The organism is Streptomyces sp. CMB-StM0423 (genome assembly GCF_002847285.1).
Taxonomy (GTDB): domain Bacteria; phylum Actinomycetota; class Actinomycetes; order Streptomycetales; family Streptomycetaceae; genus Streptomyces.
In genome coordinates this window covers 2,034,098-2,091,768 of sequence record NZ_CP025407.1, presented here as the reverse complement: position 1 = coordinate 2,091,768, position 57,671 = coordinate 2,034,098, and the positions used below count along the sequence as shown (strand labels likewise).

Sequence of the window (57,671 nt, the reverse complement as noted above, 5' to 3'; positions counted from 1 at the left end):
GACACGGGGGCAGCCCGGCGAAGGCGTGAGGGAGGGGCCGCGGACGACGAGAGCGCCCGGCCCGCGGTGCGCGGGTGGGCGCTCTCCGGTCCGGTCCGGGCGAGGGGGTCCAGGCCCGGTCTCCGGTGGGGGCGGCGGCCGCTGCTCAGCGGGGCAGCGGCCGGCCGCCCGGGGTCCCCGGGTCCGGGGGCGGGGTCCCGTCTCCCCGCGGCCCGGACCGTACGCCGGTCCGCCGCTCCGTACGGCACGTCACGCGGCCTTCACCCAGCGGGCCAGGACGCGCGCCCGGCGGGCCGCGCGGCGCTGCTCCCGGCGGGCGGCGGCCGCCTCGCGGGCGAGGCGGTACTGCGCCGCCTCGCGGCGCAGGTCGGCGGAGCGGGTCTCGTGCATCTGGTACGCGAACATCTCTTTCTCCCCTGCGTTTTGGCTGGTCTCCTGCGGTGTGACTCCAGCTTCGCGGCCCAGGGGGGTCCGCCGCATCGGGAGACTTCCGCATCTACGGGCGCCCGCCGCCTTACCCGGGGCACCTACGCGCGCGTACATGCCTAAGGCCCCCGGGGATTCGCGCCACCGGGGGCCTCAGGTGCCTTATGTCCGCCGCCGGCCGCCTCAGACGGCGCCGGATCCGCAGGTCGCGGCCGTACGCCCCTACGCGTCCTCGAAGAGCCGGAGGCGGTGTGCCGTCGCCGCGGCCTCGCCGCGGGCGGAGACGCCGAGTTTGGCCATCAGGTTGGACACGTGCACGCTCGCCGTCTTCGGCGAGATGAACAGCTCTTCGGCGATCTGCCGGTTGCTGCGGCCCGCCGTCACCAGCCTCAGCACCTCCTGCTCCCGCGACGTCAGCCCCAGCGCCCGTACCGGGTCCGCCGGGGCCGGGTCGGGGCCGCCGAGGGACACCCGGGCGCGGGAGGCCAGCGCCGTGACCGCCGTGCGCAGGGGGACGGCGCCGAGGGCGCCGGCCGTCGCGTGGGCGTCGGCGAGGAGGGGCGCGGCGGCTCCCCGGTCGCCGGCGGCCAGCAGCGCCTCCGCCCACCGGTGCCGTACCCGGGCCAGCTCGTACGGCCGGTCCAGCGGCTCGAACGCGGCCGCCGCCGCGGCCCACGGCGCCGGGTCGGGGTCGCCTGCGGCGCGGGCCAACTGCGCGCGCAGGAGCAGCGCGTGCGCCGCCCACACCGGCGCCGAGCAGGACAGCCCCGCCGCCGCCGTACGGATCCGCGCCAGCGCCGCGGCGCTGCCCCGGGCGAACGCCGGCACCCGCCGCCCGTCCCCCTCGGCCTCCGCCGCCACCTCCAGCAGCAGCCACGCGTACCGGTGCACGCCAGGCGCCAGCCCGGCGTCGACGGTGCGGGCGGCCTCCTCGCGGGCGCCCGTCAGGTCGCCGCGCGCCGCCGCGACCGCAGCCGTCAGCGTGCTCAGCGGGATCGCCATCTGCGGCTGCGTCTGCTGCGGCCCGAGCCGGTCGCGGGCGGTGGCCAGCAGCGCCTCCGCCCGCGCCACGTCGCCGCGGAACAGCGCCAGCCGGGCGCGGGCCTGGACGAGGTTGCCGTACGTCAGGGCGACGACCGCGTCCCGCTCCGCCCGGCCGGCGACGCTCTCCGCCTCGTCCCAACGGCCCATCGCCACCAAGGAGTCCACCTGGTTGCCGAGCGAGAACGCCACCTTGTCGCGCCGTCCGCGGCTCGCCGCCGCCCGCGCCGCGTCCGCGGCGACCTCCGCCGCCTCGCGGGAGCGGCCCAGGTTCTCCAGCGCCGCGGACAGGTTCAGCTCGGCGCGCGCCGCCGCCGTGTAGTCGCCGCTGCGCCGGGCCCGGTCGCGGGCCGTGCGCAGGATGTCCAGGCCCACTTCCTCGCGGCCGGAGTCCTCCAGGTGGATGCCGAGCATCACCTGGGCGTTCAGCTCCAGGTTCTCCTCGCCGGCCGCGGCGGCGGTACGTACCGCCAGCTCGGCCGCCGCCAGTCCCTCCGGCCGGCCGGGCCGGTGCAGCATCTCCCAGCTCGCCGCGGCCGTCAGCGCCAGCGCCGGGACCCGCGACGGCGGCAGGTCCCGTATCAGCCGCAGCGCGTGGTCCAGCTCGGCGCGGCCGTCGCCGCGCGCCAGGTCCTCCACCAGCCAGTGCCGCTGCACCCAGAACCACGCCGCGCGCAGCGGCTCGGCGGCCTCGTCGATGGCCTCCAGCGCGCGCCGGGTGAGCGCCAGCGCCCGTTCCCGCTCGTCCGCGAGCCGGGCGGCGACGACGGTCTCGGCGAGCAGGTCCAGCTCGGTGAGCGGGGTGTCCGCCGCGCCCGTCTCGTAGTCCTCGATGCGGTCCGCGGGCCGCAGCCGGGCGCAGACCTCCGCCGGCACGTCGTCCCACAGCTCCATCGCCCGCTTCAGCAGCTCGTACTGCTCGGCGAAGGCGTGCCGGCAGCGCGCCTCCACCGCAGCCGCCAGCACCGCGGGCAGCGCCCGCGCGCTGTCCCGGCCGTGGTGCCAGTGGCGGGCGATGCGGGTGAGGCGCTGCTCGGCCCGGACGAGCGTGGGGTCGGCCTGGAGCACCTCGGCGTAGCGGCGGTTGAGCCGGGAGCGCTCGCCGGGCAGCAGGTCGTCGCGGACCGCCTCGCGCAGCAGCGCGTGCCGGAAGCGGTACGACTCGCCGTCCTCGTCGGGTACGAGCACGTTGTCGGTGACGGCCGCGCGCAGCGACTCCAGCAGCGCGTCCTCGCCCTCGCCGGTGACGGCGGCGAGCAGCGCGTGCTCCGCGTGGCTGCCGGCCTCGGCGGCGACCCGTACCACCCGCTGGGCGGGCTCGGTCAGCCGCTCGACCCGGACGAGGAGCAGATCCCGCAGCGACTCGCTGAGGCTGCAGTCGGGGTTGGCCGACAGTTCCTCGACGAAGAAGGGGTTGCCCTCGCTGCGCCGGAAGATGTCGTCGGCGTGGGTGGGCTTCGGCACGGTGCCGTGGATGCCGGTGAGCTGGGCGGCGACCTCGTCGCGGCTGAGCCGGGCCAGCTCGATGCGGCGTACGGAGCGCAGCCGGTCCAGCTCGGCGAGGAAAGGGCGCAGGGGGTGGCGGCGGTGGACGTCGTCGGAGCGGTACGTCGCCAGCACCACGAGCCGGGTGGCCTGCATGGTGCGGAAGAGGAAGGAGAGCAGCTCGCGGGTGGAGCGGTCGGACCAGTGCAGGTCCTCCAGGGCGAGGACGACGGTGCGGTCCGCGGCCAGCCGCTCCAGGCTCTGCGCCGTCAGCTCGAAGAGGCGGGTGCGCCCGTCGCGCTCGTGCGGCGGGGCGCCGGCCGGGGGCGCGTACGAGGAGTCGGGCAGCAGCCGGGACAGCTCGTCCTCGCGGCCGCCGACGGCCGCGGCGATCGCCTCGTCGCCCAGCTCGCGCTGCAGCGCCCGCAGGGCGGTGGTGAAAGGGGCGAACGGCAGCCCGTCCGCGCCCAGCTCGACGCAGCCGCCGGCCGCGGTCACCGCGCCCGCGGCCCGCGCGGCGGCCAGGAACTCCTCCACCAGACGGGTCTTGCCGACCCCGGCCTCGCCCGACACCACGAACGCCTGCGGCTCGCCCGCGGAAGCGCGGGCGAGCGCGGCGTCGAGCGTCTTGAGTTCTTCCGTGCGCCCTGCGAGTACGGGGCTGAGGCGGACGGCTCTCACGCCGCCGAGGATGTCATGCGCCTCGGCCCCGGCGACAGGTGCCGGCGGGGCGGCCATCCTCAGGCCGCCTTCACCCAGCTCCCGCGGCGGGCGGCGGCCCCGCCCGGCTCGCCCGCGCCGGCCGCGCCGCGGCGGCGGGCCCGGCGGGCTGCGGTGGCGCCGCGCGCCATCCGGTACTGCTCCGCCTCGCGGCGCAGCTCGGCGGACCTGGCCCGGTGGATCTCGTAGTCGTACATCTTCGCTCCCCTGTGAGTCGGCGTCCCCGCCGTGTTCTCCCTGTGCCTCAAGACTCGTCCCCCAGGGGGGTGCGGCGCATCGGGCGACTTCCTCATCTCCGCGCGCCCGGCGCCTTAGATGCCCGCACCGGCCGGGCCCCGCGGCCTAAGGCCCCTCTTACGAGCCCCGCGGACCCCCTCTTACGACCCCTTGTGGCCCCCGCCGCGCCCGGTTCGCCGGCGACCTTCGGGCCGGCACCGCGCCCGGCCGCGTGACGTGCGATGCTCGGTCGCGTGGAGTCCCCGGAGCACCTGGAGTCGGCAGGCGCGGACGCCGGCGCGCGTACCGGCGCCCGGGTCTTCGTCGGCCGCGCCGCGGAGCTGGGCGCGCTGACGGAGGCGTACGACCGGGCCGCCGCGGGGGAGCCGTGCGCCGTGCTCGTCGGCGGCGAGGCGGGCGTCGGCAAGTCCCGTCTGGTGGAGGAGTTCCTGGCGCGCGCCGAGGCCGCGGGCGCCGTCACCGCCGTCGGCAACTGCATCGAGTCCGGCGCCGACGGCCTCCCCTTCGCGCCCTTCTCCACCGCGCTGCGCGCCCTGCGCCGCCGCCTCGGCGACCGGCTGGACGAGGCCGTCGCCGGGCAGCAGGGCGAGCTGGCCCGGCTGCTGCCCGAGCTGGGGCCGATCCCCGGCCTGCCGGCGGCCGCCCAGGGCGAGGCCGGGCGGGCGCGGCTGTACGAGCTGGCCGCCCGGATGCTGGAGAAGCTGGCCGGCGAGCGGGTGCTCGTGCTGGTCGTCGAGGACCTGCACTGGGCCGACAACTCCACCCGCGAACTCCTCGGCTACCTGCTGCGCTCCGTCCAGGCAGCCCGGCTGCTCGTCGTCGCCACCTACCGCTCCGACGACCTGCACCGCCGCCACCCGCTGCGCCCCGGCCTCGCCGAGCTGGACCGGCTGCGCGGCGTCCGCCGCTTCGAGCTGGCCCGCTTCAGCCGCGACGAGGTGCGCAGCCAGCTCGCCGGGCTGCGCGGCGGCGAGCCGCCGGAGGACCTGGTGGCGGAGGTCTACGGGCGCTCGGACGGCAACGCGTTCTTCGTCGAGGAGCTGGCCGCGGGCATCGGCACCGGTACGCGCGGCGCGGTCGCCGGGCGCCCCGCGGGCGGGATCGGCGAGTCGCTGCGCGACCTGCTGCTCGTACGGGCCGAGGCGCTGCCGGATCCCGCCCGCCGGATCGTCGCGCTGGCCGCGGTCGGCGGCGACCGCGTCGACACCGCGCTGCTCGCCGCCGTCTCCGGGCTCGGCGAGGACGCCCTGTTCGACGCGCTGCGCACCGCCATCGGCGCCGGGGTGCTGCTCCCCGCGGACGAGCGGGTCGACGCGTACCGCTTCCGGCACGCCCTCATGCGCGAGGCCGTCTCCGACGACCTGCTGCCCGGCGAACGCGCCCGCCTCAGCCGCCGCTTCGCCGAGGCGCTGGAGGCCGACCCCGCCCTCGTACCGGCCGACGAGCGCCCCGCGCGGCTGGCCGGCTACTGGTACCTCGCCGGCGACCCCGCCCGCGCCCTGCCCGCCGTCCTCGCCGCCGCCGCGGACGCCCGCGCCCGGCACGCCTTCGCCGACCAGCTCGCCCTGCTGGAGCGGGCCGTCGCACTGTGGGACGAGGCGCCGCCCGGGTCCCGTACCGTGCCGGACTCCGGCGGCGCCTACCCGCGGGCGGGGGAGCCCGAGTTCGCCGACCTGCTGGCCGAGACGGTGTTCGCGGCCCGGCTGGCGTCCGCGTTCGGCCGGGCCCTCACGCTCGGCGACCGGGCGCTGCGGCTGCTCGGCACCCGTGCGCCGCTGCGCGCCGCGTGGTTCCGCGTCGAGCGCGCCCGCTGCATCCAGGGCCTCGGCCGCGGCGACGGCTGGGCGGACCTGGACCGGGCGCAGGAGCTGGTCCGCGGCCTGCCGCCGTCGCCGGTGCACGCGCAGGTGCTCGCCGAGGTCGCCAACTGGCAGGCGATGCACACCCCCGGCGGCGGCGCGATCGAGGCCGCGGAGCGCGCCGTGCAGCTCGCCCGGCTGGTCGGCGCCGAGGAGACCGAGCTGACCGTGCGCATCCCGCGGGCCTGGATGATGGTCGACTCCGGCGATGTCGAGGGCGGCATCGCGGAGTTCCACGCGGTACGGGAACGGGCGGTGGCCGACGGCCTCATGGTGGCCGCGGCCCGGGCGTACGCGAACCTGCCCTCGGCCCTCGAAGGCGTCGGCAGGTCCGCGGAGTCGGTGGCCGCGGCCGACGAGGCGGTCGAGATGCTGGCCGACTCCGGGCTGGCCACCTTCCTCTCGCTCAGCCACGGCAACCGCGCCAACGCGCTGCTGTCGCTGGGCCGCTGGGCCGAGGCCGGGGAGGCCATGGACGCGCAGTTCCGCACCGCGCGCAGCACGCAGTTGCGCGGCAGCGCGCTGCTCGACCGGGCGCTGCTGGCGCTGCTGCGCGGGGACCACGCCGCCGTGCACGGCGAACTCGCCGCGGCCCGGGACGAGTTCGGCAACGACCGGCAGCCGCAGTACGAGCTGCCGCGGGCCGAGATGACGATCCGCCTCGCCGCCGCCCAGGGCCGGGTCGCCGAGGTGCGCGCCGCGTTCGGGCAGGCCGTCGGCGACGGCCTGCGGCTGGGCATGCAGCGTTACGCCTGGCCGCTGCTGTACGCCACGGCCGCCGCCGAGGCCCGGCTGCGCGGCCTGCCCGCGGCCGAGACCGGGCGGCCCGCGGCGCTGGCCGCGATCCGCGCGGCGATGCGCAACCTGCCGCGGTTCGCGCCGCCATGGGAGGCGCAGGGGCTGATGACGGAGGCGGAGCTGTGCGCGGCCGAGGGCCGCGACGCGACGGCGCGCTGGGCGGCGGCCGAGGCGGCGTGGGCGGACCTGGAGTGGCCGTTCGAGCAGGCCGTGACCCGCTACCGCTGGGCGGAGTCGGCGCTCGCGAGCGGCCAGGCCACGGCCGTCGCCCGGGACGGCGCGGCACGGGCGCTGCGGCTCGCGTACGGCGCGGCGAGGGACCTCGGCGCGGCCGGACTCGTCCGCGACGCGGAGGCCCTGGCGGCCCGCGCCCGGATCGCCCTGACCGCGGCCGCCGCCCCGGCGGAACCGGAGGATCCGGCGGAGTCGCTGGGGCTGACGGCGCGTGAGGCGGACGTGCTGCGGCTGGTGGCGGCGGGGCGGAGCAACAGGCAAATCGCGGAAGAGCTGTTCATCTCGCCGAAGACGGCGAGCGTGCACGTGTCCCACATCCTGGCGAAGCTGGGGGTGGCGGCGCGGGGCGAGGCGGCGGCGGTGGCGCACCGGCTGCGGCTGTTCGACGGCGGGTGAGTCCCTGCGCCTCAGCCCGCACGCCTGTGTACGCCCCCTGGCGTACGTCTTCTAGCTGACCTCAAGACGCAGGATGCGGTCGTCGCCCTTCTCCGGCGTGCCGCGCAGGTCCGTCTCGTTGGTCATCAGCAGCAGATCGCCGTCCGACGCCCGCTGCACCGTGCGCAGCCGCCCGTACTTGCCGTCGAAGAACGCCTGCGGGTCCGCCGCCGCCTTCGTGCCGTCCAGCGGGATCCGCCACAGCCGCTCGCCGCGCAGGGACGCCATCCAGATCGACCCGTCCGCGAACGCGATGCCGCTCGGCGAGGCGTCCGGGGTGGGCCACTGCACGACGGGGTCGACGAAGCCCTTCCGGTTCTCCTTGCCCTCGACCTCCGGCCAGCCGTAGTTCTTCCCCGGCTCGATGAGGTTCAGCTCGTCCCACTTCCGGTCGCCGAACTCCGCCGCCCACAGCCGCTTGTCGTCGTCCCAGGCCAGCCCCTGCACGTTGCGGTGGCCGTACGAGTACACCACCGAGCCCGCCTCCGGGTTGCCGCGCGCCGGCTCGCCCTCGGGCGTCATCCGCAGGATCTTGCCGCCCAGCGAATCCTTGTCCTGCGCCAGGGGCGGGTCGCCGGCTTCGCCGGTGCCCACGTAGAGCATCTTGTCCGGGCCGAACGCGATCCGCCCGCCGTTGTGCCGGCCGCCCTTGGGGATGCCGCGGAAGACGGTGTCCGGCGCGCCCAGCCGGTTGCCCTCGGGCCCGTCCGAGTCGTACGTCATCCGCACGATGCGGTTGTCGCTGTCGGAGGTGAGGTAGGCGTAGAGCATCTCGTCGGCGCCGAGCGCGAGCCCCAGCAGGCCGCCCTCGTTGCCCGGTTCGCGCTGCACGCCGGGCACCTGTCCCGCCTCGGTGACCTTCCCGCCCTCGGCGGCCACGTGGTAGACGGTGCCGGTGTCGCGGGAGGAGACCAGCAGGTCGCCGCCGGGCAGCTCGGCCAGGCCCCACGGGGTCTCCAGGTTCTCGGCGACGGTGCCGACGACCTTCGCGGAGCCCTTGGCCGGCGGCGGCTCGCCCCGGCCGGCGGCGCCGCCGCTGCCGGCGGGCGCTGCGGAGGACTCCGCGGCGGAACCGCCGGAGCCTGCGTCGTCGTCCGACGAGCAGCCGGCGGCGAGCACGAGTGCGGCGGCGGCCACGGCGGTCAGGGCGCGGGCTCTCACGGGACGGTTCTCCTTCGGCGGGCGGCGGCCGGAACGTACCCAGCACATCACAACCGGGCGTACACCGCGCGCCGGTGGTGCGTTCCCGCCCGTACGGACGAGTGCCACGCGTCCGTACGAACCCGCCCGCCCGCTCCCGCACGCACCGGCCGCCCGGCGGCCCCCGGCCCGGAACCCTTCCGTACGCCTACTCCCACGATCCCTGCGCCGGCGGCAGCGCCGCGATCTCCGCCAGGTCCGCCGGCGCCAGCCGCAGCCCCGCCGCCGCGGCGTTCTCCACCGACCACCGCGCCCGCTTCGCGCCCGGCACCGGCACCACGTGCGCCCCCTGCGCCAGCACCCAGGCCAGCGCCGCCTGCGCCGGCGTCGCGCCGTGCCGCTCGGCGACCCGGCGCAGCCCGGCGACCACCGGCTGGTTCGCCGCCATCATCTCGGCGGTGAACCGCGGGTGCCTGGCCCGTATGTCGTCCGGCTCGAAGCCCTGCCCCGGCGTCAGCGTGCCGGTGAGGAACCCGTGCCCCAGCGGCATCGCCGCGAGGAACCCGACCTGGCGCGCCTCGCACCACGGCAGCAGGCTCGCCAGCGCCTCCGGCGACCACACCGACAGCTCCGCCTGCACGCTGCTGACCGGGAACACCTGCTGCACCCGGCCCAGCCGGCGGATCGTCGCGTCGTACATCCCGCCGCCCGCCCGGCGGTCCGCCCGCGCGCCGACCGCGCAGAACCCGAGCGAGCGCACCTTGCCCGCCGCCACCAGCTCCGCCATCGCGCCCCAGGTCTCCTCGACCGGCACCTCGGGGTCCTCGCGGTGCAGTTGGTACAGGTCGATGACGTCGGTCTGCAGCCGGCGCAGCGAGGCGTCGCAGGCGCGTCTGACGTACGACGCACGGCCGTTGGCGACGACGTGCTGCTCGCCGACGAGGAGGCCCACCTTGGTGGAGACGAACGCGTCCGCGCGCCGCTCCTTGAGCACCCTGCCGACCAGCAGTTCGTTGGTGAACGGCCCGTACATGTCGGCGGTGTCGAGGAGGCTCACGCCGGCGTCGAGCGCCGCGCACACGGCCCGTACGGACTCGTCGCCCTGCTGCCGCGACGTGCTGTACGCCCAGCTCATCGGCATGCAGCCGAGGCCGACCGCGCCCACTTCCAGGGCCGCCGCCCCGATCGTCCTGCGCTCCACGCAAGGCACACTAAACCCTGCCGCCGACTCCCGGCCGGCGGCCTCCGGCCTCCGCACGCCCCCCTCGCACCCCGCGCGCCCGTGCCGATCACCTAGCCTCGTGTCCATGAGCGATGGACAGGTGTGGCTGCCGATTCCGCCGGACGAGATCACCGGCCTGCCGCCGGAACTCGACTACGTCCACTGGGACGCCGAGCCCGAGTTCCCCGCGGACCCGGCGGACTGCGTGTTCCTGGTGGCCCCCTACATGCGCCGGATCACCCACGACCCGGTGCCGCGGATGACGGCGCTGCGGGTGCTGCAGACGCTCACCGCCGGCGTCGACGACTTCCTGCCCGTGCTGTCCACGCTGCCGCCGGGGGCCCGGCTGTGCAACGCCCGCGGCGTGCACGAGGCGTCGACCGCGGAGCTGGCGCTGGCGCTCACCCTCGCGTCGCTGCGCGGCATCCCCGACTTCGTACGCCGGCAGGACGCGGAGGAGTGGCGCGGCGGCTTCCACCCGTCGCTCGCCGACAAGACCGTGCTGATCCTCGGCTACGGCGCCATCGGAAGCGCGGTGGAAGACCGGCTTGCGGGCTTTGAGTGCGAGCGGGTCATACGCATCGCGCGCTCCCAGCGCACCACACCACGCGGTCCTGTGCACGCCCTCGACGGCGTACGGGAGTTGCTGCCCGCCGCCGACGTGGTGATCGTGACGACCCCGCTGACCGACGCCACCCGCGGCCTGGTCGACGCCGGGTTCCTGGCCCGGATGAAGGACGGCGCGCTGCTCGTGAACGTCGCCCGCGGCGCCGTCGTCGACACGAAGGCCCTGCTGGACGAGGTGGGACCGGGCCGACTGCGGGCAGCGCTCGACGTGACGGACCCCGAGCCGCTGCCGCCGGGACACCCGCTGTGGCACGCGCCCGGGGTGCTGATCAGCCCGCACACCGGGGGGCCGACGTCCGCCTTCCGGCCGCGTGCGGAGAGGCTGCTGCGTGCCCAGTTGCGGCGGTTCGCCGCCGGTGAACCGGTGGAGCACGTGGTCGCCGTTGCCTGATGGACAACCGCTTGGACACTCTACGTAGTTGAGGCGCAACTCTCGGTTTTAGTTACGCTCCGTAGAGGAAGTATGTCCCTGCGTGACGAACCTGGTGTATCGTCCGCAGCGGGGATTGCTCCCGACGTCAACGTGGCCGGCCCGCTGCCGGCGGCGCAACCGATATCGAGGGGGGCGATGGGCACATGCACGGCAAGTGGGAATCCTTTCCGGAACGCGGGCAGCGTGGTAGTCCCGCGCGCCTCCCGGCCTTGAGAGCCGGCGTCGCGGCGCGGCCGCGGACGGAGCCGGCTCCCGGCAGCCGGGGGGCGCGGTGACCGCGTCGATCGGGGCGGTGGTGCCCAGGCCGCCGTTGCCCGCGGGGGTCGTACCCCAGTTGGTCCTCGCGGTGCTCTGCGCGGGGTATGCCACCGGTGCCGCTCTGGGCTGGGGCTCTTCCCGAGTCGCCCTGATCATGGGGGACTTCGGGCTGAGCGCGGCGGCGTTCGCGGCCGCCTTCTCGTGTCTCCACTACGCGCGTATCCGCCAGGGCCGCTTTCGGCCGGCCTGGCTCATGTTCGGTGTCTCGTCCGCCATGGCGGGTATCGGCAACGGCATCTGGGGCTGGTACGAGGTCGTGCTCCAGCGCCCGCTGCCCGAGGCGTCCGTGGCGGACTTCTTCTTCCTGCTCTTCGCGCCGCCGGCGGTCATCGGCCTGCTGGTGCTCGCCCGGCGGCCGGTGAGCAGAGCGGGCTGGATCTGCCTGGGCCTGGACACCTGGCTCATCGGCGGCTCCCTGCTCACCATCTCCTGGACGCTCGCCCTGGCGCACGCCGCGGGGGACGACGAGTCGGTGCCGCGGGTCGCGCTCTCGCTCGCGTACCCGCTGCTGGACATCGTGCTGGTGAGCATGGTGCTGGCGCTGCACTTCCGGCGCACCGCGGCCGGCCGCTCCGCGATCAACACGGCGATCGGCGCGCTGGTGCTCACGGTGCTGTGCGACGCGCTGTTCACCTCGCCGCTGCTCCAGGAGCAGTACCGCTCGGGGCAGTTGCTGGACGCCGGCTGGTTCGCCGGCTCGGTGCTCCTCGCGTACGCCCCCTGGGTCGGCAGGGCCGAGGAGGCGGAGGAGGCAGAGGAGCGCGGCCAGAAGGAGCGCGGCCGCCCCATCGCCGGCCACATCGGCGCGCTCGCGCCGTATCTCGCGGCCGGGGTCTGCACGCTGGGGATCCTGTACAACCTGCTGGACGGCCGCAGCGTCGACCGCGTGGTGCTGATGACCGCCTGCACGGTCGTGCTGGCGCTGGTCGTCCGCCAGGCGATCATGCTGCTGGACAACATCAGCCTCACCCAGGAGCTGGCCCAGAAGGAGAACCACTTCCGCTCGCTCGTGCAGGGTTCGAGCGACGTCATCATGATCGCGGCGCCGTCCGGCGTGCTGCGCTACGTCAGCCCGGCCGCCCAGGGGGTCTACGGCACGGACCCGGAGGAGCTGGTCGGCTGCGAGCTGGCCGGGCTCATCCACCCCGACGACCTGGGCCGGGTGCTGCACGAGGTGCGCCGGTTCCTGTCGGCGCCACCCGGCGGCGCGCGCTCGATCCGCATCGAGTGCCGCTTCCGGGCCGGCCGGGGCCGCCGCGGCGGCCGGGCCGGCGGCGAGGGCGGCTACGGCGAGGACGGCTGGCTGAACGTCGAGTCGACGGTCAACCGGCACCACAACGGCCTGATCTTCAACTCCCGGGACGTCACCGAGCGCGTCCGGCTCCAGGCGCAGTTGCAGCACAGCGCCTCCCACGACGCGCTCACCGACCTGCCGAACCGGGCGCTGTTCACCGAGCGCGTCGGCCATGCCCTCGGCGGCCGGCGGGCCGGGGACGCGAACGCGGCCGTGCTCTTCATCGACCTCGACGGCTTCAAGGCGGTCAACGACACCGTGGGCCACGCCGCCGGCGACGAGCTGCTCATCCAGGCCGGCCGCCGGCTGCAGGAGTCGATCCGCTCCGGGGACTCCGCGGCCCGGCTGGGCGGTGACGAGTTCGCGGTGCTGCTCGTCGGCGGCGCGGCGGGTGAGAACCGGTCGGACGGCGCCGGGCGCGAGCGGCGCACCCGCGAGGTCGCCGACCGGCTGCGGGTGCGGCTCTCCGAGCCGTACACCGCGGGCGGCGTCGAGGTGCGGGTCGCGGCCAGCATCGGCGTGGCCTTCGCCGAGCCCGGCAGCACGCCCGCGGAGCTGATGCGCAACGCCGACCTGGCGATGTACCGCGCCAAGCAGGCGGGCAAGGCGCGCGTCGAGCTGTACGCACCGCAGATGCAGGCCGAGGTGGTACGCCGGATAGAGATGGCGAACCGGCTGCGCTCCGCGCTGGACGACGGGCAGTTCACGCTCGTCCACCAGCCGGTGGTGGAGCTGTCGAGCGGGCGGCTGGCGGCGCTGTCGGCGCAGCCGCGCTGGCGCTCGGCGCAGGGCATCGTGCACACGCCGGCCGAGTTCATGCAGGGCCCGCCGGACACCGGCGGGCGCGGCAGCGGGCAGGACCGGGCCCGTACCGCGGAGCTGGCGCGCTGGTTGCTGGAGGCGACGGTCGAGCAGGCCGCCGAGAGGTACGAGGCGGGCATGGGCATCCCCGTGACCGTACGGATGTCCGCCGCCCGGCTCACCGACCGGAGCATGTCACCGCAACTGGTGGAGGCCCTGCTGGTGCGGCACGGGCTGCCGCCCGGCGCGCTGACCGTCGAGGTCGCCGACAGCGACACCCGGGTCGGCATGGACGAGCTGGAGCGGCGCCTGGTGGCGCTGCGCCGCCTCGGCGTGCGCATCGCGCTCGACGGCTTCGGCAGCGGCCACGCCGCCATCGCCGCGCTGCGCCGGCTGCCGGTGGACGTGCTCAAGCTGGACCGGGGCCTGGTCGACGGCCTGGCCGAGTCGCCCCGGCTGCGCGCCATCGCGGCGGGGATGATCGGCATCGCCGGCGAGCTGGGCCTGGACTCGACGGCCGAGGGAGTCGACCTGCCCGAGCAGGCCGAGGTGCTGCGCGCGCTGGGCTGCCGGCACGCGCAGGGCATGGCCTACTGCGAACCACTGGAGGAGGAGCGGGTACGGGACGCGCTGGCCCTGGGAGCGTTCGCGCTGCCGGAAGAGGACGCTTCGGCCATTGCGCTCACATAGTGAGACCCGGGTTCCACGAACTTGACACCCCCGGCGCGCCGGGGGCAAGGTCGGGTCCATGCGCACCCGAATTCTCGTACTTGGACAGCGCGTCGGCTGAAGCGGATCCCGACTCCCGGACCGCGCCGACGCGCTCCCCTCGCTTGCCATCCGGCACGAGGGGTTTTTTGTTGCTCGAACCCGCTGCTCCACCCCCAACCCTCGCACCAATCGAAGACGAGAAGAGAAACCGATGACCGAGCAGGCTCCCCCGCGGAGTGAGCCCCACCCGCAGCCGCCGCGGGCCCGCAGCGGGGGACAGTCCCGCGTTCCGGGGCACACACCGGCGGACAAGACCGTGACGGGCGCGCAGTCCCTCATCCTCGCGCTTGAGGCCGTAGGCGTGGACACGGTGTTCGGCATTCCGGGCGGGGCCATCCTCCCCGCGTACGACCCGATGATGGACTCCACGAAGGTCCGGCACGTCCTCGTCCGCCACGAGCAGGGCGCGGGGCACGCCGCCACCGGGTACGCGCAGGCCACCGGCAAGGTGGGCGTCTGCATGGCCACCTCGGGACCGGGCGCGACCAACCTCGTCACGCCGATCGCCGACGCGCACATGGACTCCGTGCCGATGGTCGCGATCACCGGCCAGGTGGCGGTCAGGTCGATCGGCACGGACGCCTTCCAGGAGGCGGACATCTGCGGCATCACCATGCCGATCACGAAGCACAACTTCCTGGTCACGGACCCCGCGGACATCCCGCGGGTGATCTCCGAGGCGTTCCACATCGCCGGCACCGGGCGGCCGGGTCCTGTGCTGGTCGACATCGCCAAGGACACGCTGCAGTCGCCCACCGTCTTCTCCTGGCCGCCGCGGCACGAGCTGCCCGGCTACCGCCCGGTCACCAAGCCGCACGCCAAGCAGATCCGCGAGGCCGCCCGGCTCGTCGGCGCCGCCCGGCGCCCCGTGCTGTACGTCGGCGGCGGCGTGCTCAAGGCCCGCGCCACCGCCGAGCTGAAGGTGCTCGCGGAGCTGACCGGCGCCCCGGTCGTCACCACCCTGATGGGCCTCGGCGCCTTCCCCGACACCCACCCGCAGCACCTGGGCATGCCCGGCATGCACGGCACGGTGGCCGCCGTCACCTCGCTGCAGAAGGCCGACCTGATCGTGGCGCTCGGGGCCCGGTTCGACGACCGGGTGACCGGCAGGCTGGACACCTTCGCGCCGCACGCCAAGATCGTGCACGCCGACATCGACCCGGCGGAGATCGGCAAGAACCGCGAGGCGGACGTGCCGATCGTCGGCGACGCCCGCGAGGTCATCGCCGACCTGATCGTGGCGGTGCAGAGCGAGCAGGAGCAGGGCGACCGGCAGGGCACGGGCACCGAGCGCTACGCGGAGTGGTGGCAGCAGCTCGACCGCTGGCGCGAGACGTACCCCCTCGGCTACGACCTGCCCTCCGACGGCACCCTCTCGCCCCAGCAGGTGATCCAGCGCATCGGCGAGCTGGCCCCGGAGGACACGGTCTACACCGCGGGCGTCGGCCAGCACCAGATGTGGGCAGCCCACTACATCGAGTACGACAAGCCCCGCACCTGGCTCAACTCCGGCGGCGCCGGGACCATGGGCTACGCCGTCCCGGCCGCCATGGGCGCCAAGGCCGGCGCGCCGGACGCGACGGTCTGGGCCATCGACGGCGACGGCTGCTTCCAGATGACCAACCAGGAGCTGGTCACCTGCGCGCTGAACGGCATCCCGATCAAGGTCGCGATCATCAACAACGGCGCGCTGGGCATGGTCCGCCAGTGGCAGACCCTCTTCTACAACCGCCGCTACTCCAACACCGTGCTGTCGGGCCCGAACGGCAACGGCGCGGCCGAGGGCGCCGGCGGCGCCGAGGAGCAGGCCCGCCATGCGGCCGGCACCCGCTGCCCTGACTTCGTCAAGCTCGCCGAGGCCATGGGCTGCGTCGGCCTGCGGTGCGAGGACCCCGAGCAGCTCGACGCGGTCATCGAGAAGGCCAACGCCATCAACGACCGCCCCGTCGTCGTGGACTTCATCGTCCACCAGGACGCGATGGTCTGGCCGATGGTCGCGGCCGGCACCTCCAACGACGAGATCATGGCCGCGCGCGACGTCCGCCCGGACTTCGGCGACGGCGAAGACGACTGAGGCCGGGCAGCGAAGAGAGAGACGAAGACATGTCCAAGCACACGCTGTCGGTCCTGGTGGAGAACAAGCCGGGCATCCTGGCCAGGATCTCCGCGATGTTCTTCCGCCGCGGCTTCAACATCGACTCGCTCGCCGTCGGCACCACCGAGCACCCGGACATCTCCCGGATGACGATCGTGGTGAACGTCGAGGACCAGCCCCTGGAGCAGGTCACCAAGCAGCTCAACAAGCTCGTCAACGTGCTGAAGATCGTCGAGCTGGAGCCGGGCGCGGCGGTGCAGCGCGAACTCGTCCTGGTGAAGGTGCGCGCCGACAACGAGACCCGCTCCCAGGTCGTCGAGATCGTCCAGCTCTTCCGCGCCAAGACCGTGGACGTCTCCCCGGAGGCGGTCACGATCGAGGCCACCGGCAGCGGCGAGAAGCTGGAGGCGATGCTGAAGATGCTGGAGCCGTACGGCATCAAGGAGCTGGTCCAGTCCGGCACCATCGCCATCGGCCGCGGCGCCCGCTCCATCACGGACCGTTCCCTCCGCGCTCTCGACCGAAGCGCGTAACGCCTCCGGCACGGGCCGCGGGGCGCCGCCGGCCGGGCACCGCGGCCGGCGGTGCCCGCACCGGCCTGTCCCGCGACCGGCCTGGGGCCGCGGGCCGGCCGCCGGCCCGCCCGCGGCCAGGCCGCAGCCACCGGTCGCCCTGGTCGTGCCGACACCGTTCCTGACAACCGTCGTTAACAACCCCCCAGGACCCCCCGCCGCGCCAGACGTACGGTGGGGCCACCCGCAAGACTCAAGGAGATCGCAACCGTGGCCGAGCTGTTCTACGACGACGACGCCGACCTGTCCATCATCCAGGGCCGCAAGGTCGCGGTCCTCGGCTACGGCAGCCAGGGCCACGCCCACGCGCTGTCGCTGCGCGACTCCGGCGTGGACGTCCGCGTCGGCCTGCACGAGGGCTCCAAGTCCCGGGCGAAGGCCGAGGAGCAGGGCCTGCGGGTCGTCACCGCCGCCGAGGCCGCCGCCGAGGCCGACGTGATCATGATGCTGGTGCCGGACCCGGTGCAGGGCCAGGTCTACGAGGAGTCCGTGAAGGACAACCTCAAGGACGGCGACGCGCTGTTCTTCGGCCACGGCCTCAACATCCGCTACGGCTTCGTCAAGCCCCCCGCCAACGTCGACGTCTGCATGGTCGCCCCGAAGGGCCCGGGCCACCTGGTCCGCCGCCAGTTCGAGGAGGGCCGCGGCGTGCCGTGCATCGCGGCCGTCGAGCAGGACGCCAGCGGCGGCGGCTTCGCGCTGGCCCTGTCGTACGCGAAGGCCATCGGCGGCACCCGCGCCGGCGTCATCAAGACCACCTTCACCGAGGAGACCGAGACCGACCTCTTCGGCGAGCAGGCCGTGCTGTGCGGCGGCACCTCGGCGCTGGTCAAGGCCGGCTTCGAGACCCTGGTCGAGGCGGGCTACCAGCCGGAGATCGCGTACTTCGAGTGCCTGCACGAGCTGAAGCTCATCGTGGACCTCATGTACGAGGGCGGCCTGGAGAAGATGCGCTGGTCGGTCTCCGAGACCGCCGAGTGGGGCGACTACGTCTCCGGCCCGCGGATCATCAACGACAACACCAAGGCCGAGATGAAGAAGATCCTCGGCGAGATCCAGGACGGCTCGTTCGCCAAGGACTGGATGGCCGAGTACCACAACGGTCTGCCGCGCTACAACGAGTACAAGAAGCGCGACGCCGACCACCTGATCGAAACGACCGGCAAGGAGCTGCGGAAGCTCATGAGCTGGGTCGACGACAAGGACTGAGCGGAGCGGGTCGCTCGTTCGGGCGGTGGCGGGGCGCAGCGGCGCCCGGCCACCGCCCGGCGCCACTACACTCTTGGTACATCGCGCGTCAGGCTCACAGCGTCGTGTGTCCTTCAAACGCGGCAGCACGCGTCTGTCCGGCGGACCGGCGCCTGCATCCCTCCACCTGCGGCCGTCGGGACGGCCGTCCCGCACAGGAATCCAGTGAGGACCACGTGAGCACTGCCCCAGCAACCGGCGCCACCCCCGGGAAGCCCGCCGTACTGATCGCCGAGGAGCTCTCGCCGGCCACCGTCGACGCCCTCGGTCCCGACTTCGACATCCGCCACTGCAACGGCGCCGACCGGGCCGAGCTGCTCGCGGCCATCGCCGACGTGGACGCGATCCTGATCCGCAGCGCCACCAAGGTCGACGCGGAGGCCGTGGCCGCCGCGCGCCGGCTGAAGGTCGTCGCCCGCGCCGGCGTCGGCCTCGACAACGTCGACGTACCCGCCGCCACCAAGGCCGGCGTCATGGTCGTCAACGCGCCGACCTCCAACATCGTCACCGCCGCCGAGCTGGCCTGCGGCCTGATCATCGCCAGCGCGCGCAACATCCCGCAGGCCAACGCCGCGCTGAAGGCCGGCGAGTGGAAGCGCTCGAAGTACACCGGCGTCGAGCTGAACGAGAAGGTGCTCGGCGTCGTGGGCCTCGGCCGCATCGGCGTACTGGTCGCGCAGCGCATGGCGGCGTTCGGCATGGGCGTCGTGGCGTACGACCCGTACGTGCAGGCCGCGCGCGCCGCGCAGATGGGCGTCAGGCTCGTCTCGCTGGACGAGCTGCTGGAGACCTCCGACTTCATCACCGTCCACCTGCCGAAGACCCCCGAGACCCTGGGTCTGATCGGCGACGAGGCGCTGCAGAAGGTCAAGCCGTCCGTCCGGATCGTCAACGCCGCCCGCGGCGGCATCGTCGACGAGGAGGCGCTGACCGCCGCGCTGAAGGAAGGCCGGGTCGCGGGCGCGGGCCTCGACGTCTACGCCACCGAGCCCTGTACGGACTCGCCGCTGTTCCAGTTCGACAGCGTCGTCGCCACCCCGCACCTCGGCGCCTCCACCGGCGAGGCGCAGGAGAAGGCGGGCATCTCCGTGGCCCGCTCGGTGCGGCTCGCGCTGGCCGGCGAGCTGGTGCCGGACGCGGTCAACGTCCAGGGCGGCGTCATCGCCGAGGACGTACGCCCCGGGCTGCCGCTGGCCGAGAAGCTCGGCCGGATCTTCACGGCGCTGGCCGGCGAGGTCGCCGTCCGGCTCGACGTGGAGGTGTGCGGTGAGATCACGCAGCACGACGTGAAGGTGCTGGAGCTGTCCGCGCTCAAGGGCGTCTTCGAGGACATCGTCGCCGAGACCGTGAGCTACGTGAACGCCCCGCTGTTCGCGCAGGAGCGCGGCGTCGAGGTGCGGCTGACCACCAGCTCCGAGTCGAACGCCCACCGCAACGTGGTGACGGTGCGCGGCACGCTCGCCAGCGGCGAGGAGGTGTCGGTCTCCGGCACGCTCTCCGGGCCGAAGCACCAGCAGAAGGTCGTCGCCGTCGGCGAGCACGACGTGGACCTGACGCTCGCCGACCACATGGCGTTCTTCAGCTACGGCGACCGCCCCGGCGTCGTCGGCACCATGGGCCGGATCCTGGGCGAGGCGGGCATCAACATCGCCGGGATGCAGGTGTCCCGGGCCAAGGCGGGCGGCGAGGCGCTGGTCGCGCTGACCGTGGACGACACGATCCCGCCGGCCGTCGTGCAGGAGATCGCCGGTGAGATCGGCGCGGCCTCGGCGCGCGCGGTGAACCTCACCGAGTAGCGGACCGGGGGAGACCCCCGGGGTACGGGCCCGGGCGGGCGGCAGCGATGCCGCCCGCCCGGGCCCGTACGCGTGTCCTGGCCCGGTTTCCGGTCCTCCGGGGCGGCCCGCCGGCGCGATGCGGAGGATCTTCGCGCGATGCCCTCTCACTTCCCCTCAGATGGATGAAATCTCTCCGGTTCCCTTCTACGGTGCGGGTAAGTGGAGATTTTCCCTTCGGTTGAGGAGTGGTCATGCGGACCCCGATGCGCGCGGACGCCCGGCGGAACCGCGAGCTGATCCTGAAGGCGGCCGGCGAGGTCTTCGTGGGCGAGGGCCCCGACGCCCCGCTGGAGGACGTCGCGCGCCGGGCCGGCGTCGGCATCGCCACGCTCTACCGCAACTTCGGCAGCCGCGAGGCGCTGATCCGCGGCGTCGCCGCCGCCACCCTCGCGGAGCTGCGCGGTGCGGCCGAGGAGGCGCTGGCCGGCGGGGAGGAGCCGTTCGAGGCGCTGCGCCGGTTCGCCCATACGGCGCTCGACCTGCGGATCGGCGCCGTGCTCCCCGCGCTCTCCGGCCGGATCCGGATCGACGAGGAGCTGGCGGAGCTGCGCGCGCGGACGCTGCGCCCGGTGCAGGAGCTGATCGTGCGGGCGCAGCAGGCCGGCCAGCTCCGCGACGACGTGGTCTTCGGCGACGTGCCGTTCATGGTCATGCGGCTGACGCTGCTGCTGCCCGGCGGCGGGCTGCCGGAGGACGAGGCGCTGGCCCACCGCCATCTGGAGCTGTATCTCGACGGGCTGCGCCCCGAGGCCGCCCGCGCCCGCGGCACCGGACTGCCCGGTCCCGCGATCACCGCCGCCCGGTTCATCCGGGCCACGGACCGCATCGTCGGCGGGAACGACCGCTAGCGCCCGTACCGCCCGCAATCCCCCCAGCCACCCGAGACCCCGAGCACGCACGAGAAAGGTAATGGCATGGACACTACAAAAAGGGCGACCGGATCGCGGCGCTGGCTCGCCCTCGCCTTCATCGGGCTGGCGCAGCTCATGATCGTCCTGGATGTCACGGTCGTGAACATCGCCCTGCCGTCCGCCCAGGCGGACCTCGACATCTCCGACGGCGACCGGCAATGGGTGATCACCGCGTACACCCTGGCCTTCGGCGGCCTGCTGCTCCTCGGCGGCCGGATCGCCGACTACACCGGCCGCCGCCGGGCCTTCCTGACCGGGCTCGTCGGCTTCGCCGCCGCCTCCGCCCTCGGCGGTGCGGCGCCCGGCTTCGGCGCGCTGCTGGGCGCGCGGGCCGCGCAGGGGGCGTTCGCCGCGCTGCTCGCGCCGGCGGCGCTGTCGCTGCTCACCACGAGCTTCACCGAGCAGCGCGAGCGCGCCCGCGCCTTCGGCATCTTCGGCGCGATCGCCGCCGGCGGCGGCGCGATCGGCCTGGTCGCGGGCGGGGCGCTGACCGAGTATCTGGACTGGCGCTGGTGCCTGTACGTGAACGTGCCCATCGCGGTGCTGGCGGCGGCCGGCTGGTGGGTGCTGCCCGCCGACACCCGCCCGCAGGTGCGGCAGCGGATCGACGTGCCCGGCGCGGTGCTCGCGGTGACCGGCCTGGTCGCCGTCGTCTACGGGTGCAGCGAGGCGGAGTCCGAGGGCTGGGACTCGGCGCTCGTGCTCGGCCTGCTCTTCCTCGGCGTGGCGCTGCTCACCGGCTTCGTGCTGTACGAGCGGAACGCCGCGGCGCCGCTGCTGCCGCTGCGGGTGGTGCTCAGCCGGGCCCGGGGGAGCGCGTTCCTGGGCATCGCGCTGGCCACGGTGGGGATGTTCGCCATGTTCCTCTTCCTCACGTACTACATGCAGGTCGTCATGGGCTACTCCGCCCTGAAGACCGGGGTGGCGTTCCTGCCGCTGACGGCGGGGGTGCTGGCGGGGGCCGGGGGGCTCGCCAGCCGGCTGCTGCCCAGGGTTCCGCCGCGGGCGCTGATCGCCCCCGGGCTGCTGCTCGCCTCGGCCGGCACGGGATGGCTGGCGACGGTGGACGTGGACACGTCGTACGCGGCCGGGGTGCTGCCCGCGGAGCTGATCCTCGGCTTCGGGATGGGGATGGTGATGGCCCCGGCGATCAACTACGCGACCCACGGCGTGCGCGAGGAGGAGGCCGGTGTGGCGTCCGCGACGGTCAACACCGCGCAGCAGATCGGCGGCTCGATCGGCACGGCCCTCCTCAACACCGTGGCGACCAGCACCACCGCCGACTACCTCGCCGAGCGGCTGCCGCAGACGGGTGCGCCGGCGGAGCGGCGGGCGGCGGGCGGGCCGGTGCCGGACGTGGTCAAGGCGGGCCTGGTCGAGGGCTTCAGCTCGGCGTACACGGTGGCGTCGGTGATCCTCGTCGCGGCCGCGGCGATGGTGGCGGTGGTGATGAACACCCCCCGCCCCGCCCCCGCCAAGCCCGGCGCCCCGGCCCCGGCCCCCGCGGTGCACCTGGGCTGACGCCCGCGCCCCGGACCCCCGGCCCGCCACACTCCCGAGGCGGGCCGGGCCCGTCGCGCCTGCGACGGGAGCGAGGCAGGAGGCATGCCGTGTGTGTGCAGGGTGCGGTCAGAGGCGGGCGGACTTGAGGGACATGTGGAGGAGCAGGCGGTCCTCGCCCGCCGCGAGGTCCAGGCCGGTCAGCTCCTCGACGCGGGACAGCCGGTAGTACAGCGTCTGGCGGTGGATGCCCAGCGCCGCGGCGGTGCGGGCGGCCTGGCCCGCGTGGTCGAGGTAGACCTCGGCCGTGCGGGCCAGCGCGGCGTGGGCCGGCTCCAGCAGCCGGCCGACCGCCGGGTCGGCGCCGCCGGGCAGGTCGGTGAGCAGCCGGTACGGGCCGATCTCCGGCCACCGCGCCACCGGGCCCAGCCGCGGTGCGGCCCGCGCCGCCCGGGCGGCGGCCAGCGCCTCGCGCCAGGTGCCGGGCAGCCCGGCGAGGTCCGCCCGGCCGTCGCCGACGCCGGCCACGGCGTCCGGTACGGCGGCCGCCCCCGCCCCGGTGGCGGGCTCTCCGGCGCGGGTACGTGCCCTGCCGCCCTGCGCCCCGCGCCGTACCCCCGCCGGCACCTCGCCCGGTGCACCGCCCCGGGCCCCGCCCGGAGCCCCGCCGCCCGCCGCGTGCAGCAGCCGCTCCGCCGCCGCCACCGCCGGCTCCACCGAGCCCGCGGACGGCAGCAGCACCAGCGCCGCCAGTGCCCGCACCGGTTCCGCCCCGCCGCCCGTCCCGCCGCCCGCGCCGGTCCGTACCCGCGCGCCGGCCGAAGTGCCCGCGTCCTCCCCGTCGCGCCCGCCCGCGCCGGCCACCCGCATCACCGTCGTCGCCGCCGTCCGCGGCAGTCCCGGGCCCGGCGCCGCCGGGTCCGCCGGGCGCCAGGGCAGCACCGCCACCGCCGCCACGGGCCCCGCCGCGCCGCCCGGCAGCGCATCCCGCAGCTCCGCCAGCGCCGCGTCCCGCCCCGCCGCGGGGCCGGCCAGCACGTCGTGCAGCAGCGCCCCCGCCGCCGCGCCCGCCCGGGTCTCCGCCGCCAGCAGCGCCCCGATCCGCGCCGCCGTCCGCATGGCCTGCGCGATCCGCGGATCCTGGGCCCGCCCCGGCCCGCCCAGCTCCACGTCGGCCAGGTGCCCGTCGTCGAGCAGCCAGACGTACCCCTGCACCACCCCGTCGTGCCGCGCCGGCAGACAGATCCGCCCGGTGAGCACCCCGGCCGAGGGGTCCGGCGGGATCCGCAGCGGCCCGGTCGCGCGCGTGATCCCGTACGCCTCGAACCACGCCCGCACCGCCGCCGTCGAGCGCCGGTGCAGGATGGACTTCGTCCGGACCGGGTCCATGAGCGAGGAGACGCCGCCCGACGAGCCGTCGCCGGTGTCGTGAACGCCGAAGGCGATCAGCCCGAAGTCCCGGTCCTCCAGGGTGGCGGGGGCGCCGAGCGCCGCCGAGACCTCGTCCACCAACTGCTGGTAGTCGCCGCGCATGACCGCAGCCTCTCATACATCTGTATGAGAGGGCGCTCTCGGATGCGTGACAGGTGTCGATGGCCCAGGATCGGAGCGATCCTTAGATTTCACGGAGGTGTTACCTGCGCCCCGACCGTGGAGGTGCCCAGTGCTGGGTCCCGTGCTTCTCGCCGCCGCGCGCAGCGACGGAATCCGTCGCGTCGTCTCGGCCGCGCCGGTCAGCCGCCAGGTGGTCGCGCGCTTCGTGGCCGGCGAGGAGCTGGCCGACGCCGTCGCCGCCGTCCGCGACCTGTCCGCCCGCGGTCTTGAGGTCACCCTCGACCACCTCGGCGAGGACGTCACCGACCCCCGCGAGGCGCTGCGCGCCCGGGACGCGTACCTCGGCCTCACCGAGGCGCTGAAGCACGAGGGGCTGGGGCCCCGCGCCGAGATGTCCGTGAAGCTCTCCGCCTTCGGCCAGGCGCTCCCCGGCGGCCACGACCTCGCGCTCGCCCACGTCACTCCGGTGGTCGAAGCCGCGGCCGCGGCCGGCACGACGGTCACCCTCGACATGGAGGACCACGCCACCGTCGACTCCACGCTCGCCATCCTGCGCACCCTGCGTGAGCGCTTCCCGCAGACCGGCGCGGTGCTCCAGGCGTACCTCTTCCGCACCGAGGAGGACTGCCGCGACCTCGCCGGCGAGGGCTCCCGGGTGCGGCTGGTCAAGGGCGCGTACAAGGAGCCCGCCGTCGTCGCCTTCCAGGACAAGCCGGAGGTGGACCGGGCGTACGTGCGCTGCCTGAAGATCCTCATGACCGGCCGCGGCTACCCCATGATCGGCACCCACGACCCCCGGATGATCGCCATCACCCAGGAGCTGGCCCGCCGGCACGGCCGCAAGACCGACGAGTACGAGTTCCAGATGCTCTACGGCATCCGTACCCAGGAGCAGCAGCGGCTGGTGGCCGAGGGCCACCGGATGCGCGTCTACACCCCCTACGGCACCGACTGGTACGGCTACTTCATGCGCAGGCTCGCCGAGCGCCCGGCGAACACGGCCTTCTTCCTGCGCGCCCTGGCCGGCCGCCGCTGACGACCCCCGCGAGCCCCCCGAAAGACTCCGCACCTCGAAGGAGAACGGCAACCATGGACGCTGTGACCCAGGTCCCCGCCCCGTACAACGAGCCGGTGCACACCTACGCTCCCGGCACGCCGGAGCGTACGCGGCTGGAGGCCAGGCTCAAGGAACTGGCCGAGAGCCCCATGGAGCTGCCGATGACCATCGGCGGCGTACACCGCATGGGCGGCGGCGCGCGCGTCGACGTCGTGCAGCCGCACAACCACAAGGCCGTCCTCGGCACGTACGGCACCGCCACCCGCGCCGACGCGCAGGACGCGATCGACGCCGCCCTGGCCGCCGCGCCGGGCTGGCGCGCGCTGTCCTTCGACGACCGTGCCGCGATCCTGCTCAAGGCCGCCGACCTGCTCGCGGGGCCGTGGCGCGAGACGATCGCCGCGTCCACCATGCTGGGCCAGTCGAAGACCGCGCAGCAGGCGGAGATCGACGCGCCCTGCGAGCTGGTCGACTTCTGGCGCTTCAACGTCCACTTCGCCCGCCAGATCATGGACGAGCAGCCGCCGGTCCAGCCGCCCGGGGTGTGGAACCGGCTCGACCACCGCCCGCTGGAGGGCTTCGTCTACGCGATCACGCCCTTCAACTTCACCGCGATCGCCGGCAACCTGCCGACCGCGCCCGCCCTCATGGGCAACGTCGTGGTCTGGAAGCCCTCGCCGACCCAGACGCACGCCGCGGTGCTGCTCATGCGGCTGCTGGAGGAGGCCGGGATGCCGCCCGGCGTCATCAACCTCCTCACCGGCGACGGCAAGGAGGTCTCCGAGGTCGCGCTGCCGCACCCGGACCTGGCCGGCATCCACTTCACCGGCTCCACCCGCACCTTCCAGCACCTGTGGGGCGAGGTCGGCAGGAACCTGCCGGGCTACAAGGCGTACCCGCGGATCGTCGGCGAGACCGGCGGCAAGGACTTCATCGTCGCCCACCCGACCGCGGACCCGGCGAAGCTGAAGACCGCCATCACCCGCGGCGCCTTCGAGTACCAGGGCCAGAAGTGCTCGGCCGCCTCCCGCGCGTACGTCCCGCGCTCGCTGTGGGACGGCGGGCTGAAGGAGTCGCTGGTCACCGAGACCGAGGGCCTGGCCATGGGCGACGTCACCGACCTGGCGAACTTCGTCGGCGCCGTCATCGACGACCGGGCGTTCGCCAAGAACAAGGCCGCCATCGACCGGGCCAAGGCCGACCCGGCGTGCGAGATCGTCGCGGGCGGCACGTACGACGACACCGTCGGCTACTTCGTCCGCCCCACGGTCATCGTCTGCTCGGACCCGGAGAACGAGGTCTTCACCCAGGAGTACTTCGGCCCGATCATCGCCGTGCACGTGTACGAGGACGACACCTACGACGCCATGCTGGACCAGATGGAGTCCGTCGCCGCGTACGCCCTGACCGGCGCCGTCCTCGCGCAGGACCGCGCCGTCATCGCCGAGGCGACCCGGCGGCTGCGCTTCGCGGCCGGCAACTTCTACGTCAACGACCGGCCCACCGGCTCGATCGTCGGCCAGCAGCCCTTCGGCGGTGCCCGCGCCTCCGGCACCAACGACAAGGCGGGCTCGAAGTTCAACCTGCTGCGCTGGTCCTCGCCACGCGCGATCAAGGAGACGATGGACGCTCCGACGGACTACCGCTACCCCCACATGGGCTGACGCCCCCGGGACCGCCCCGCGCGGTCCCCGCACACGCCGCCCCCGGTCGCCTCCCCCGTCGGCCGGGGGCGGTCCCGCGCGCGCGGTCCCGGGCTGTGGTCGTATGGATGGCGTATGAAGAGGATGAGCTTCTTCGCCGCCGTCGTCGTGGCCGCCATCGGGTGCACCCTCGCCGCGACGCTGGTGTCGGGCGCCTGGTGGCCGGCCGCGGGCGTGCTGCTGGCGCTCGCGGGGCTCGGCGTGTGGGACGTGCTCCAGCGCCGCCACTCCGTGCTGCGGAACTACCCGCTGGTGGGCCATCTGCGCTTCCTGCTGGAGAAGCTCCGCCCCGAGATGCAGCAGTACTTCATCGAGCGGAACTTCGACGGCCGCCCCTTCGACCGCAACGTGCGCAGCATCGTCTACGCGCGCGCCAAGGGCACCGACGCCGAGGAGCCCTTCGGTACGGAGCGTGACGTGGAGGCCCCCGGCTACCAGTTCCTCGTGCACTCCATGGCTCCGGTGACGATGCCCACGACCCCGCCGCGGGTCCGCGTCGGCGGACCCGACTGCACCAGGCCGTACGACATGGCGCTGCTGAACGTCTCCGCGATGAGCTTCGGCGCGATCTCCTCCCACGCCGTCCTCGCGCTCAACGGCGGCGCCGCACGCGGCGGCTTCGCGCACGACACCGGCGAGGGCGGCATCTCCGAGTTCCATCTGCGGCCCGGCGGCGACCTGGTGTGGGAGATCGGCACCGCCTACTTCGGCTGCCGTACCGCCGACGGCGACTTCGACGCCCGGCAGTTCGCCGACAAGGCCGCCGACGACCGGGTCAAGTGCGTGTCGCTGAAGCTGTCCCAGGGCGCCAAGCCCGGCATCGGCGGGCTGCTGCCCGGTGCCAAGGTCGACGCCAGGATCGCCCGTACCCGCGGCGTGCCCCAGGGCGAGACCGTGGTCTCGCCGCCGTACCACCGGGTCTTCTCCACCCCGCGCGAGCTGGTGCGGTTCGTCGCCCGGATGCGGGAGCTGGCCGGCGGCAAGCCGGCCGGGATCAAGCTGTGCGTGGGCTCGCGGGTGCAGTTGCTCGCGGTCTGCAAGGCGATGCTCGCCGAGGGCACCGCGCCCGACTTCATCCTGGTCGACGGTTCGGAAGGCGGTACGGGGGCGGGGCCGCTGGAGTTCGCCGACAACATCGGCGCCCCGCTCACCCAGGGACTGGCGGCCGTGCACGGCGCCCTCATCGGCACCGGGCTGCGGGACCGTATCCGCATCGGCGCCGCGGGCAAGGTCGCCACCGGCTCCGACATCGTCAAGCGGCTCATCCAGGGCGCGGACTACACGAACTCGGCCCGCGCGATGATGTTCGCCCTCGGCTGCCTGCAGACCCAGCGCTGCCACACCAACACCTGCCCGGTCGGCGTGACCACACAGGACCCGCGGCGGGTGCAGTCGCTGGACGTGGCCGACAAGACGGTGCGCGTGGAGCGCTTCCAGCGCGCCACGGTGCAGAGCGCCCTGGAGATCATGTCGGCGATGGGCGTGGACGACCCGGCCCAACTGCGCCGGCACCAACTGCGCGTCCGCATCGAGCCCCGCGCCGTCCGCCGCGACGACCGGCCGCTGCCGCCGCCGGCGCCCGGGCAGCTCCTGGCCGAGCCGCCGCGGGCCTGGGCCGCCGACTGGGCGGCGGCCGACCCGGACCGCTTCACGGTCTGACGTCCGCCCCCGCGCGCTCTCCCGGCAGCCGCCGGCGCCCGCCCCGCGTTACCGTCGTGACATGCGGATCCTCGCCGTGGTCTGGGACATCGACGACACGATCTTCGACCACTCCGGCGCCGAGCGGCGCGCCGCGCTGGAGTACCTGACCGCGCGCGGGCTGCTGGGCCGGTACGCCTCGCCGGAGGCCGCCGCGGAGCACTGGCACGCGGTCTCCGAGGAGTACGTGGACCGCTACCTCGCCGGGGAGTTCACCTTCCTGGCCCAGCGCCGCGAACGGGCCCGGGCGCTCGCCGGCCGGCCGCTGACCGACGCCGAGGCCGACGTCTGGATGGCCGGCTACCTGGCCGCGTACCGGCGGCACTGGCGGGTCTTCCCCGACGTCGTACCGGCACTCGACGGCCTCACCCCGGCCCGCAGGCACGGCCTGCTGTCCAACAACAGCGCCCCGCACCAGGAGGAGAAGCTCCGTGCCATCGGCGTGCACGACCGCTTCGAGGCCCTGGTGTGCTCCGAGGAGCTCGGCATCGCCAAGCCCGCTGCCGGCGCGTTCCACGCCGCCTGCGCCGCCCTCGGACTGCCGCCGGAGCGCGTCGCGTACGTCGGCGACCGGCCCGACACCGACGCGGCGGGCGCGGACGCGGCGGGGCTGACGGGGATCTGGCTGGACCGCCCGGGCGCGGCGCGGGCGGCCGGGAGCGCGGCCCCGGCCGTGCGCCGTATCACCTCGCCCGGCCAGCTCGGGCCGCTCCTCGGCACCCTGGAACCGTAACAATCACCGCAGGTCGGCGGGGGTGCCGTCTCAGATAGTAGGAAGCCCGAGTATATGGCGAGACAAGAACGCTTTGACGTCCTACTTTTGTAGGAGCCGAACGCTCGCCGAACAGCGACGGTGGTCGAGGTCTGGCGCCTCACGCAGGTCACCCCTGCGGCGCCGCTCCCGCCCCAGCGGCGTCCCCAGGTCTTCCCAGCGCCCCAGAGGAGCTGCCCCATGGCTGCCACCACCACGGTCCGCCGCGCCCGTCACTCCGCTCGCACCGCGCAGAGCCAGGACTCCGCGATCGCCCGGAAGAACGCCGCCGCCGCGCTGCAGCGGGCGTTCGACCGCCGCGACAACGGCGGCGCGACCGGCCACTGAGCCGCCGCCCCGCCACGGCTACCGCCCGGCTGCGCCACTCCCGTACCCGGCCCGCCGCGCCACCGCCCCCGGGCCCCGGCCCGCGCACGGCGGCCGCTCAGCGGCCCCGTACCAGCTCGAACCGGTCGATCCGCCTGCCGTCCTCGGCGTACGCGGCGACCCGCAGCGCGGGCGAGGTGCCGGGACGGGACTCCACCGCCAGGAACGAGTAGCCGGTGTAGCGCACCCGCGACCACTCCACGTCCTCCGGCGCCTTCTCGCCGTCGCGCGTCCAGGCGAAGGTGTGCACCACGTCGCGGTCGCGGCGGCGGCCCTCGTAGCTGTCCGGTGCGGTGAAGTCGTAGAGCTTGCGCCCGCCGCCGCCCGCGGTGACGTAGACCGCGCCGTCCCGCTCGGGATCCGCGGAGCCGCCGATCGGCAGCGGGCGGGTCAGAGCCCCGGCGCGCAGCGCGTCGGTGCGCTCGTAGACGTGGTTGTGGCCGTTGATCACCAGATCCACCCGGTGCTTGTCGAAGAGCGGTGTGAAGTGCCCGCGCACCCCGCCGTCCGAGGCGTGCGTGCTGGTGGAGTACGCGCAGTGGTGGAAGAAGACCACGACGAAGTCGACGCCCTGCGCGCCGCGCAGCTCCCCGAGCCGCCGGTCGAGCCAGCGTGCCTGGGCGCCGTCGGTGTAGCCGAGGTTGGCCGGGATCTCGTACGACACGTCGTTGGCGTCCAGCGCCACGACGGCGACGTTGCCGTAGACGAAGGAGTACACGCCGGGCGCCTCGCGCGGGTCGAAGCCGTTGCCCGGCAGCGTCCAGCGGGCGCGCTGGCCGCCGTAGCCGTCGGGGGAGTACCACGCCTCCATGTCGTGGTTGCCCATCGCCGGCATCCACGGGACCCGTGAGGACACCGGGTCGATCTGCCGCATGAAGCGGTCCCACACCCGGGCGTCGTAGTGGTCGCTCTCCAGGCCGCGCCCGGAGTCCTCGGCGTAGCAGATGTCGCCGGCGTGCAGATGGAAGGCCGGCGGCCCGCCGGGCAGGTCGCGGATGCCCCGGGTGGTGGCGCGGGCCGCGGATCCCGTGCCCTGGTCCCCGAAGGCGGTGAAGACGAAGCGCCGGGGCCCGGCGGGTGCGGTACGGAACGTCGCGAGGTGCCCGGCGGCGTCGCGGGAGGCCGGGTCGAACCCGTCGTGGCCGAGGCCGTAGACGTACGCCGTGCCGGGCGCGAGGCCGTCGAGCGAGGCGTGCACGTAGTGCTGCTCCAGCGCCGGCAGGCCGCTGAGCGCCGGGGTCTTCAGCGGCCGGATCTCCGCCTCGACGCGTCCGCCGAGGTCGCCGTCCTCGGTGCCGAAGCGCACGTACGGCCGGCGCACGGGCAGCGGGAGCTGCCAGCCCACCCGCATCTGGCTGCGCGGGTCGGCGCCGAACGCCAGATGCCGGCCGAACGCCGCCGCACCGGTGGGCGCGGGGCTGACGGAGTCCGCCGAGGAGTCGTCCGTACGCCCGGGACCGCCGCTCTCGCTGCACCCGGCGAGCAGCAGCCCGCCCGCCAGCCCGCCGGCGCCCGTGACGACGCGTCGCCGGGAGAGTGCGCGGCGCAGGTACTCGTGCTGTTCGGCCATGCTCATGCTGCGGGCGAGCCGCGGGGGGATGCCGAAGCCGGGGGTCTCCATATGTCCGAGCATTCCCTCTCGTTGCCGACGCACCGGAGAACCGCGGCCGTCGGCGTGGTGAACGCCCGCGGTATGTCCACATCCCGGACGGCGGTGTCATCCCGCAAGACGTAGCGCGTAGGCTCCCCCGCATGTCTCGCAGCATTCGTCTCGCGTCCATTCCCGGCGACGGCATCGGCCCCGAGGTCGTGGCCCAGGGCCTGAAAGTGCTCTCCGCCGTCCTGCCGCAGGACGTGAAGCTGGAGACCGAGAGCTACGATCTGGGCGCCCGGCGCTGGCATGCCACGGGCGAGACCCTGCCGGACGCGGAGCTGGCGGCCCTCAAGGACTACGACGCGATCCTGCTCGGCGCCATCGGTGACCCCTCGGTGCCGTCCGGCGTGCTGGAGCGCGGGCTGCTGCTGAAGCTGCGCTTCGCCTTCGACCACTACGTGAACCTGCGCCCGTCGAAGCTCTTCCCGGGCACCGAGACCCCGCTCGCCGGCCGCCCCGCCATCGACTTCGTCGTCGTCCGCGAGGGCACCGAGGGCCCGTACACCGGCAACGGCGGCAGCCTGCGCACCGGCACCCCGGCCGAGGTCGCCACCGAGGTCAGCGTCAACACCGCGTACGGCGTGGAGCGCGTGGTCCGGGACGCGTTCGAGCGCGCCCGGGCCCGCCCGCGCCGGAAGCTGACGCTCGTGCACAAGAACAACGTGCTCGTCTACGCCGGCCACCTGTGGAAGAACACCTTCGACCGGGTCGGCGCCGAGTACCCCGACGTCACCACGGACTACCTGCACGTCGACGCCGCGACGATCTTCCTCACCACCCGGCCCGAGCGGTTCGACGTGATCGTCACCGACAACCTCTTCGGCGACATCCTCACCGACCTCGCCGCCGCCATCAGCGGCGGTATCGGCCTCGCCGCCTCCGGGAACATCAACCCGACCGGCGCCTTCCCGTCGATGTTCGAGCCGGTCCACGGCTCCGCGCCGGACATCGCCGGCACCGGCAAGGCCGACCCGACGGCCACGGTGCTGTCGGTCGCCCTGCTGCTGCGCCACCTCGGCTACGCCGCGCAGGCCGCCCGCGTCGAGGAGGCCGTCGAGGCCGACCTCGCCGCGCGGGGCACCGCGGCGCGCAGCACGGACGAGATCGGCGACGCGCTCGCCGCCCGAGTATCCGGCTGACCGCCGGGACCACACACGCTCGCCGCGGCCGGCCCGGCCGGTCAGGTTTCTCGTTACGGCCGACCGGCGCTGCCCTCCGGGCGGCGCCGGTGCGACGATGACCCTTCGGGCCGCGTACCACCGCCACGCTTGCCGCTGCCCGCGCCCCCGTCATAATCGACAGGGGGCCGCGGCACGGGGTAATGCTCGGACGTCCTAGTACCTTCGGGTGCGAGGACCTCGGTACGGGACGCGGTCCGCCACCCACCGAACGGTGAAGGACACGAATCTCATGACCACCATCGAGCTCAAGCCGTCCGCGCACCCGCTGTCCGACGCGGAGCGCGAGGCGATCCTGACCAACCCCGGCTTCGGCAAGCACTTCACCGACCACATGGTCACGATCAAGTGGACCGAAGGCCGCGGCTGGCACGACGCGCAGCTCCAGCCGTACGCCCCGCTCACCCTCGACCCGGCGACGATGGCGCTGCACTACGGGCAGTCCATCTTCGAGGGGCTGAAGGCGTACCGGCAGCCGGACGGCAGCGTCCGCACCTTCCGTCCCGACGCCAACGCGCGCCGCTTCCAGCTCTCCGCGCGCCGGCTGGCGATGCCGGAGCTTCCCGTCGAGACCTTCGTGGCGGCCATCGACGCGCTGGTGCGCCAGGACAAGGCGTGGGTGCCGGGCACCGGCGAGGAGTCGCTCTACCTGCGCCCGTTCATGTTCGCCACCGAGGTCGGCCTCGGCGTGAACTCCCCGGCGCACGAGTACCTGTTCATGGTGCTGGCCTCGCCGGCCGGCGCGTACTTCACGGGCGGCATCAAGCCGGTGTCGGTCTGGCTCACCGAGGAGTACGTGCGCGCCGCGCCCGGCGGCACCGGCGAGGCCAAGTGCGCGGGCAACTACGCGGGCGCGATGGCCGCGACCCTCCAGGCCGTGCAGCAGGGCTGCGACCAGGTGGTGTGGCTGGACGCGGTGGAGCGCCGGTGGATCGAGGAGATGGGCGGGATGAACCTGTACTTCGTGCGGGGCGAGGGCCCCGGGGCGGAGGTGGTCACGCCCGAGCTGACCGGCACGCTGCTGCCGGGCATCACCCGCGACTCGCTGCTGACCATCGCCGCCGACCTCGGCTACCGCACCGGCGAGGTGCGGATCTCCAAGGAGGAGTGGCAGGCCGGCTGCCTGGACGGCACGATCTCGGAGACCTTCGCGTGCGGCACGGCGGCGGTCATCACGCCGGTGGGGCACGCCAAGTCGAGCACGGCGGAGTGGACCGTCGCCGACGGGGCGATGGGGCCGGTCACGGCGCGGCTGCGCAAGGCGCTGGTCGACGTGCAGACGGGGCAGGCGCCGGACCCGCACGGGTGGATGCATGAGCTGGGCTGAGGCAGGGGCTCGCCGAGGTGCGGGCCGGGCTCGGTTGCGGTCCGGCTGACGCCGGGGTACGGGGCCGGCGGCTCCGTACCGCGGCGCCGGGGGCCGCCGCCGGGCTGCGGCGGCGGCCCCCTTCGTGCCGTGTGGTGCTGCCGGTGCGTCAGTAGACGCTCACGCCGTACACGCTGAGCGCCTCGGTGACCGGCTGGTGGATGGCGGAGCCGTTGGTGCCGGTGCAGCCCGAGCTGCCGGAGTGGATGCCGTACGCGACGTTGCCCGAGAAGTGGGCGCCGCCGCTGTCGCCGCCGGCGGAGCAGGCGGTGGTGCGGACCATGTTGTAGACGGGGCCGTCGCTGTAGTTGACGGTCACGTTCACCGCGGTCACGGTGCCGCTGGTGACCTGGGTGGTGGAGCCGCTCTTCTGGATGGCCTGGCCGACGACGGCGTTGGCGGCGCTGGAGATGTCCCGGGTGCTGCCGTTGTAGAGGTTCACGGTGCCCGCGGGGGAGGAGCCGTCGGTGTAGCGGACGATGCCGTAGTCGTTGGTCGGGAAGCTGGTGCCCTCGCGGGTGCCGATGGCCGCGCCGCCGCTGGTGGCCGACCAGGAGGCGCCGGCGTTGGTGCAGTGTCCTGCGGTGACGAAGTAGCGGGCGTTGTTCTTGGTCACGTTGAACGCCGCGGAGCAGCGGTAGCCGCCGCCGTAGATCGCGTCGCCGCCGAGGACCTCCTTCTTGAACGCCCCGGGTATCCGCTCCACCCGGGCCGCGCCGTCGAGGCTCTTCGCGACGCGCTTCAGCTTCGCGTACTCGGCGGCCGAGACGGTGGAGTCGGCCTGCACGGCTATCTGGTTGGTGGCCGGATCGACACCCCAGGAGGTGCCGGTGATCTTCGCCCGGTCCTCGAAGGCGCCCATCGCGGAGCGCAGTTCCGCGGCGCTGTGCTCGACCAGCTCGGCGCGGGCGCCGGCGGCGCGGGCCTCGGCGGCGGCGGCCCTGTCGGTGACCGTCACGACCAGCTCGCCGGTGCCGGCGTCCAGGTAGGTGCCGGCGCTGTCGCCGCCGAGGGTGCGGGTGACGTCGGCGTCGAGCGCGAGGGTGGCGGCGTCGGCCTGCACCCCCTGCCCGGGACGGTCGGCCGGCGGGGGCGCCGCGGCGGCCGTGGAGCCGAGTGCGGCGGTGCCGAGGAGGAGAAGGGCGGCGAGGGTGCCGCCCAGACGCGCGGACTTCTGGGGTCTCATGCGGTGGTTCTCCTTTGTGTGAACCATGTGGGGGTTGTGGGAGGTGCCGTACCGACTGGCCGGGGACCAAATTGGCACGCGCATGTCATCCACACAAGACCGCAATTGCGCCCTGACCTCCCCGTACGAAACGTGGGCACTCTGCCCGTATTGTGAGACAGGTCTCCAGACCGGGCGGAGTGTGTGCCACACTGCCCGACGTGACCTCGTCTGCCGTCATGATTATTGGCAACAGGCGCGCCGGTCCGCGCTGACCCGTACCGCGATCCGCATGCGGTGCTGGCTCACCGCGTCCCAGACCCGCGCGCAGACCTCTCGCGACCCGCGAGGGGTCTTTTCCATTTCCGGGACCGGAGAGCACACCATCCCGACAGGAGCACTTCGATGAGCACAGAGCCTGCCGCCCCCGAGGCCCCCGACGACGCGTTCCACGTCTTCGACACCACGCTGCGCGACGGCGCGCAGCGCGAGGGCATCAGCCTGACCGTCGCGGACAAGCTGGCCATCGCCCGGCACCTCGACGACTTCGGCGTGGGCTTCATCGAGGGCGGCTGGCCCGGCGCGGTGCCCCGGGACACGGAGTTCTTCCGCCGCGTCCGCGACGAGGTCGACTTCCGGCACGCGCAGCTCGTCGCCTTCGGCGCCACCCGCAAGGCGGGCGTACGGGTCGAGGACGACCCCCAGGTCCTCGCGCTGCTGGAGTCGAAGGCCCCCGTCGTCACCCTGGTCGCCAAGGCGCACGACCGGCACGTGGAGCTGGCGCTGCGCACCACGCTCGCCGAGAACCTGGCGATGATCCGCGACACGGTCGCGTTCCTGCGCGGGCACGGCCGCCGGGTCTTCGTGGACTGCGAGCACTTCTTCGACGGCCACCGGGCCAATGCCGCGTACGCCAAGCAGGTCGTCGCCGCCGCGCACGAGGCGGGCGCGGACGTCGTCGTACTCTGCGACACCAACGGCGGCATGCTCCCCGGCCAGGTGCGCGAGACCGTCGCCGAGGTGCTGGCCGCCACCGGCGCGCGGCTGGGCATGCACGCCCAGGACGACTCCGGCTGCGCCGTGGCCAACACCCTGGCCGCCGTCGACGGGGGCGCCACCCACGTGCAGTGCACCGCCAACGGCTACGGCGAGCGCGTCGGCAACGCCAACCTCTTCCCGGTGGTGGCCGCGCTGGAGCTGAAGTACGACATGCGGGTGCTGCCTGCCGGCAAGCTGGCGGAGATGACCCGGATCTCGCACGCCGTCGCCGAGGTCGTCAACATCGCGCCCGCCACCCACCAGCCGTACGTGGGCGTCTCGGCCTTCGCCCACAAGGCCGGCCTGCACGCCTCCGCCATCAAGGTCGACCCCGACCTCTACCAGCACATCGACCCCGAGCTGGTCGGCAACCGGCTGCGCATGCTGGTCTCCGACATGGCGGGGCGGGCGTCCATCGAGCTGAAGGGCAAGGACCTCGGCCTCGACCTCGGCGACGACCGCGAGCTGCTGAGCCGGGTGGTCGAGCGGGTCAAGGAGAACGAGCACCGCGGGCTGACGTACGAGGCCGCCGACGCCTCCTTCGAGCTGCTGCTCCGCGAGGAGCTGCAGTTGCGGGAGTCCGGCCGGACGCGGCGCTACTTCCGCACCGAGTCCTGGCGGGCCATCGTCGAGGACCGGCCGGACGGCACCCACGCCAACGAGGCCACGGTCAAGCTGTGGGCGAAGGGCGAGCGGGCCGTCGTCACGGCGGAGGGCAAAGGCCCGGTCCATGCGCTGGACCGGGCCCTGCGGGTGGCGCTGGAGCGGATCTACCCCCAGCTCGCCGACTTCGAGCTGATCGACTACAAGGTGCGGATCCTGGAGGGGACCCACGGCACCGCGTCGACGACGCGGGTGCTCATCACCACGAGCGACGGCCACGGCGAGTGGGACACCGTCGGGGTCGCGGACAACGTCATCGCGGCGTCGTGGCAGGCGCTGGACGATGCGTTCGCCTACGGTCTGCTGCGGGCCGGAGTCGTGCCGCAGGAGTAGCACCGGGCGCCGGGGCGGCGCCGGAGCCCGCACCGGCGCTCTTCGCGCCCACGCCACCCTCCGCACGCGGACCCTCCGCACCGGCAGCCGCCACACCGCCGCTCTCCGCACCGCCGCCGGGCTGCCGCGGCCCGCCGGCCGTATGCGGCCGCAGCACCGCGACCGTCAGCACCGCCGCCGCGGCGACCAGCACCGCCCCGATGCCGAACGCGAGCTGGAAGCCGCCCGTCAGCGCCGCGTCCCGGCCCTCCCCGCCCGCGGCCAGCGACTCCGTGCGCCCCGCCGCCAGCGTGGTCAGCACCGCGACGCCCAGCGCGCCGCCCATCTGCTGCCCGGTGTTGAAGAGCCCCGACACCACCCCGGCGTCGTCCTCGCGCGCCCCGGACATGCCCAGCGCCGTCATCGCGGGCAGCACCAGCCCGCCGCCGCTGAGCAGCAGCATCGTCGGCAGCAGGTGGGCCGCGTAGCTCACCTCGGCCGGGTCCCGCGGGAGCCGGACGAGCAGCGCAAGACCGGCCGCGAGCAGCACCAGCCCGGCCAGCAGCACCGACCGCTCGCCGAACCGCGCCACCAGCCGGGCGGAGACGAGCAGCGAGGTGACGCCGATGGTGAGCGCGGCCGGCAGCATCGCGAGACCGGTCTCGGCGGCCCCGTAGCCCAGCACCTGCTGCATGTAGAGCGCCACGATGATCTGGAAGGCGAAGATCCCCGAGATCACGAGCAGTTGGACGGCGTTGGCGCCGGCGACGGCGCGCGAGCGGAACACGCGCAGCGGCAGCAGCGGCGCGGCGGCCCGGGCCTGGCGGAGCACGAAGCCGGCGAGCAGGGCCGCGGCGAGTGCGGCGGAGCCGAGGGTGCGGCCGGAGGCCCAGCCGTGGCTCCCGGTCTCGATGATGGTGTAGACGCCGAGCATCAGCCCGGAGGTGACCAGCAGCGCCCCGGCGACGTCGGCGCCCGCGGCCAGGCCGATGCCGCGGTCGCCCGGCAGCACGCGCAGCGCCAGCGCGGCGGTCGCCAGCCCGATGGGCACGTTGATGAAGAAGATCCAGTGCCAGCTCAGCGCGTCGGTGAGCAGGCCGCCGAGCACCTGGCCCAGCGAGGCGCCGACCGCGCCGGTGAACGCGAAGGCACCGATGGCCTTCGCCCGCTCCTTTGCATCGGTGAAGAGCGTGACGATCATGCCGAGCCCGACGGCCGAGGCAAGCGCTCCGCCGACGCCCTGCACGAAGCGCGCGGCGATCAGCATCCACGGCTCGGTCGCCGCGCCGCACAGCAGTGAGGCGGCGGTGAAGAGCGCGATGCCGGCGACGAACACCCGCTTGCGGCCGAGCAGGTCGCCGAGGCGGCCGGCGAGGAGGAGCAGCCCGCCGAAGGCGATCATGTAGGCGTTGACGGTCCAGGTCAGGTCGGCGGGGGAGAACCCCAGGTCCTGCTGGATGGCGGGCAGCGCGACGGTGACGATGCTGCCGTCGAGGACGATCATCAGCGCGCCGGTGCAGAGGATCGCGAGTGCGAACCAGCGGGATCGGTCCTGCGGTGCGTCGGTGGCGTTCATGCGGTCTCTCCTGATGCGTTGGGCAACAGGAGAGACCGTAGCAGATAGTTTTCTACGGGACTATCTCTTATCTAGTTTTCTTGTACGGACCTTCTCGCCGGCTACCGCCGGGCCTGCCGCGCCCGGCGAACCGGCTGGTCGGACGGGACGGGCTCGGCGAGCGGGCCGGCCATCAGGCCCTCCAGGGCGGCGACGAAGGCGTCCCGCTGCGCGGCCGGCAGCGCGTCGAGCACCTCCTGATGCACGCGGTCGACGACCTCCTGGCCGCGCGCCGCGACCTCCGCGCCGGCCTCGGTGACGTGGATGATGCGCGCTCTGCGGTCCGTGCTCGACGGCCGCCGCTCGGCGTACCCGGCCTTCTCCAGGCCGTCCACGGTCACGACCATCGTGGTCTTGTCCATCCGCGACAGCTCGGCGAGCTGCCCCTGGGTGCGCTCGGCCCCGAGCGCGTGGACGAGCACGCACTGCTCGCGCTGGAGCAGCCCGACCTCCGTCAGCGCGGCGGACAGCCGGGTGTTGAGCACGTGCGCGGTGTGCATCAGGATGCCGGTGACGTCCGGCACGGTACGGTCGGGCGCGCGGGATACGGGCATGGTGGTCATGGCTCCAGGCTAACAAGAAGGTCTGCTACGGAACCTTCTCGCGCGTCAACGATCTGTCCAACTGCTTGTCGAAGCCCTACAGCGCTGCTCGACGTGTCGTTGGCCGATCTCTGGCCCCGTCACCTGCACATAGTGCCGGGTGCTCATGATTTACCGGCCGACGTTGTAGGGAAATGACATAAGGTTCGATGCCCAAGTACCCGTACCGTCGTTTCATGACCACAGTGGACTACGCCCCCTCCGACGCGGCAGCGACGGCAGGCGCCGTCGAGAACGAGGCCCGGGGGCGGGCGGCCGAACTGCGCCGCATTCGCGAGCAGGCCCATGCGGGGCCGAGTGAGCGGGCGACCGCGGCGCAGAGGGCGAAGGGGAAGCTCACTGCGCGGGAGCGGATCGACCTGTTGCTGGATGAGGGGTCGTTCAATGAGGTGGAGCCGTTGCGGCGGCACCGGGCTTCGGGTTTCGGGCTGGAGGCGAAGCGGCCGTACACGGATGGTGTGATCACGGGTTGGGGGGCGGTGCACGGGCGGACGGTGTTCGTCTATGCGCATGACTTCCGGATCTTCGGTGGTGCGCTGGGTGAGGCGCATGCGGAGAAGATCCACAAGATCATGGACAAGGCGATTTCTGCGGGTGCGCCGCTGGTGTCGTTGAATGATGGTGCGGGTGCGCGTATTCAGGAGGGTGTCTCGGCGCTGGCCGGCTATGGGGGGATTTTCCAGCGCAACACCCGTGCGTCGGGTGTGATTCCGCAGATTTCGGTGATGCTGGGGCCGTGTGCGGGTGGTGCGGCCTATAGCCCGGCGCTGACGGATTTCGTGTTCATGGTGCGTGAGACGTCGCAGATGTTCATCACGGGTCCGGATGTGGTCAAGGCGGTGACGGGTGAGGAGATCACCCAGAACGGTCTGGGTGGTGCGGATGTGCATGCGGGGACTTCGGGGGTGTGTCACTTCGCGTATGACGACGAGGTGACGTGTCTGGAGGAGGTGCGGTACCTGCTGTCGATGCTGCCGCAGAACAACCGGGAGAACCCGCCGGGGGTCACTGCCGAGGATCCGGCGGACAGGTCCGGCGATGTGCTGCTGGATCTGGTGCCGGCGGATGGGAACCGGCCGTATGACATGCGCGGGGTGGTTGAGGAGCTCGTCGATGACGGTGAGTACCTTGAGGTGCATGAGCGCTGGGCGACGAATCTGATCTGTGCGCTCACCCGGCTGGACGGTCAGGTGGTGGGTATCGTCGCCAGCCAGCCGCAGTCCCTCGCGGGTGTGCTGGATATCGAGGCGTCCGAGAAGGGTGCCCGCTTTGTCCAGATGTGCGATGCTTTCAATATTCCGATCGTCACCTTGCTCGACGTCCCGGGCTTCCTGCCCGGGGTGGACCAGGAGCACGGCGGGATCATCAGGCACGGGGCGAAGCTGCTGTACGCGTACTGCAACGCCACCGTGCCGCGGATCTCGGTGGTGCTGCGGAAGGCGTACGGCGGCGCGTACATCGTGATGGACAGCCAGTCCATCGGCGCTGACCTGACGTATGCCTGGCCGACGAACGAGATCGCGGTGATGGGTGCGGAGGGCGCGGCGAACGTGATCTTCCGGCGCGACATCGCGGCCGCGGACGACCCCGACGCCAAGCGGGCGGACATGGTCAAGCAGTACAAGGCCGAGCTGATGCACCCGTACTACGCGGCCGAACGCGGCCTCGTCGACGACGTCATCGACCCCGCCGACACCCGCCGGGTGCTGATCCGCTCATTGGCCATGTTGCGTACGAAGCACGCGGACCTGCCGGCGCGCAAGCACGGCAACCCGCCGCAGTGACCCCGCCGCTTCCGCACGCCCCGCAGCCCGCAGCCGACCGCGCAGAACAGCCCAGGAGCACACACGTGACCACGCAGCACACCGAGAACCTCGTCCGCGTCGAGAAGGGCGAGGCCAGCGAGGAGGAGCTCGCCGCGCTCACCGCGGTGCTCCTCGCCCGCGCCGCCGCCCCGCAGCCGGCGCACGCCCGCCACGGCGGGCACGGCGGCTCCGCGGCCCGCTGGCGCCGGCTGGAGCGCCAGCACGGGTTCCGCGCCCCGCATAGCTGGCAGCGCTGACCGGGCCCCTGCCCGGCCCCGCACACACCGAAGGCCCCGCCGTAGGCGGGGCCTTCGCGCGTCGTCTGCGGCTGCGCCGCCTAGCCCTGCGGCTCCGCCGCCAGCCTGGCCAGCGCCGCGTCCACGCGCGCCAGCGTCCGCTCGCGGCCCAGCACCTCCAGGGACTCGAACAGCGGCAGCCCCACCGTCCGCCCCGTGACCGCGACCCGTACCGGCGCCTGCGCCTTGCCCAGCTTCAGGCCGTGCTCCTCGCCCGCGGCGAGCACGGCCTCCTTCAGCGGCTCCGCCGACCACTCGGCCGCCGCCAGCTTCGCGCGCGCCGTGCGCAGCAGGCCGGCCGCGCCCGGCTGCCCCGGCTGCCCCTTCTTCATGGCTTTGTCCCACGACTTCTCGTCGGACACCGGCTCGTCGAGGAAGAGGAAGTCGACGTTGGCCGTGATGTCGGACAGCACGGTCAGCCGCGTCTGCGCCAGCGGCGCCACCGCAGCGAAGGCGTCCGCGTCGAACGCCTCCGCCGGCCACGGCGCATGCGGCGCCCGCAGCCAGGGCGCGCAGCGCTCGGCGAAGTCCTTCACGTCGAGCATGCGGATGTGGTCCGCGTTGATGGCCTCGGCCTTCTTCAGGTCGAAGCGCGCGGGGTTGGGCACCACGTCGGTGATGTCGAAGGCCGCGACCAGTTCCTCGCGGGTGAAGACGTCCCGGTCGGCGGAGAGCGACCAGCCCAGCAGCGAGAGGTAGTTGATCAGCCCCTCGGGCAGGAAGCCGCGCTCGCGGTAGAGGTTGAGCGACGCCTGCGGGTCGCGCTTGGAGAGCTTCTTGTTGCCCTCGCCCATGACGTACGGCAGGTGGCCGAAGTCCGGCACCCGCTTGGCGACGCCGAGGTCGATCAGCGCGCGGTAGAGCGCGATCTGCCGCGGGGTGGAGGACAGCAGGTCCTCGCCGCGCAGCACGTGCGTGATCTCCATCAGCGCGTCGTCGACGGGGTTGACCAGGGTGTAGAGCGGGGCGCCGTTGGCGCGCACGATGCCGTAGTCCGTGACGTTCTCGGGTGCGAAGGTCAGCTCGCCGCGCACCAGGTCGGTGAAGGTGATCGTCTCGTCCGGCATCCGGAAGCGGACGATCGAGGCACGGCCCTCGGCCTCGTACGCGGCCACCTGCTCGGCGCTCAGGTCGCGGCAGTGCCCGTCGTACCCGGAGGGCCGCCCCGCGGCGCGCGCCGCCTCGCGGCGCTCCTCCAGCTCCGCCGCGGTGCAGTAGCAGCGGTAGGCGTGCCCGGCCTCCTGGAGCCGGCCGGCCACGTCGGCGTAGATGTCCATGCGCTGCGACTGCCGGTACGGCGCGTGCGGGCCGCCGGCCTCGGGGCCCTCGTCCCAGTCGATGCCGAGCCAGCGGAAGGAGTCGAGCAGTTGCTCGTACGACTCCTCGGAGTCGCGGGCCGCGTCGGTGTCCTCGATCCGGAAGACCAGCGAGCCGCCGGTGTGGCGGGCGTACGCCCAGTTGAACAGGGCGGTGCGCACCAGGCCCACATGGGGGTTGCCGGTGGGGGAGGGACAGAAGCGGACCCGCAGGGGGGCCGGGGGGGCTGCGCTAGCCACGCTTGATCACCTTGTTGGCGAGAGTGCCGATGCCTTCGATGGTGACGGCGACCTCGTCGCCGTCCTGGAGCGGGCCGACGCCCGCCGGGGTCCCGGTGAGGATGACGTCACCGGGCAGCAGCGTCATCGCCTCGGTGACGTGCACGATCAGCTCCGGGATCGAGCGGACCAGGTCCGTGGTGCTGCCGAGCTGGCGCTGGGCGCCGTTGACGGTGCACTGGATGGCGATGCCGTCGGCGATCCGGGCCGGGTCCAGCTCCGTCTCGACCCAGGGGCCGAGCGGGCAGGAGGTGTCGAAGCCCTTGGCCCTGGCCCACTGCTGCTCGCGCCGCTGGACGTCCCGCGCGGTCACGTCGTTCGCGCAGGTGTAGCCGAGGATCACTTCCTGGGCCCGCGCCAGCGGCACGTCGCGGCAGAGCCGGCCGATGACGACGGCCAGCTCCGCCTCGTGCTGCAGGTCCTCGGAGAAGGAGGGGTACGCGATGGGGTCGCCGGGCCCGATCACCGAGGTGGACGGCTTGAAGAAGGTGAGGGGCAACTCCGGCGGGCTCGACAAGGGGTGTCCCAGCTCCGCGGCGTGCTCGGCGTAGTTGCGGCCGATCGCGACGACCTTGTTGGGCAGGACGGGGGGCAGCAACCGCACCTTGTCCAGCGGGAGCTTGCGGCCCGACCGCTCGAACTCGGCGAAGGGATGGCCCTTGATCACATCGAGGGTGACCTCGCCCCGCGGGGCGCCGGCCCCGTCGAAGCCGTCGGAGCCTTCGACCACACCGAACGCGACGCTGCCGTCGACGGAGAACCTGGCGATACGCACGGGGCCCAGGTTATCGCTCCGCCACCGGGCGTCGCGCCGGGCGGGTCAGGCGCCGGACGGGAGATCCTCCAGCACGGTGCGGCGCGGGTTCGCGGTGCGCTCCGGCGGCTGGGCGGCCGGGGCCGCGGCGGCGATCCGGGCGGCGACCGTCTCGGGCGGCTCGGGAAGCAGCAGGTCCCCGGCGTCGTCGAGGTGGGCGAGGGTGGTGCGCCGCGGGTTGGCTATGGTGCGGAGGATCATGAGGGCTACGCGCGCCTTTACGTGCCGGGGCCCGCTGTCGGGCCGACGAGACCGAGCTTTACGGAATGATTCGCTGTGTCAAGGGAAGGGTAAGACGCCGCTATTCCCCGCGCTGCCGGGACCCATCCCGTACGGCATTGTGACTTTCCTCACCTCGTCGGGGACGAAAGCCAAATATCGTCGGCCCCGACGTCGGGCTGAAACGGGCCATCTCCCTACAGGGGCGACATTTCCCAACCGATGGGCCCGACCCGGGACACGGGCCCACGCCATGCACCTCGTAGGAAAATGTCCGTTATCCCCACCCGTCGCGTGAACCACATGTAATGTGGCCTGCACGGTGCGTAGTTGCGGTCGAGCTGTTACCCCCGGGCCTTGTTGGAGATCCCGGCACTGTGCTGGAATTCCACGGACCGTCGCTGGAGTGCAGTCGACGCAGAGGGCGCAACGGGGCGCCACGCGGGGGCTGTGCGGGGAGCGTGCGCCGGTTGGTTCACGGCGGGCGGGGGCCTAAGCTCCCGCACGACCAGACAACGCTCCGGTGCATGCGCCGGAGCCGGTCCTAGAGGTTGCGACGCTAGTGCAGGGACGATTGAAGACTGACGGCAGCGTTCCGGGCGAGCCTGAGGTGCGTGGGAAGACCGACCGCGCAGCCTCCCTTCGGTACGGCCAGAGCGCGAGCTCCTCGCCCGACCGGAACGCCGACCGCGGTGGCGCCCGAATACCCGCGCCCGAGGCCGGCGACTTCGCCAACATGCAGCAGCCCAAGGGCTCCAAGGGGCCGGGCTCCCGGATCCTGCTGCGCAACTGGCGCATCAGCACCAGACTTGTCTCGCTCCTCGCGCTCCCCGTGGTCGCTGCGACCACGCTGGGAGCTTTCCGCATCGAGGACTCCTGGCAGAACCTGCAGCAGCTCGAGAACATGAAGCTGCTGACGGACATGACGGAAGAGGCCACCGAACTCGCCGACATGCTCCAGCAGGAGCGCGACAAGTCGGCCGGCCTCATCGTCGACGGCAACCCGAAGCACCCGGACATCACCGACGCCCGCGACGAGACCGACAAGGCCCTGATCGCCTTCACCCGGTCCGCGGACGAGATCGACACCACCGACGACGAGGACCTCGCCGGGGTCAACAACTCGCTCACGAGCGTCATCGAGAAGCTCAACAAGATCAACAGCATTCGCAAGACGGCCTATTCCGACGACACCGGCGGCGCCGCCCAGACGGTCAAGGCGTACGGCGAACTCGTCGACTCCCTGGTCTCGCTCTCCCAGGACATGGCCCTGGCGACCAGCAACCCGGACATGATCGCCAAGACCCGGGCGCTGGCCACCTTCTCCTCCGCCAAGGAGTACGCGTCCGTCCAGCAGGCGATCATCAGCGCCGCCCTCGCCGAGGAGCCGCGCGACGAGTTCGCCGAGGCCGACCGGCTGGAAGCCGCCTCCGCCCAGGAGGCGGAGAGTTCCTCGCTCAAGCTCTTCGCCCACCTGTACTCGGGCCGGATCGGTCTGACGGATTTGATGCGCTCGCTGGACGGCGGCAACGCCTCCGTGCAGCAGGCCGACACGTTCGCCAAGAACCTGGTGAACAACCCGGACAGCATCAAGAACGCCGACATGAGCTACCGGCACTGGTACGAGCTGGACAGCGTCAAGATCGAAGAGATGAAGAAGATCGAGCAGCACCTGCTCCAGGAGATGGAGCAGACTGCGCGCGATCTGCGGTCCGAGGCCCAGAACGACGCGATCTTCAACGGCGTGCTGATCCTCCTGGTCCTGCTCATCTCGCTCGTCGGCGCCTTCGTCGTCGCCCGCTCCATGGTCCGCTCGCTGCGCCGGCTGCAGGACACCGCGCAGACCGTCGCCCAGAAGCGGCTGCCCGAGCTGGTCAAGCAGCTCTCCGACGCCGACCCGCAGGACGTCGACACCTCCGTCGAGACCGTGGGCATCCGCAGCCGGGACGAGATCGGCAAGGTGGCGTCCGCGTTCGACGACGTGCACCGCGAGGCGGTCCGGCTGGCCGCCGAGCAGGCGCTGCTGCGGGGCAACGTGAACGCGATGTTCACCAACCTCTCGCGCCGGAGCCAGGGCCTCATCCAGCGTCAGCTCTCACTCATATCCGAACTGGAGTCCCGCGAGGCGGACCCGGACCAGCTCGAGAACCTCTTCAAGCTCGACCACCTCGCGACCCGCATGCGCCGCAACGGCGAGAACCTCCTCGTCCTCGCGGGCGAGGAGCCGGGCCGCCGGTGGACCCGCCCGGTCCCGCTGGTCGACGTGCTGCGCGCCGCCGCCTCCGAGGTGGAGCAGTACGAGCGCATCGAACTCTCCGCCGTGCCCGCCACCCAGGTCGCCGGCCGCGTCGTCAACGACCTCGTGCACCTGCTGGCCGAGCTGCTGGAGAACGCCACGTCGTTCTCCTCGCCGCAGACCAAGGTCAAGGTCACGGGCCACGCACTGCCCGACGGCCGGGTGCTCGTGGAGATCCACGACACCGGCATCGGCCTGTCGCCCGAGGACCTCGGGGCGATCAACGAGCGGCTGGCCAACCCGCCCACGGTCGACGTCTCCGTCTCCCGCCGCATGGGCCTGTTCGTGGTCGGCCGGCTGTCCCTGCGGCACGGCATCCGCATCCAGTTGCGCCCCTCCGACTCCGGCGGCACCACCGCGCTGGTCATGCTCCCCGTCGACGTCACGCAGAACGGCGGCGGCGCGGGCGGCAAGCAGCCGGCGGGCGCCGCGGCCGGTGTGCCCGGCGCGGGCACCGCCGGCCCCGGCACCGGCGGCCCGGCGCGCGGCGGTGCCGCGGCCCGCGGGGGCGCGATGAGCAGGCTCGGCGCCGCGCAGCAGCGCGGCCAGGTGGGGGCGGGCGCCGGTTCCGGCAGGCCCGCGCTGCCCAGCCGCGACGTCGGCGGCTCGGGCGGGCCCGGCGGTACGGGCGGTCCCGGCGGCCCCGGCCAGCGGCCCGGGCTGCCCGGGCGCGAACCGGCAGGTGCCGGTTCGGCCTTCGGCCGCTCGCCCGGCTCCGGTACGGGCTCCGCCTTCCCGGGCGGTTCGGCCTTCGGTGCCGCACCGGGTGCGAACTCCAATTCGGGTAACGGCCTCGGCGCCGCGCCCAGCCGTCCCGGGCTGCCCGGCCGGCCGGGCGCCGACTCCGGTGCCCGCGAGCCCGCGGAGACCCAGCACACCGGCGCCGGGCCGCGCGACTCCGGCCGCGACCGGCACGAGGGCCCGCGGCAGCACGACGACGCCGACACCACGCAGTTCTCCCGCCCCGACGTCTCGGGTCCGCCGCCCGGCGGGGCCGCGGGGATCCCGGCGTTCGGCTCCGTGCCGCCGCCGCGCTCGCCGCAGTCGCCCGTACCCGGCGAGGCGGCATCGTACGGCGCCCAGCAGGACACCGGCGAGCACCCGGCGCCGCCGTTGCAGCGCCGCCCGCAGCCCGGTCCGGGCGACACCGGCGCGCACCCGGTGGCCCGCCCCGGCGCCGCCCCGCAGGACACGGGCGCCCATGCGCTGCCCCCGGCGGTCCCCGCGTCGTACGACACGGGCGAGCACCCGGTGGCGCGTCCGGGCCCCGGCGACACCGGCGAGTACGCGATGCCCGGCCAGCGTCCCGGTCCCGGTGACACGGGCGAGTACGCGGTCCCGGGTCAGCGTCCGGGCCCCGGTGACACCGGCGAGTACGCGATGCCCGGCCAGCGTCCCGGTCCCGGCGACACGGGCGAGTACGCCGTGCCCGGCCAGCGTCCCGGCCCCGGTGACACCGGTGAGTACGCGGTCCCCGGGCAGCGCCCGGCACCGCAGGACACCGGCGAGTACCCGGCGGCCGTACCGGCGCAGCGGGCCGGATCGCCCCTGGACGACGGCCTGCTCGACGGCGGCCCCGTACCCACCCGCGGCGACGAACCCACGCCGATCTTCGAGTCGATGGAGTCGAACTGGTTCCGCGAGAGCCGCGGCCGCGGGCAGACCCCCGTGGCCCCCACCGCCGCGCAGCCCCCGGCCGACGCGCCCACCGCCGCGCAGCCGGACCAGGACGCCGCGTCCGCACCCCCCGCTCCCGCGCCGCAGCCGGCCACGGCCACCCCCGCACCGGCCTGGCGCCCCTCTCCCAACGACGACCGCTGGCGCCGAGCCGAGCAGTTGCGTACCCCGCAGGCGGGCGGCGTCACCACGTCGGGGCTGCCGCGGCGGGTGCCGCGCGCCAACCTCGTGGCGGGCACCGCGCAGCAGTCCTCGAACGCCAGCGGGACCCAGGTCTCGCGCGCGCCCGACGATGTGCGCGGCAGGCTGCAGAGCCTGCGCCGGGGGATCCAGCGGGGCCGCCAGGCCGGCGGCACCGGTGAGACCCTCGGCGGCAACGGCTTTGGTCCCACCTATCAGCAGGAGCGTTAGTTGAGTCCATTGAGCCAGGCGGCGCAGAATCTGAACTGGTTGATCACCAATTTCGTGGACAACACCCCGGGGGTGTCGCACACGGTGGTGGTCTCCGCCGACGGACTGCTGCTGGCGATGTCCGATGGCTTTCCGCGGGACCGTGCCGACCAACTGGCGGCGGTGGCGTCAGGGCTGACATCGCTGACGGCCGGTGCCTCCCGCATTTTCGAAGGCGGCAGCGTGAACCAGACGGTGGTGGAGATGGAGCGCGGCTTCCTCTTCATCATGTCCGTTTCCGACGGTTCCTCGCTCGCCGTGCTGGCGCACCCGGAGTGCGATATCGGCCTGGTTGGTTACGAGATGGCGCTGCTGGTCGACCGGGCGGGCGCGGTGCTCACCCCCGATCTGCGCGCGGAACTGCAGGGCAGCCTGCTGAACTGAACGACGGTCGGCCGCCCGGCCGTCCGCTTTTATCAGACCTTCCCCATCGGCCATGTTCCCGCCCGGAGGATCCATGACCCCGCCACCCGCCTCACCCGACTCGTACGGTGGTGCCCAGCATCAGCCCTACGAAGGTGAAGGCGATCAGCCGCTGGTCCGGCCCTATGCCATGACCGGCGGCCGGACCCGGCCCCGTTATCAGCTCGCCATCGAGGCCCTGGTGAGCACGTCGGCCGACCCGATGCGGCTGCAGGGGCTGCTTCCTGAGCACCAGCGGATCTGCCACCTGTGCCGCGAGGTGAAATCGGTCGCCGAGGTCTCCGCGCTGCTGACCCTGCCGCTGGGCGTCGCGCGCATTCTGGTCGCCGACCTGGCCGAGGCCGGTCTCGTGGCCATTCACCAGCCCGGCGGCGGCACGGATGCCGACGGAACCCCCGATGTGACTTTGCTCGAAAGGGTGCTCAGTGGACTTCGCAAGCTCTAGTGGTGTGGCCGGTTCTTCTCCGGCTCGTGCGACCACGTCGGCGAAGATCGTGGTGGCGGGTGGTTTCGGGGTGGGGAAGACCACGTTCGTCGGTTCGGTGTCGGAGATCAATCCGTTGCGTACCGAGGCGGTGATGACGTCGGCGTCTGCGGGGATCGATGATCTGTCGCAGGTGTCGGGGAAGACCACGACGACGGTGGCGATGGATTTTGGTCGTATCACGTTGGATCAGGATTTGATCCTGTATCTGTTTGGGACGCCTGGTCAGGATCGTTTTTGGTTCATGTGGGACGATCTGGTGCGTGGTGCCATCGGTGCGGTGGTGTTGGTGGATACGCGGCGGTTGGCGGATTGTTTCCCTGCGGTGGATTATTTCGAGAACTCGGGGTTGCCGTTCGTGATCGCGTTGAACGGGTTCGACGGTCATCAGCCGTACTCGCCGGACGAGGTGCGTGAGGCGCTGCAGATCGGGCCGGAGACACCGATCCTGAGGACCGACGCCCGGCAGCGCTCCGAGTCCAAGTCGACCTTGATCACGCTGGTCGAGCACGCGCTGATGGCCCGGCTCCGCTGACCGCGCCGGCCGGCCGGGACCGCGCGCCGCGGCCGGAGACTTCGCCAGGGGCAGGTTGCACCGTACGGTGCAACCTGCCCCTGAGGCGTTGATAACGTTTGGAAGCAGATTGAGGGGGTGCGTTGCACAGGATGCAGGCGGTCGACTCCGTTCCGCTGATGCCGTGGTTGCGCTTTGTCGGTTGGCGCCGCTTACGCCCTATTTGACGGTGCCTACGTGATCGTACGAAGTCCTCCCCAGGCGTTTGGAATGTGCCGCGCGGCGTGCTGGAATTCGAGGAACTGACCCGAGAGTAGGCCGAGAGGTTGTTGGTCCGGTGAGGCGCAGCAGCAAGGGTCCCGCACAGGAGGCGCGGGGCAACTTCAGCCCGCCGTCGCACGCGGCGGTGCCGCCCCCTGCGGGGGCACAGCCGGCCCCGCCGCCCAGCGGCAGCCGGTTCTCGCCCCGCAACTGGCGGGTGGCGACCCGGCTCAACGCGATCCTGCTGATCCCGGTGCTCGTGGCCATCGTCTTCGCGGGCTTCCAGGTGAACAACTCCGTCGACACCTGGCAGGAGGCCCAGGACGCGGAGAACACCGCCAAGGTCGCCAAGGCCGCCGGCGACTACGCAGAGCGTCTCATGGCCGAGCGCGACGTCTCCGTCCAGCCCCTGCTGCACGGCGACCGCGAGGCGAGCCGGGTGACGGAGGCGCGCAAGGCCACCGACGCCGCCGCCGCCGAGTTCGACCGGCAGGTCGAGGACATGCCGGACAAGCCGGGACTGCAGCGCCGGCTGGACGCCTTCCGGGACCAGGAGAAGAACCTGGAGCCGATGCGCCAGGCGGCGTTCACGCCCCAGGCGGCCGGCACCGACACCCACCTCGGGTACGCGCAGATGTACCGCCCGCTGATGACCTTCGCCAACGAGGTCGGCCTGGGCACCAGCAACATCACCACCTACGGCCGTGCGATGTACGCGATCTCGCTGGCCAAGTCCTCCGCCTCGCTGGTCCGCTCCATCGGCACCGAGCTGCTCGTCAGCCCGCCGGAGAAGGCCGAGGTGCTGGCCGCGGAGAAGACCGCGCTCGCCTCCTTCGCCTATCTGGAGCCCATCGCCCTCGACGAGTTCAGGACCGGCAGCACCGCCGCCGACAACCGCATGCTCAAGGACGCGCTGGCCGACCAGGAGGAAGAGGCCAAGCAGCGGCTCGCCGAGGCGCAGCGCGAGGCCGAGGGGGGCGGCGGCGAGTTCACCGCGCCGCCGGAGCCCGCCGCGATGCTCGCCGGCGTCGCGAGCATCGGCGGGGACGTCACGCCCGCGGACCTCGCCGACCAGGGCATCACCCCGCAGACGTGGTACGCGGCCACGAGCGTGCCCATCGCCGCGTACCGCACCGTCGAGATCGAGTTCGCCGACCGCGCCGTGGCCGACGCCCACGAGATCGTCGAGTCCGCCAAGCGCGACACCGTCGTCGGCGCCGCCATCGCGGTCGGCGCGCTGCTCATCGGCTTCGTCATCGCCGCGATGATGGCCCGCTCCATGGGCCGCAGCATGCGGCTGCTGCGCAACTCCGCCTTCGGTATCGCCGAACAGCGGCTGCCGATGCTGGTCGACCAGCTCTCCCGCACCGACCCCGGCCGGGTGGACACCCGCGTGCAGCCGATCCCGCTGCACAGCAGGGACGAGATCGGCGAGGTCGCCCGCGCCTTCGACCAGGTGCACCGCGAGGCGGTCCGGCTGGCCGCCGAGCAGGCGCTGCTGCGGGGCAATCTCAACGCGATCTTCACCAACCTCTCCCGGCGCAACCAGGGCCTCATCGAGCGCCAGCTCGAGCTGATCTCCGGCCTGGAGGACCACGAGGCGGACCCGGAGCAGTTGGAGAACCTGTTCCACATGGACCACCTCGCCACCCGCATGCGCCGCAACGGCGAGAACCTGCTGGTGCTCGCGGGCGAGGACACCGGCCGGCACATGGACGAGGCGATCCCGCTCGTCGACGTGCTACGCGCGGCGACCTCGGAGGTCGAGTCGTACGAGCGCATCGAGCTGGAGGGCGTGCCCGACAGCGAGATCCACGGCAGCGCCGTCACCGACCTCGTGCACCTCCTCGCCGAGCTGCTGGAGAACGCCACCACGTTCTCCTCGCCGCACACCAAGGTCCGGGTCACCGCCACCCGGCTCCCGGACCGCCGGGTGATGGTCGAGATCCACGACAAGGGCATCGGCCTGACCGCCGAGGACTTCGCGGACATCAACCACCGGCTCGCCAACCCGCCCACCGTGGACGTCGCGATCTCGCAGCGCATGGGCCTGTTCGTGGTCGGCAGGCTCGCCGACCGGCACGGCATCCGCGTGCAGTTGCGCCCGTCCGGCGAGCAGTCGGGCACCACCTCGCTGGTGATGCTCCCGGAGGCCATCGCCTTCGGCGGCGCCACCGAGGCGCCCGAGCAGCACGACGAGTTCACCGTCTCCCGGATCGTCGCCGACCGCCCGTCCTTCCAGCCCGCCGGGAACGGCTTCGGCGGCGGCCGGCCGCGCAGTGCGGCCGAGCTGGGCTTCGACGACTCCCCGTATCCGCAGGTCGAGCCGCCCCGTCCGGCCATGCCGGCGCTCGGCGGGCAGGAGGGGGTCTTCGACCCCATCCAGCGCTCGCTGCTGCGCGAGGAGCGCAGGGCCGCGCTGGAAGCGGCGGCGCAGGACCGTACGCCCGGCTTCCACGACCCGGAAGCGGAGGCCGCCGGTACGGATGCCTTCACGCCCGGGGGTATCTCGCCGGAGCCCGCGTACGATACCTACGGCCAAGTAGAGCCCGGCCCCGCGTCGAACCACTGGACGGGGCAGGGCGCGTACGACAGCCCGGCAGTACCGGAAGCGGAATCTACGGCACAGCTCGGCACCGGCCGCGGGGGCTTCGGCTTCGGCGAACCGGAGCCGGCGCCGGCCGACGACGAGTGGAGGTCGGCGAACGACGAACGCTGGGAGCGCGCCGAGCAGGTGCGCGAACCGAAGGCGGGCGGGGTCACCCCCGCGGGCCTTCCCCGGCGGGTGCCCCGCCAGAATCTGGTGGAGGGCACCGCGGAGCAGGCGCCGCTGGGAGGCCCACAGGTCTCCCGGGCCCCGGAGGACGTACGCGGCAGGCTGAGCAATCTGCGCCGCGGCGTCCAGCAGGGCCGCGAGCGGGGGCCGCAGCGGAACGACGGACCGGGCATGGGCCCCGGCACATACGATCAGGAGCGTTAGGTGAGCCCGATGAGCCAGGCGGCGCAGAACCTGAACTGGTTGATCACCAATTTCGTGGACAACACCCCGGGGGTGTCGCACACGGTGGTGGTCTCCGCCGACGGACTCCTCCTCGCGATGTCCGACGGCTTCCCCCGCGACCGTGCCGACCAACTGGCGGCGGTGGCATCCGGACTGACGTCGCTGACGGCCGGCGCCTCGCGGATCTTCGAGGGCGGCTACGTCAACCAGACGGTGGTGGAGATGGAGCGCGGCTTCCTCTTCATCATGTCGATCTCCGACGGCTCGGCCCTCGCCGTGCTGGCGCACCCGGAGTGCGACATCGGTCTGGTGGGCTACGAGATGGCTCTGCTGGTCGACCGGGCGGGCGCCGTGCTCACCCCCGACCTGCGCGCGGAGCTGCAAGGCAGCCTGCTGAACTAGCCGACAACCGATGCACGTTGCACGCTCGCCGGGCTATGGTGCGTCGAGTGCAGTGACGCTCCGGCACGCCGTCGGGGAAGGGGAACGCAGTGGCAGCGCACCAAGAGGTACCTCACGGTGGTGAGGACTGGCGATACGGCTACGGCCCGCAGTCCGACCGGCCGGGCATGCCGCCGCAGCACGGGATGCCCCCGCAGCACGGCGCTCCGGGCGTACCGTACGCCGCCCCCGGCGTGCCCCCGTCCCCGGGGCAGCCGCAGTACCCGTCCCCGTCTCCGTACGGCGGCGGCCCGGCGCAGCACCGGGGCAGTCCCGCGCCGCAGCCCGCGGCCGCGGCCCGCGGCGCCGCCCGCGCGGCCCGCAGCCCGCAGTCGCGGCTGGTGCGCCCGTACGCGGTGACCGGCGGCCGGACCCGGCCGCGTTACCAGCTCGCCATCGAGGCATTGGTGCAGACCACTGCCGACCCCTCCCGCCTCACTTCCCAGCTCCCCGAGCACCAGCGCATCTGCCGACTGTGCTATGAACTCAAGTCGGTCGCGGAGGTCTCCGCGTTGCTGACCCTCCCGCTGGGCGTCGCGCGCATCCTCGTGGCCGACCTCGCGGAAGCCGGCCTGGTCACGATCCACCAGCCGGGCGGCGGCGAAGCCGCGGGGGGCCAGCCAGATGTGACTTTGCTCGAAAGGGTGCTCAGTGGACTTCGCAAGCTCTAGTGGTGTGGCCGGTTCTTCTCCGGCTCGTGCGACCACGTCGGCGAAGATCGTGGTGGCGGGTGGTTTCGGGGTGGGGAAGACCACGTTCGTCGGTTCGGTGTCGGAGATCAATCCGTTGCGTACCGAGGCGGTGATGACGTCGGCGTCTGCGGGGATCGATGATCTGTCGCAGGTGTCGGGGAAGACCACGACGACGGTGGCGATGGATTTTGGTCGTATCACGTTGGATCAGGATTTGATCCTGTATCTGTTTGGGACGCCTGGTCAGGATCGTTTTTGGTTCATGTGGGACGATCTGGTGCGTGGTGCCATCGGTGCGGTGGTGTTGGTGGATACGCGGCGGTTGGCGGATTGTTTCCCTGCGGTGGATTATTTCGAGAACTCGGGGTTGCCGTTCGTGATCGCGTTGAACGGGTTCGACGGTCATCAGCCGTACTCGCCGGACGAGGTGCGTGAGGCGCTGCAGATCGGGCCGGAGACGCCGATCCTGAGGACGGACGCCCGGCAGCGCTCCGAGTCCAAGTCCACGCTGATCACGCTGGTCGAGCACGCCCTCATGGCCCGGCTCCGCTAACCCGTTTTGGAGTGCGGTCCGCGATCGGGTAATGTTCTGTCCGTCGCCGGGAACGGCGGCCACCGGAACAGAGCCCCCGCGACGGGGGTTGTGTTTTGGTGGGGTATGGTGTAATTGGCAGCACGACGGATTCTGGTTCCGTTAGTCTAGGTTCGAGTCCTGGTACCCCAGCGCAACGCAGTTGCAGATGTTCTCGCCCCCGTTGTGTAGCGGCCTAGCACGCTGCCCTCTCAAGGCAGTAGCGCCGGTTCGAATCCGGTCGGGGGTACAGGTCCTCTCCATCGCGAGGAGAGGATCGTCCAAAGGCCCCCGTTGTGTAGCGGCCTAGCACGCCGCCCTCTCAAGGCGGTAGCGCCGGTTCGAATCCGGTCGGGGGTACCAGCGCAGACTTCGAAGGGCCTCCCGCGGCGCGGGGGGCCCTTTCCCGTACGGGCCCCCCTCGTACGGGTACGCGCCTCAGCCCGTCCTGCGCAGCGCGTCCGTGAGCCGCGCGGCGGCGTCCACGACGGCCTGGGCGTGCATCCGCCCCGGGTGCCGGGTCAGCCGCTCGATCGGGCCGGAGACCGAGACGGCGGCCACCACGCGGTTCGACGGGCCGCGTACGGGCGCGGAGACGGACGCCACCCCCGGCTCCCGCTCCCCGACGGACTGGGCCCACGCCCGGCGCCGTACGCCCGACAGCGCCGTGGCCGTGAACCGGGCGCCCTGCAGCCCCCGGTGCAGCCGCTCGGGCTCCTCCCAGGCGAGCAGCACCTGCGCCGCGGAGCCGGCCTTCATCGGCAGCGTGGACCCCACCGGGACGGTGTCACGCAGCCCCGAGAGCCGCTCGGCGGCCGCGACGCAGATGCGCATGTCGCCCTGGCGCCGGTAGAGCTGGGCGCTCTCGCCCGTGACGTCCCGCAGATGCGTGAGCACCGGGCCGGCCGCGGCCAGCAGCCGGTCCTCGCCGGCCGCCGCCGCCAGCTCGGCGAGCCGGGGGCCGAGGATGAACCTGCCCTGCATGTCCCGCGCCACCATCCGGTGGTGTTCCAGCGCCACCGCGAGGCGGTGGGCCGTGGGGCGGGCGAGACCGGTCGCGGAGACCAGCCCGGCGAGGGTGGCCGGACCGGACTCCAGCGCGCTCAGTACCACAGCCGCCTTGTCGAGTACGCCGACGCCGCTAGAGTTGTCCATGCAACGATACTCGCGTCTCACACTGTGAAACGCAAGTTCAATTTTCCGGTGAACGCGTCACCCTGGGGGACCGGGCCCCGTCCGGCGCGAGGGAGCGGACGGGGCCGGCGGGCACCGGCACGGACATGCGCACACGCAGTTCGCAATCAACGACGATGGGAATGCGATGGGAAGGACACTCGCGGAGAAGGTCTGGGACGACCATGTCGTCCGGCGCGCGGAGGGCGAGCCCGACCTTCTCTTCATCGATCTCCACCTGCTGCACGAGGTGACCAGCCCGCAGGCGTTCGACGGCCTGCGCAAGGCGGGCCGGCCGGTGCGCAGGACCGACCTCACCATCGCCACCGAGGACCACAACACCCCCACCCTCGACATCGACAAGCCCATCGCCGACCCGGTCTCGCGTACGCAACTGGAGACCCTGCGCAAGAACTGCGCCGACTTCGGCGTCCGGCTGCACCCGCTCGGCGACGTCGAGCAGGGCGTCGTGCACGTCGTCGGCCCGCAGCTCGGGCTCACCCAGCCGGGCACCACCGTGGTCTGCGGCGACAGCCACACCTCCACGCACGGCGCGTTCGGCGCGCTGGCGTTCGGCATCGGCACCAGCCAGGTCGAGCACGTGCTCGCCACCCAGACGCTGCCGATGGCCCCGTTCAGGACCATGGCCGTGACCGTCAACGGCGAGCTGCCCGACGGCGTCACCGCCAAGGACCTGATCCTCGCCATCATCGCCCGCATCGGCACCGGCGGCGGGCAGGGCTACGTGATCGAGTACCGCGGCGAGGCCGTCGAGAAGCTCTCGATGGAGGCGCGGATGACGGTCTGCAACATGTCCATCGAGGCCGGCGCGCGCGCCGGGATGGTCGCGCCGGACGAGACGACGTTCGCGTACCTCAAGGGCCGCCCGCACGCCCCGGAGGGCTCCGGCTGGGACGCGGCCGTCGAGTACTGGCGCACGCTGCGCACCGACGACGACGCGGTCTTCGACCGGGAGGTCGTCGTCGAGGCCGCCGAGCTGGCCCCGTTCGTCACCTGGGGCACCAACCCCGGGCAGGGCGCGCCGCTGTCGGCGCAGGTGCCCGACCCGGCGTCGTTCGGCGACGCCAGCGAGCGGCAGGCGGCGGAGAAGGCGCTGGAGTACATGGGCCTGACCGCGGGGCAGCCGCTGCGCGAGATCGCGGTCGACACCGTGTTCGTCGGCTCCTGCACCAACGGCCGGATCGAGGACCTGCGCTCCGCCGCCGAGGTGGTGAACGGCCGGCAGGTCGCCGACGGCGTACGGATGCTGGTCGTGCCCGGTTCCGTACGGGTCGCGCTGCAGGCCGTCGAGGAAGGGCTCGACAAGGTGTTCACCGCCGCCGGGGCCGAATGGCGGCACGCCGGTTGCTCGATGTGCCTGGGTATGAACCCCGACCAGCTCGCCCCCGGCGAGCGCTCGGCGTCCACCTCCAACCGCAACTTCGAGGGCAGGCAGGGCAAGGGCGGCCGTACGCACCTGGTCTCCCCGCAGGTCGCCGCGGCCACCGCCGTGACCGGCCGGCTGTCCTCCCCGGCCGACCTGATCACCGCGGAGGTCTGATCCATGGAAGCCTTCACCACCCACACCGGGCGCGCCGTGCCGCTGCGCCGCAGCAACGTCGACACCGACCAGATCATCCCGGCCCACTGGCTGAAGAAGGTCACCAGGGACGGCTTCGAGGACGGCCTCTTCGAGGCGTGGCGCAAGGACCCGGAGTTCGTGCTGAACAGCGCGGCGTACCGGGGCGGCACCGTGCTGCTGGCCGGTCCGGACTTCGGCACCGGCTCGTCCCGCGAACACGCCGTGTGGGCGTTGCAGAACTACGGCTTCAAGGCCGTCGTCTCGTCCCGCTTCGCCGACATCTTCCGCGGCAACTCGCTCAAGAACGGCCTGCTGACCGTCGTGCTGCCGCAGGCGGACGTCGAGCGGCTGTGGGAGCTGGCCGAGGCCGACCCGCGGACCGAGGTGACGGTCGACCTCCAGGCCCTGGAGGTACGCGCCGGCGGTACGGCGGGGGAGCCCGCGTTCGCCGTCCCGTTCGAGCTGGACGAGAACGCCCGCTGGCGGCTGCTGAACGGTCTCGACGACATCAGCATCACCCTTCGGTACGAAGCCGACATCGCCGCTTTCGAGGCGGCCCGGCCGGCCTTCAAGCCGCAGACCGTACAGGGCTGACCGGCGGTTTCCGCCCCAGCCGAGGCCCCGCGCCC

Annotated in this window: 43 protein-coding genes and 3 tRNA genes; 32 read left to right on the top strand and 14 right to left on the bottom strand. The window is 73.2% G+C overall.

Annotated features, from left to right (window positions below):
* Window positions 1–249: 249 nt before the first annotated feature.
* From CXR04_RS35135 to CXR04_RS35130, 3 genes are all read right to left on the bottom strand, one after another.
* On the bottom strand, window positions 250–405 hold the full coding sequence (locus tag CXR04_RS35135) for a hypothetical protein (RefSeq protein ID WP_199850422.1): 156 nt from the start codon (window positions 403–405) through the stop codon (window positions 250–252).
* A 243-nt stretch (window positions 406–648) separates the two neighbouring features.
* Window positions 649–3,690: a helix-turn-helix transcriptional regulator gene (locus CXR04_RS08705; RefSeq protein WP_101421280.1), complete on the bottom strand. Its 3,042-nt coding sequence runs from the start codon at window positions 3,688–3,690 to the stop codon at window positions 649–651.
* A gap of 2 nt (window positions 3,691–3,692) precedes the next feature.
* Entirely contained in the window at window positions 3,693–3,869 is a 177-nt protein-coding gene (locus tag CXR04_RS35130; RefSeq protein ID WP_199850421.1) for a hypothetical protein, read from the bottom strand.
* A gap of 261 nt (window positions 3,870–4,130) precedes the next feature.
* On the opposite strand from CXR04_RS35130, the gene CXR04_RS08700 reads away from it, so the two are divergent.
* Complete coding sequence (locus CXR04_RS08700) at window positions 4,131–7,196, top strand: helix-turn-helix transcriptional regulator (RefSeq protein ID WP_101421279.1); 3,066 nt, start codon at window positions 4,131–4,133, stop codon at window positions 7,194–7,196.
* Between the two features lie 51 nt (window positions 7,197–7,247).
* Here the strand turns inward: CXR04_RS08700 and CXR04_RS08695 are convergent, their stop codons facing one another.
* Window positions 7,248–8,396 carry a PQQ-dependent sugar dehydrogenase gene (locus tag CXR04_RS08695; protein ID WP_101421278.1) on the bottom strand — a complete coding sequence of 383 codons (1,149 nt, stop codon included), beginning with the start codon at window positions 8,394–8,396 and terminating at the stop codon, window positions 7,248–7,250.
* Between the two features lie 187 nt (window positions 8,397–8,583).
* A complete protein-coding gene (locus CXR04_RS08690) occupies window positions 8,584–9,576 on the bottom strand; it encodes an aldo/keto reductase (RefSeq protein WP_101421277.1) in 993 nt (330 codons plus the stop codon).
* A 121-nt stretch (window positions 9,577–9,697) separates the two neighbouring features.
* Here CXR04_RS08690 and CXR04_RS08685 point away from each other — a divergent pair, with 121 nt between their 5' ends.
* From CXR04_RS08685 to CXR04_RS08650, 8 genes are all read left to right on the top strand, one after another.
* On the top strand, window positions 9,698–10,615 hold the full coding sequence (locus CXR04_RS08685) for a 2-hydroxyacid dehydrogenase (RefSeq protein ID WP_101421276.1): 918 nt from the start codon (window positions 9,698–9,700) through the stop codon (window positions 10,613–10,615).
* A gap of 313 nt (window positions 10,616–10,928) precedes the next feature.
* A complete protein-coding gene (locus tag CXR04_RS08680) occupies window positions 10,929–13,760 on the top strand; it encodes a putative bifunctional diguanylate cyclase/phosphodiesterase (RefSeq protein WP_101421275.1) in 2,832 nt (943 codons plus the stop codon).
* 232 nt (window positions 13,761–13,992) lie between these two features.
* Window positions 13,993–15,915 (top strand): acetolactate synthase large subunit, encoded by a 1,923-nt coding sequence (locus tag CXR04_RS08675; protein ID WP_101421274.1) that lies wholly within the window; start codon window positions 13,993–13,995, stop codon window positions 15,913–15,915.
* A 29-nt stretch (window positions 15,916–15,944) separates the two neighbouring features.
* A complete protein-coding gene (gene ilvN, locus CXR04_RS08670) occupies window positions 15,945–16,469 on the top strand; it encodes an acetolactate synthase small subunit (RefSeq protein WP_027772032.1) in 525 nt (174 codons plus the stop codon).
* A 249-nt stretch (window positions 16,470–16,718) separates the two neighbouring features.
* Window positions 16,719–17,717 (top strand): ketol-acid reductoisomerase, encoded by a 999-nt coding sequence (gene ilvC, locus CXR04_RS08665; protein WP_101421273.1) that lies wholly within the window; start codon window positions 16,719–16,721, stop codon window positions 17,715–17,717.
* Window positions 17,718–17,932: 215 nt separating this feature from the next.
* Window positions 17,933–19,552 (top strand): phosphoglycerate dehydrogenase, encoded by a 1,620-nt coding sequence (gene serA / locus CXR04_RS08660; RefSeq protein WP_101421272.1) that lies wholly within the window; start codon window positions 17,933–17,935, stop codon window positions 19,550–19,552.
* Window positions 19,553–19,785: 233 nt separating this feature from the next.
* Entirely contained in the window at window positions 19,786–20,442 is a 657-nt protein-coding gene (locus CXR04_RS08655; protein WP_101421271.1) for a TetR/AcrR family transcriptional regulator, read from the top strand.
* A gap of 66 nt (window positions 20,443–20,508) precedes the next feature.
* Window positions 20,509–22,026: an MFS transporter gene (locus CXR04_RS08650; RefSeq protein WP_101421270.1), complete on the top strand. Its 1,518-nt coding sequence runs from the start codon at window positions 20,509–20,511 to the stop codon at window positions 22,024–22,026.
* Window positions 22,027–22,134: 108 nt separating this feature from the next.
* Here the strand turns inward: CXR04_RS08650 and CXR04_RS08645 are convergent, their stop codons facing one another.
* Window positions 22,135–23,538 (bottom strand): PucR family transcriptional regulator, encoded by a 1,404-nt coding sequence (locus CXR04_RS08645; RefSeq protein ID WP_101421269.1) that lies wholly within the window; start codon window positions 23,536–23,538, stop codon window positions 22,135–22,137.
* A gap of 130 nt (window positions 23,539–23,668) precedes the next feature.
* Between CXR04_RS08645 and CXR04_RS08640 the strand changes: the two genes are divergently transcribed.
* The 5 genes from CXR04_RS08640 to CXR04_RS35125 all read left to right on the top strand — a co-directional run bounded on the left by CXR04_RS08640 (window position 23,669) and on the right by CXR04_RS35125 (window position 29,116).
* Window positions 23,669–24,595: a proline dehydrogenase family protein gene (locus tag CXR04_RS08640; RefSeq protein WP_101421268.1), complete on the top strand. Its 927-nt coding sequence runs from the start codon at window positions 23,669–23,671 to the stop codon at window positions 24,593–24,595.
* A gap of 53 nt (window positions 24,596–24,648) precedes the next feature.
* On the top strand, window positions 24,649–26,280 hold the full coding sequence (pruA, locus tag CXR04_RS08635; RefSeq protein WP_101421267.1) for an L-glutamate gamma-semialdehyde dehydrogenase: 1,632 nt from the start codon (window positions 24,649–24,651) through the stop codon (window positions 26,278–26,280).
* Window positions 26,281–26,394: 114 nt separating this feature from the next.
* Window positions 26,395–27,978 (top strand): FMN-binding glutamate synthase family protein, encoded by a 1,584-nt coding sequence (locus CXR04_RS08630; RefSeq protein WP_101421266.1) that lies wholly within the window; start codon window positions 26,395–26,397, stop codon window positions 27,976–27,978.
* Window positions 27,979–28,039: 61 nt separating this feature from the next.
* Window positions 28,040–28,750, top strand: a complete 711-nt coding sequence (locus CXR04_RS08625; RefSeq protein WP_101421265.1) for an HAD family hydrolase — start codon at window positions 28,040–28,042, stop codon at window positions 28,748–28,750.
* 219 nt (window positions 28,751–28,969) lie between these two features.
* Window positions 28,970–29,116 (top strand): hypothetical protein, encoded by a 147-nt coding sequence (locus CXR04_RS35125; protein WP_164492587.1) that lies wholly within the window; start codon window positions 28,970–28,972, stop codon window positions 29,114–29,116.
* 97 nt (window positions 29,117–29,213) lie between these two features.
* Here CXR04_RS35125 and CXR04_RS08620 read toward each other — a convergent pair whose 3' ends face one another.
* On the bottom strand, window positions 29,214–30,776 hold the full coding sequence (locus tag CXR04_RS08620; protein WP_101421264.1) for a purple acid phosphatase family protein: 1,563 nt from the start codon (window positions 30,774–30,776) through the stop codon (window positions 29,214–29,216).
* A 131-nt stretch (window positions 30,777–30,907) separates the two neighbouring features.
* Between CXR04_RS08620 and CXR04_RS08615 the strand changes: the two genes are divergently transcribed.
* Together CXR04_RS08615 and CXR04_RS08610 are read left to right on the top strand one after the other, a co-directional pair.
* Complete coding sequence (locus tag CXR04_RS08615; RefSeq protein WP_101421263.1) at window positions 30,908–31,948, top strand: 3-isopropylmalate dehydrogenase; 1,041 nt, start codon at window positions 30,908–30,910, stop codon at window positions 31,946–31,948.
* 271 nt (window positions 31,949–32,219) lie between these two features.
* Window positions 32,220–33,314: a branched-chain amino acid aminotransferase gene (locus tag CXR04_RS08610; protein WP_101421262.1), complete on the top strand. Its 1,095-nt coding sequence runs from the start codon at window positions 32,220–32,222 to the stop codon at window positions 33,312–33,314.
* A 148-nt stretch (window positions 33,315–33,462) separates the two neighbouring features.
* On the opposite strand, the gene CXR04_RS08605 is transcribed toward CXR04_RS08610, so the two are convergent.
* Entirely contained in the window at window positions 33,463–34,539 is a 1,077-nt protein-coding gene (locus CXR04_RS08605; protein ID WP_101421261.1) for a S1 family peptidase, read from the bottom strand.
* A 384-nt stretch (window positions 34,540–34,923) separates the two neighbouring features.
* Here CXR04_RS08605 and cimA point away from each other — a divergent pair, with 384 nt between their 5' ends.
* Window positions 34,924–36,552 carry a citramalate synthase gene (gene cimA, locus CXR04_RS08600; RefSeq protein WP_101421260.1) on the top strand — a complete coding sequence of 543 codons (1,629 nt, stop codon included), beginning with the start codon at window positions 34,924–34,926 and terminating at the stop codon, window positions 36,550–36,552.
* Here cimA and CXR04_RS08595 read toward each other — a convergent pair.
* Together CXR04_RS08595 and CXR04_RS08590 are read right to left on the bottom strand one after the other, a co-directional pair.
* A complete protein-coding gene (locus CXR04_RS08595; protein ID WP_101421259.1) occupies window positions 36,473–38,107 on the bottom strand; it encodes an MFS transporter in 1,635 nt (544 codons plus the stop codon). The genes cimA and CXR04_RS08595 overlap by 80 nt on opposite strands.
* Window positions 38,108–38,208: 101 nt before the next feature.
* On the bottom strand, window positions 38,209–38,709 hold the full coding sequence (locus tag CXR04_RS08590; RefSeq protein ID WP_101421258.1) for a MarR family winged helix-turn-helix transcriptional regulator: 501 nt from the start codon (window positions 38,707–38,709) through the stop codon (window positions 38,209–38,211).
* 215 nt (window positions 38,710–38,924) lie between these two features.
* Between CXR04_RS08590 and CXR04_RS08585 the strand changes: the two genes are divergently transcribed.
* Both CXR04_RS08585 and CXR04_RS08580 read left to right on the top strand, forming a co-directional pair.
* Window positions 38,925–40,532: an acyl-CoA carboxylase subunit beta gene (locus CXR04_RS08585; protein ID WP_101426264.1), complete on the top strand. Its 1,608-nt coding sequence runs from the start codon at window positions 38,925–38,927 to the stop codon at window positions 40,530–40,532.
* Window positions 40,533–40,597: 65 nt separating this feature from the next.
* Entirely contained in the window at window positions 40,598–40,810 is a 213-nt protein-coding gene (locus tag CXR04_RS08580) for an acyl-CoA carboxylase epsilon subunit (protein ID WP_101421257.1), read from the top strand.
* Between the two features lie 80 nt (window positions 40,811–40,890).
* On the opposite strand, the gene gltX is transcribed toward CXR04_RS08580, so the two are convergent.
* From gltX to CXR04_RS08565, 3 genes are read right to left on the bottom strand one after another with little or no spacing between them, the layout of a single operon-like run.
* A complete protein-coding gene (gene gltX, locus CXR04_RS08575; RefSeq protein WP_101426263.1) occupies window positions 40,891–42,378 on the bottom strand; it encodes a glutamate--tRNA ligase in 1,488 nt (495 codons plus the stop codon).
* A gap of 19 nt (window positions 42,379–42,397) precedes the next feature.
* Window positions 42,398–43,219, bottom strand: a complete 822-nt coding sequence (locus CXR04_RS08570; RefSeq protein WP_101421256.1) for a fumarylacetoacetate hydrolase family protein — start codon at window positions 43,217–43,219, stop codon at window positions 42,398–42,400.
* Between the two features lie 45 nt (window positions 43,220–43,264).
* Window positions 43,265–43,459 carry a hypothetical protein gene (locus tag CXR04_RS08565; RefSeq protein WP_101421255.1) on the bottom strand — a complete coding sequence of 65 codons (195 nt, stop codon included), beginning with the start codon at window positions 43,457–43,459 and terminating at the stop codon, window positions 43,265–43,267.
* Between the two features lie 628 nt (window positions 43,460–44,087).
* On the opposite strand from CXR04_RS08565, the gene CXR04_RS08560 reads away from it, so the two are divergent.
* From CXR04_RS08560 to CXR04_RS08505, 11 genes are all read left to right on the top strand, one after another.
* Complete coding sequence (locus tag CXR04_RS08560) at window positions 44,088–47,861, top strand: sensor histidine kinase (RefSeq protein ID WP_101421254.1); 3,774 nt, start codon at window positions 44,088–44,090, stop codon at window positions 47,859–47,861.
* Window positions 47,862–48,284 (top strand): roadblock/LC7 domain-containing protein, encoded by a 423-nt coding sequence (locus CXR04_RS08555; protein ID WP_101421253.1) that lies wholly within the window; start codon window positions 47,862–47,864, stop codon window positions 48,282–48,284. It begins immediately after the preceding gene.
* A 73-nt stretch (window positions 48,285–48,357) separates the two neighbouring features.
* A complete protein-coding gene (locus CXR04_RS08550; RefSeq protein ID WP_026276533.1) occupies window positions 48,358–48,768 on the top strand; it encodes a DUF742 domain-containing protein in 411 nt (136 codons plus the stop codon).
* Complete coding sequence (locus CXR04_RS08545) at window positions 48,749–49,342, top strand: GTP-binding protein (protein WP_101421250.1); 594 nt, start codon at window positions 48,749–48,751, stop codon at window positions 49,340–49,342. Before CXR04_RS08550 ends, CXR04_RS08545 begins: the two co-directional genes overlap by 20 nt.
* A gap of 457 nt (window positions 49,343–49,799) precedes the next feature.
* Entirely contained in the window at window positions 49,800–52,562 is a 2,763-nt protein-coding gene (locus CXR04_RS08535) for a sensor histidine kinase (protein WP_101421251.1), read from the top strand.
* A gap of 9 nt (window positions 52,563–52,571) precedes the next feature.
* Window positions 52,572–52,985 (top strand): roadblock/LC7 domain-containing protein, encoded by a 414-nt coding sequence (locus CXR04_RS08530; RefSeq protein WP_078524293.1) that lies wholly within the window; start codon window positions 52,572–52,574, stop codon window positions 52,983–52,985.
* 167 nt (window positions 52,986–53,152) lie between these two features.
* Complete coding sequence (locus CXR04_RS08525) at window positions 53,153–53,695, top strand: DUF742 domain-containing protein (RefSeq protein WP_101426262.1); 543 nt, start codon at window positions 53,153–53,155, stop codon at window positions 53,693–53,695.
* Entirely contained in the window at window positions 53,676–54,269 is a 594-nt protein-coding gene (locus CXR04_RS08520; RefSeq protein ID WP_101421250.1) for a GTP-binding protein, read from the top strand. Before CXR04_RS08525 ends, CXR04_RS08520 begins: the two co-directional genes overlap by 20 nt.
* Before the next feature lie 99 nt (window positions 54,270–54,368).
* Window positions 54,369–54,440, top strand: a tRNA-Gln gene (locus CXR04_RS08515).
* A gap of 24 nt (window positions 54,441–54,464) precedes the next feature.
* Window positions 54,465–54,537: transfer RNA gene (locus tag CXR04_RS08510), tRNA-Glu, on the top strand.
* Window positions 54,538–54,574: 37 nt separating this feature from the next.
* A tRNA-Glu gene (locus tag CXR04_RS08505) sits at window positions 54,575–54,650 on the top strand.
* Between the two features lie 75 nt (window positions 54,651–54,725).
* Here CXR04_RS08505 and CXR04_RS08500 read toward each other — a convergent pair.
* A complete protein-coding gene (locus tag CXR04_RS08500) occupies window positions 54,726–55,442 on the bottom strand; it encodes an IclR family transcriptional regulator (protein WP_047018299.1) in 717 nt (238 codons plus the stop codon).
* Window positions 55,443–55,608: 166 nt separating this feature from the next.
* Here CXR04_RS08500 and leuC point away from each other — a divergent pair, with 166 nt between their 5' ends.
* Window positions 55,609–57,021 (top strand): 3-isopropylmalate dehydratase large subunit, encoded by a 1,413-nt coding sequence (leuC, locus tag CXR04_RS08495; RefSeq protein ID WP_101421249.1) that lies wholly within the window; start codon window positions 55,609–55,611, stop codon window positions 57,019–57,021.
* Window positions 57,022–57,024: 3 nt separating this feature from the next.
* Window positions 57,025–57,636 carry a 3-isopropylmalate dehydratase small subunit gene (gene leuD, locus CXR04_RS08490; RefSeq protein ID WP_101421248.1) on the top strand — a complete coding sequence of 204 codons (612 nt, stop codon included), beginning with the start codon at window positions 57,025–57,027 and terminating at the stop codon, window positions 57,634–57,636.
* Window positions 57,637–57,671: the final 35 nt, after the last annotated feature.

Bases quoted from the DNA above. Each gene is read 5' to 3' on its own strand.
- CXR04_RS35135 (WP_199850422.1), bottom strand. From the start codon at position 405: ATGTTCGCGTACCAGATGCACGAGACCCGCTCCGCCGACCTGCGCCGC.
- CXR04_RS08705 (WP_101421280.1), bottom strand. From the start codon at position 3,690: ATGGCCGCCCCGCCGGCACCTGTCGCCGGGGCCGAGGCGCATGACATC.
- CXR04_RS35130 (WP_199850421.1), bottom strand. From the start codon at position 3,869: ATGTACGACTACGAGATCCACCGGGCCAGGTCCGCCGAGCTGCGCCGC.
- CXR04_RS08700 (WP_101421279.1), top strand. From the start codon at position 4,131: ATGCTCGGTCGCGTGGAGTCCCCGGAGCACCTGGAGTCGGCAGGCGCG.
- CXR04_RS08675 (WP_101421274.1), top strand. From the start codon at position 13,993: ATGACCGAGCAGGCTCCCCCGCGGAGTGAGCCCCACCCGCAGCCGCCG.
- ilvN (WP_027772032.1), top strand. From the start codon at position 15,945: ATGTCCAAGCACACGCTGTCGGTCCTGGTGGAGAACAAGCCGGGCATC.
- CXR04_RS08655 (WP_101421271.1), top strand. From the start codon at position 19,786: ATGCGGACCCCGATGCGCGCGGACGCCCGGCGGAACCGCGAGCTGATC.
- CXR04_RS08650 (WP_101421270.1), top strand. From the start codon at position 20,509: ATGGACACTACAAAAAGGGCGACCGGATCGCGGCGCTGGCTCGCCCTC.
- CXR04_RS08645 (WP_101421269.1), bottom strand. From the start codon at position 23,538: ATGCGCGGCGACTACCAGCAGTTGGTGGACGAGGTCTCGGCGGCGCTC.
- pruA (WP_101421267.1), top strand. From the start codon at position 24,649: ATGGACGCTGTGACCCAGGTCCCCGCCCCGTACAACGAGCCGGTGCAC.
- CXR04_RS08630 (WP_101421266.1), top strand. From the start codon at position 26,395: ATGAAGAGGATGAGCTTCTTCGCCGCCGTCGTCGTGGCCGCCATCGGG.
- CXR04_RS08625 (WP_101421265.1), top strand. From the start codon at position 28,040: ATGCGGATCCTCGCCGTGGTCTGGGACATCGACGACACGATCTTCGAC.
- CXR04_RS35125 (WP_164492587.1), top strand. From the start codon at position 28,970: ATGGCTGCCACCACCACGGTCCGCCGCGCCCGTCACTCCGCTCGCACC.
- CXR04_RS08620 (WP_101421264.1), bottom strand. From the start codon at position 30,776: ATGGAGACCCCCGGCTTCGGCATCCCCCCGCGGCTCGCCCGCAGCATG.
- CXR04_RS08615 (WP_101421263.1), top strand. From the start codon at position 30,908: ATGTCTCGCAGCATTCGTCTCGCGTCCATTCCCGGCGACGGCATCGGC.
- CXR04_RS08610 (WP_101421262.1), top strand. From the start codon at position 32,220: ATGACCACCATCGAGCTCAAGCCGTCCGCGCACCCGCTGTCCGACGCG.
- CXR04_RS08605 (WP_101421261.1), bottom strand. From the start codon at position 34,539: ATGAGACCCCAGAAGTCCGCGCGTCTGGGCGGCACCCTCGCCGCCCTT.
- cimA (WP_101421260.1), top strand. From the start codon at position 34,924: ATGAGCACAGAGCCTGCCGCCCCCGAGGCCCCCGACGACGCGTTCCAC.
- CXR04_RS08595 (WP_101421259.1), bottom strand. From the start codon at position 38,107: ATGAACGCCACCGACGCACCGCAGGACCGATCCCGCTGGTTCGCACTC.
- CXR04_RS08590 (WP_101421258.1), bottom strand. From the start codon at position 38,709: ATGACCACCATGCCCGTATCCCGCGCGCCCGACCGTACCGTGCCGGAC.
- CXR04_RS08585 (WP_101426264.1), top strand. From the start codon at position 38,925: ATGACCACAGTGGACTACGCCCCCTCCGACGCGGCAGCGACGGCAGGC.
- CXR04_RS08565 (WP_101421255.1), bottom strand. From the start codon at position 43,459: ATGATCCTCCGCACCATAGCCAACCCGCGGCGCACCACCCTCGCCCAC.
- CXR04_RS08550 (WP_026276533.1), top strand. From the start codon at position 48,358: ATGACCCCGCCACCCGCCTCACCCGACTCGTACGGTGGTGCCCAGCAT.
- CXR04_RS08530 (WP_078524293.1), top strand. From the start codon at position 52,572: ATGAGCCAGGCGGCGCAGAACCTGAACTGGTTGATCACCAATTTCGTG.
- CXR04_RS08525 (WP_101426262.1), top strand. From the start codon at position 53,153: ATGCCGCCGCAGCACGGGATGCCCCCGCAGCACGGCGCTCCGGGCGTA.
- CXR04_RS08500 (WP_047018299.1), bottom strand. From the start codon at position 55,442: ATGGACAACTCTAGCGGCGTCGGCGTACTCGACAAGGCGGCTGTGGTA.
- leuC (WP_101421249.1), top strand. From the start codon at position 55,609: ATGGGAAGGACACTCGCGGAGAAGGTCTGGGACGACCATGTCGTCCGG.
- leuD (WP_101421248.1), top strand. From the start codon at position 57,025: ATGGAAGCCTTCACCACCCACACCGGGCGCGCCGTGCCGCTGCGCCGC.